The 55,882-nt window shown below is 72.0% G+C and carries 52 protein-coding genes and 2 pseudogenes (2 of these 54 running past the window's edge); 25 read left to right on the plus strand and 29 right to left on the minus strand.

Going from position 1 to position 55,882, the window contains the following annotated elements:
* Window positions 1–939 carry the 3' portion of a glycoside hydrolase family 13 protein gene (locus IE134_RS30110; RefSeq protein WP_189432266.1) on the plus strand. It extends 663 nt beyond the left edge of the window, so only the last 939 of its 1,602 coding nucleotides appear in the window; the start codon falls outside the window, past its left edge; its stop codon occupies window positions 937–939.
* A 185-nt stretch (window positions 940–1,124) separates the two neighbouring features.
* Window positions 1,125–1,790 (plus strand): lysophospholipid acyltransferase family protein, encoded by a 666-nt coding sequence (locus IE134_RS30115; RefSeq protein ID WP_189432268.1) that lies wholly within the window; start codon window positions 1,125–1,127, stop codon window positions 1,788–1,790.
* 48 nt (window positions 1,791–1,838) lie between these two features.
* Here IE134_RS30115 and IE134_RS30120 read toward each other — a convergent pair whose 3' ends face one another.
* A complete protein-coding gene (locus tag IE134_RS30120) occupies window positions 1,839–2,423 on the minus strand; it encodes a DinB family protein (protein ID WP_189432270.1) in 585 nt (194 codons plus the stop codon).
* A 258-nt stretch (window positions 2,424–2,681) separates the two neighbouring features.
* Between IE134_RS30120 and IE134_RS30125 the strand changes: the two genes are divergently transcribed.
* On the plus strand, window positions 2,682–3,470 hold the full coding sequence (locus IE134_RS30125; protein ID WP_030719660.1) for a VOC family protein: 789 nt from the start codon (window positions 2,682–2,684) through the stop codon (window positions 3,468–3,470).
* 16 nt (window positions 3,471–3,486) lie between these two features.
* Here the strand turns inward: IE134_RS30125 and IE134_RS30130 are convergent, their stop codons facing one another.
* The 5 genes from IE134_RS30130 to IE134_RS30150 all read right to left on the minus strand — a co-directional run bounded on the left by IE134_RS30130 (window position 3,487) and on the right by IE134_RS30150 (window position 8,554).
* Complete coding sequence (locus IE134_RS30130) at window positions 3,487–4,347, minus strand: endo alpha-1,4 polygalactosaminidase (protein ID WP_189432272.1); 861 nt, start codon at window positions 4,345–4,347, stop codon at window positions 3,487–3,489.
* 52 nt (window positions 4,348–4,399) lie between these two features.
* Entirely contained in the window at window positions 4,400–5,728 is a 1,329-nt protein-coding gene (locus tag IE134_RS30135; RefSeq protein ID WP_098017843.1) for a sensor histidine kinase, read from the minus strand.
* Window positions 5,728–6,402, minus strand: a complete 675-nt coding sequence (locus IE134_RS30140; RefSeq protein ID WP_126932654.1) for a response regulator transcription factor — start codon at window positions 6,400–6,402, stop codon at window positions 5,728–5,730. Before IE134_RS30140 ends, IE134_RS30135 begins: the two co-directional genes overlap by 1 nt.
* Window positions 6,403–6,510: 108 nt before the next feature.
* Window positions 6,511–7,581: a methyltransferase gene (locus tag IE134_RS30145; protein WP_189432274.1), complete on the minus strand. Its 1,071-nt coding sequence runs from the start codon at window positions 7,579–7,581 to the stop codon at window positions 6,511–6,513.
* Between the two features lie 31 nt (window positions 7,582–7,612).
* Window positions 7,613–8,554, minus strand: a complete 942-nt coding sequence (locus IE134_RS30150) for a LysR family transcriptional regulator ArgP (protein ID WP_189432276.1) — start codon at window positions 8,552–8,554, stop codon at window positions 7,613–7,615.
* Between the two features lie 67 nt (window positions 8,555–8,621).
* Here IE134_RS30150 and IE134_RS30155 point away from each other — a divergent pair, with 67 nt between their 5' ends.
* On the plus strand, window positions 8,622–9,233 hold the full coding sequence (locus IE134_RS30155) for a LysE/ArgO family amino acid transporter (RefSeq protein WP_126932656.1): 612 nt from the start codon (window positions 8,622–8,624) through the stop codon (window positions 9,231–9,233).
* Between the two features lie 52 nt (window positions 9,234–9,285).
* On the opposite strand, the gene IE134_RS30160 is transcribed toward IE134_RS30155, so the two are convergent.
* On the minus strand, window positions 9,286–10,236 hold the full coding sequence (locus IE134_RS30160; RefSeq protein ID WP_229823771.1) for an NADP-dependent oxidoreductase: 951 nt from the start codon (window positions 10,234–10,236) through the stop codon (window positions 9,286–9,288).
* Between the two features lie 69 nt (window positions 10,237–10,305).
* On the opposite strand from IE134_RS30160, the gene IE134_RS30165 reads away from it, so the two are divergent.
* Window positions 10,306–11,271: a GlxA family transcriptional regulator gene (locus IE134_RS30165; protein WP_098017848.1), complete on the plus strand. Its 966-nt coding sequence runs from the start codon at window positions 10,306–10,308 to the stop codon at window positions 11,269–11,271.
* A gap of 22 nt (window positions 11,272–11,293) precedes the next feature.
* Here IE134_RS30165 and IE134_RS30170 read toward each other — a convergent pair whose 3' ends face one another.
* Entirely contained in the window at window positions 11,294–11,932 is a 639-nt protein-coding gene (locus tag IE134_RS30170; protein ID WP_030719686.1) for a ScbR family autoregulator-binding transcription factor, read from the minus strand.
* Window positions 11,933–12,149: 217 nt separating this feature from the next.
* Between IE134_RS30170 and afsA the strand changes: the two genes are divergently transcribed.
* The 4 genes and pseudogenes from afsA to IE134_RS34305 form a co-directional block, all read left to right on the plus strand.
* The gene (gene afsA / locus IE134_RS30175) at window positions 12,150–13,037 is read left to right on the plus strand and encodes a 2-oxo-3-(phosphooxy)propyl 3-oxoalkanoate synthase (RefSeq protein ID WP_275124770.1); all 888 of its coding nucleotides are present in this window, start codon (window positions 12,150–12,152) and stop codon (window positions 13,035–13,037) included.
* A gap of 14 nt (window positions 13,038–13,051) precedes the next feature.
* Window positions 13,052–13,900: an NmrA family NAD(P)-binding protein gene (locus IE134_RS30180; protein ID WP_098017850.1), complete on the plus strand. Its 849-nt coding sequence runs from the start codon at window positions 13,052–13,054 to the stop codon at window positions 13,898–13,900.
* Window positions 13,901–14,093: 193 nt separating this feature from the next.
* The gene (locus IE134_RS30185; RefSeq protein ID WP_098017853.1) at window positions 14,094–14,804 is read left to right on the plus strand and encodes a ScbR family autoregulator-binding transcription factor; all 711 of its coding nucleotides are present in this window, start codon (window positions 14,094–14,096) and stop codon (window positions 14,802–14,804) included.
* Window positions 14,801–14,962, plus strand: a pseudogene (locus IE134_RS34305) (SAM-dependent methyltransferase); the annotation flags it as partial. The gene IE134_RS30185 and the pseudogene IE134_RS34305, both read left to right, overlap by 4 nt.
* Here IE134_RS34305 and IE134_RS30190 read toward each other — a convergent pair.
* On the minus strand, window positions 14,925–15,854 hold the full coding sequence (locus IE134_RS30190; RefSeq protein ID WP_032769307.1) for a helix-turn-helix domain-containing protein: 930 nt from the start codon (window positions 15,852–15,854) through the stop codon (window positions 14,925–14,927). The pseudogene IE134_RS34305 and the gene IE134_RS30190 sit on opposite strands and share 38 nt — an antisense overlap.
* 162 nt (window positions 15,855–16,016) lie before the next feature.
* On the opposite strand from IE134_RS30190, the gene IE134_RS30195 reads away from it, so the two are divergent.
* Window positions 16,017–17,057 (plus strand): NAD(P)-dependent alcohol dehydrogenase, encoded by a 1,041-nt coding sequence (locus IE134_RS30195; RefSeq protein ID WP_030719705.1) that lies wholly within the window; start codon window positions 16,017–16,019, stop codon window positions 17,055–17,057.
* Between the two features lie 414 nt (window positions 17,058–17,471).
* Window positions 17,472–19,568: an FUSC family protein gene (locus tag IE134_RS30200; RefSeq protein ID WP_189432277.1), complete on the plus strand. Its 2,097-nt coding sequence runs from the start codon at window positions 17,472–17,474 to the stop codon at window positions 19,566–19,568.
* 30 nt (window positions 19,569–19,598) lie between these two features.
* On the opposite strand, the gene IE134_RS30205 is transcribed toward IE134_RS30200, so the two are convergent.
* A complete protein-coding gene (locus tag IE134_RS30205; protein WP_030719718.1) occupies window positions 19,599–21,212 on the minus strand; it encodes an FAD-binding oxidoreductase in 1,614 nt (537 codons plus the stop codon).
* A 59-nt stretch (window positions 21,213–21,271) separates the two neighbouring features.
* On the opposite strand from IE134_RS30205, the gene IE134_RS30210 reads away from it, so the two are divergent.
* On the plus strand, window positions 21,272–21,961 hold the full coding sequence (locus IE134_RS30210) for a TetR/AcrR family transcriptional regulator (protein WP_229823772.1): 690 nt from the start codon (window positions 21,272–21,274) through the stop codon (window positions 21,959–21,961).
* A gap of 88 nt (window positions 21,962–22,049) precedes the next feature.
* A complete protein-coding gene (locus IE134_RS34485) occupies window positions 22,050–22,181 on the plus strand; it encodes a hypothetical protein (protein WP_257136151.1) in 132 nt (43 codons plus the stop codon).
* A 19-nt stretch (window positions 22,182–22,200) separates the two neighbouring features.
* Here the strand turns inward: IE134_RS34485 and IE134_RS30215 are convergent, their stop codons facing one another.
* The gene (locus IE134_RS30215) at window positions 22,201–23,316 is read right to left on the minus strand and encodes an AI-2E family transporter (RefSeq protein WP_030719725.1); all 1,116 of its coding nucleotides are present in this window, start codon (window positions 23,314–23,316) and stop codon (window positions 22,201–22,203) included.
* A gap of 88 nt (window positions 23,317–23,404) precedes the next feature.
* Window positions 23,405–25,618 carry a HelD family protein gene (locus tag IE134_RS30220; RefSeq protein WP_189432317.1) on the minus strand — a complete coding sequence of 738 codons (2,214 nt, stop codon included), beginning with the start codon at window positions 25,616–25,618 and terminating at the stop codon, window positions 23,405–23,407.
* Window positions 25,619–25,880: 262 nt separating this feature from the next.
* Between IE134_RS30220 and IE134_RS30225 the strand changes: the two genes are divergently transcribed.
* Window positions 25,881–26,327, plus strand: a complete 447-nt coding sequence (locus IE134_RS30225; protein ID WP_030719729.1) for an SRPBCC family protein — start codon at window positions 25,881–25,883, stop codon at window positions 26,325–26,327.
* A 7-nt stretch (window positions 26,328–26,334) separates the two neighbouring features.
* Here the strand turns inward: IE134_RS30225 and IE134_RS30230 are convergent, their stop codons facing one another.
* Window positions 26,335–26,547: a hypothetical protein gene (locus IE134_RS30230; protein WP_010060614.1), complete on the minus strand. Its 213-nt coding sequence runs from the start codon at window positions 26,545–26,547 to the stop codon at window positions 26,335–26,337.
* A 202-nt stretch (window positions 26,548–26,749) separates the two neighbouring features.
* Window positions 26,750–28,648 carry an RICIN domain-containing protein gene (locus IE134_RS30235; protein ID WP_098020129.1) on the minus strand — a complete coding sequence of 633 codons (1,899 nt, stop codon included), beginning with the start codon at window positions 28,646–28,648 and terminating at the stop codon, window positions 26,750–26,752.
* 217 nt (window positions 28,649–28,865) lie between these two features.
* Between IE134_RS30235 and IE134_RS30240 the strand changes: the two genes are divergently transcribed.
* On the plus strand, window positions 28,866–29,528 hold the full coding sequence (locus IE134_RS30240; protein ID WP_268248538.1) for a TetR/AcrR family transcriptional regulator: 663 nt from the start codon (window positions 28,866–28,868) through the stop codon (window positions 29,526–29,528).
* Window positions 29,529–29,566: 38 nt separating this feature from the next.
* Here IE134_RS30240 and IE134_RS30245 read toward each other — a convergent pair whose 3' ends face one another.
* Window positions 29,567–30,604: a MerR family transcriptional regulator gene (locus tag IE134_RS30245; RefSeq protein ID WP_189432279.1), complete on the minus strand. Its 1,038-nt coding sequence runs from the start codon at window positions 30,602–30,604 to the stop codon at window positions 29,567–29,569.
* A gap of 95 nt (window positions 30,605–30,699) precedes the next feature.
* Here IE134_RS30245 and IE134_RS30250 point away from each other — a divergent pair, with 95 nt between their 5' ends.
* Window positions 30,700–32,238, plus strand: a complete 1,539-nt coding sequence (locus IE134_RS30250) for an alpha/beta fold hydrolase (protein ID WP_189432281.1) — start codon at window positions 30,700–30,702, stop codon at window positions 32,236–32,238.
* A 92-nt stretch (window positions 32,239–32,330) separates the two neighbouring features.
* On the opposite strand, the gene IE134_RS30255 is transcribed toward IE134_RS30250, so the two are convergent.
* Entirely contained in the window at window positions 32,331–32,741 is a 411-nt protein-coding gene (locus IE134_RS30255) for an Ohr family peroxiredoxin (protein WP_098895396.1), read from the minus strand.
* A 113-nt stretch (window positions 32,742–32,854) separates the two neighbouring features.
* On the opposite strand from IE134_RS30255, the gene IE134_RS30260 reads away from it, so the two are divergent.
* A complete protein-coding gene (locus IE134_RS30260) occupies window positions 32,855–33,343 on the plus strand; it encodes a MarR family winged helix-turn-helix transcriptional regulator (RefSeq protein ID WP_030719747.1) in 489 nt (162 codons plus the stop codon).
* Window positions 33,344–33,360: 17 nt separating this feature from the next.
* On the opposite strand, the gene IE134_RS30265 is transcribed toward IE134_RS30260, so the two are convergent.
* Both IE134_RS30265 and IE134_RS30270 read right to left on the minus strand, forming a co-directional pair.
* On the minus strand, window positions 33,361–33,921 hold the full coding sequence (locus tag IE134_RS30265; RefSeq protein WP_030719750.1) for a TetR/AcrR family transcriptional regulator: 561 nt from the start codon (window positions 33,919–33,921) through the stop codon (window positions 33,361–33,363).
* Between the two features lie 22 nt (window positions 33,922–33,943).
* On the minus strand, window positions 33,944–35,452 hold the full coding sequence (locus IE134_RS30270; protein ID WP_189432283.1) for an MFS transporter: 1,509 nt from the start codon (window positions 35,450–35,452) through the stop codon (window positions 33,944–33,946).
* Window positions 35,453–35,604: 152 nt separating this feature from the next.
* Between IE134_RS30270 and IE134_RS30275 the strand changes: the two genes are divergently transcribed.
* Complete coding sequence (locus IE134_RS30275) at window positions 35,605–36,231, plus strand: hypothetical protein (RefSeq protein ID WP_030719756.1); 627 nt, start codon at window positions 35,605–35,607, stop codon at window positions 36,229–36,231.
* 26 nt (window positions 36,232–36,257) lie between these two features.
* On the opposite strand, the gene thpR is transcribed toward IE134_RS30275, so the two are convergent.
* The 3 genes from thpR to IE134_RS30290 are packed head-to-tail and all read right to left on the minus strand — an operon-like array spanning window position 36,258 to window position 38,801.
* A complete protein-coding gene (gene thpR / locus IE134_RS30280) occupies window positions 36,258–36,905 on the minus strand; it encodes an RNA 2',3'-cyclic phosphodiesterase (RefSeq protein WP_098020126.1) in 648 nt (215 codons plus the stop codon).
* A complete protein-coding gene (locus tag IE134_RS34490) occupies window positions 36,902–37,207 on the minus strand; it encodes a VOC family protein (protein WP_158634753.1) in 306 nt (101 codons plus the stop codon). Before IE134_RS34490 ends, thpR begins: the two co-directional genes overlap by 4 nt.
* Window positions 37,152–38,801, minus strand: a complete 1,650-nt coding sequence (locus IE134_RS30290) for an MFS transporter (protein ID WP_373296772.1) — start codon at window positions 38,799–38,801, stop codon at window positions 37,152–37,154. Before IE134_RS30290 ends, IE134_RS34490 begins: the two co-directional genes overlap by 56 nt.
* A 90-nt stretch (window positions 38,802–38,891) precedes the next feature.
* Here IE134_RS30290 and IE134_RS30295 point away from each other — a divergent pair, with 90 nt between their 5' ends.
* Entirely contained in the window at window positions 38,892–39,509 is a 618-nt protein-coding gene (locus IE134_RS30295) for a helix-turn-helix domain-containing protein (protein WP_032769294.1), read from the plus strand.
* Window positions 39,510–39,558: 49 nt separating this feature from the next.
* On the opposite strand, the gene IE134_RS30300 is transcribed toward IE134_RS30295, so the two are convergent.
* Entirely contained in the window at window positions 39,559–40,698 is a 1,140-nt protein-coding gene (locus IE134_RS30300; protein WP_098020124.1) for a PQQ-dependent sugar dehydrogenase, read from the minus strand.
* Between the two features lie 402 nt (window positions 40,699–41,100).
* Here IE134_RS30300 and IE134_RS30305 point away from each other — a divergent pair.
* A pseudogene (locus IE134_RS30305) lies at window positions 41,101–42,489 on the plus strand (glycoside hydrolase family 6 protein); the annotation flags it as partial.
* Window positions 42,490–42,570: 81 nt separating this feature from the next.
* Here the strand turns inward: IE134_RS30305 and IE134_RS30310 are convergent.
* The gene (locus IE134_RS30310) at window positions 42,571–44,499 is read right to left on the minus strand and encodes an HtaA domain-containing protein (protein WP_189432287.1); all 1,929 of its coding nucleotides are present in this window, start codon (window positions 44,497–44,499) and stop codon (window positions 42,571–42,573) included.
* 277 nt (window positions 44,500–44,776) lie between these two features.
* On the opposite strand from IE134_RS30310, the gene IE134_RS30315 reads away from it, so the two are divergent.
* On the plus strand, window positions 44,777–45,217 hold the full coding sequence (locus IE134_RS30315) for an ATP-binding protein (RefSeq protein ID WP_179887257.1): 441 nt from the start codon (window positions 44,777–44,779) through the stop codon (window positions 45,215–45,217).
* Between the two features lie 7 nt (window positions 45,218–45,224).
* Here the strand turns inward: IE134_RS30315 and IE134_RS30320 are convergent, their stop codons facing one another.
* The 3 genes from IE134_RS30320 to IE134_RS30330 form a co-directional block, all read right to left on the minus strand.
* On the minus strand, window positions 45,225–46,367 hold the full coding sequence (locus tag IE134_RS30320; RefSeq protein WP_189432339.1) for an RNA polymerase sigma factor: 1,143 nt from the start codon (window positions 46,365–46,367) through the stop codon (window positions 45,225–45,227).
* 11 nt (window positions 46,368–46,378) lie between these two features.
* Window positions 46,379–46,786: a YciI family protein gene (locus IE134_RS30325; protein WP_030719795.1), complete on the minus strand. Its 408-nt coding sequence runs from the start codon at window positions 46,784–46,786 to the stop codon at window positions 46,379–46,381.
* Window positions 46,787–46,952: 166 nt separating this feature from the next.
* Complete coding sequence (locus IE134_RS30330) at window positions 46,953–48,161, minus strand: saccharopine dehydrogenase family protein (RefSeq protein WP_189432289.1); 1,209 nt, start codon at window positions 48,159–48,161, stop codon at window positions 46,953–46,955.
* A 143-nt stretch (window positions 48,162–48,304) separates the two neighbouring features.
* Here IE134_RS30330 and IE134_RS30335 point away from each other — a divergent pair, with 143 nt between their 5' ends.
* Window positions 48,305–49,033, plus strand: a complete 729-nt coding sequence (locus IE134_RS30335; protein ID WP_189432291.1) for a TetR/AcrR family transcriptional regulator — start codon at window positions 48,305–48,307, stop codon at window positions 49,031–49,033.
* 97 nt (window positions 49,034–49,130) lie between these two features.
* Entirely contained in the window at window positions 49,131–49,928 is a 798-nt protein-coding gene (locus IE134_RS30340; RefSeq protein WP_030719808.1) for an alpha/beta fold hydrolase, read from the plus strand.
* A gap of 28 nt (window positions 49,929–49,956) precedes the next feature.
* On the opposite strand, the gene IE134_RS30345 is transcribed toward IE134_RS30340, so the two are convergent.
* A complete protein-coding gene (locus tag IE134_RS30345) occupies window positions 49,957–51,048 on the minus strand; it encodes a DNA glycosylase AlkZ-like family protein (RefSeq protein WP_189432293.1) in 1,092 nt (363 codons plus the stop codon).
* Window positions 51,049–51,192: 144 nt separating this feature from the next.
* Between IE134_RS30345 and IE134_RS30350 the strand changes: the two genes are divergently transcribed.
* The gene (locus IE134_RS30350; protein WP_030719820.1) at window positions 51,193–51,792 is read left to right on the plus strand and encodes a DUF998 domain-containing protein; all 600 of its coding nucleotides are present in this window, start codon (window positions 51,193–51,195) and stop codon (window positions 51,790–51,792) included.
* Between the two features lie 24 nt (window positions 51,793–51,816).
* Here the strand turns inward: IE134_RS30350 and IE134_RS30355 are convergent, their stop codons facing one another.
* Together IE134_RS30355 and IE134_RS30360 are read right to left on the minus strand one after the other, a co-directional pair.
* Window positions 51,817–52,365 carry an HAD domain-containing protein gene (locus tag IE134_RS30355; RefSeq protein WP_189432295.1) on the minus strand — a complete coding sequence of 183 codons (549 nt, stop codon included), beginning with the start codon at window positions 52,363–52,365 and terminating at the stop codon, window positions 51,817–51,819.
* Window positions 52,366–52,446: 81 nt separating this feature from the next.
* Complete coding sequence (locus IE134_RS30360; protein WP_189432296.1) at window positions 52,447–55,449, minus strand: 3-keto-alpha-glucoside-1,2-lyase-like domain-containing protein; 3,003 nt, start codon at window positions 55,447–55,449, stop codon at window positions 52,447–52,449.
* A 311-nt stretch (window positions 55,450–55,760) separates the two neighbouring features.
* On the opposite strand from IE134_RS30360, the gene IE134_RS30365 reads away from it, so the two are divergent.
* On the plus strand, window positions 55,761–55,882 hold the beginning of the coding sequence (locus IE134_RS30365; protein WP_030719827.1) for a TIGR04222 domain-containing membrane protein. The gene runs 481 nt beyond the window's last position; the window shows 122 of its 603 coding nt (coding positions 1–122); its start codon is at window positions 55,761–55,763; its stop codon lies off the right edge, out of view.

The raw sequence follows: 55,882 nt of genomic DNA on the forward strand, positions 1-55,882 counted from the left end.
CTCGAAGGACACCAGGGGCCCCACCCGTACGTCGACCGCGACGAGCTGCACGACATCTACCGGCTCTGGCGGGCCATCGCCGACGAGTTCGGCGGCATCTTCGTCGGCGAGGTCTGGCTGCCCGACGCGGAGCGCTTCGCCCGCTACCTCCGCCCCGACGAACTGCACACCGCCTTCAACTTCACCTTCCTCAGCTGCCCCTGGGACAGCGGGCTGCTGCGCCGCGCCATCGACGACACCCTCGCCGAACACGCCCCGGTCGGCGCCCCCGCCACCTGGGTCCTCTGCAACCACGACATCACCCGCACCGTCACCCGCTACGGTCGCGAGGACACCGGATTCGCCTTCACGGCCAAGGCGTTCGGCGTCCCCAGCGACCTGGAGCTCGGCACCCGCCGCGCCCGCGCCGCCGCCCTCCTCTCGCTCGCCCTGCCCGGCTCGGTCTACCTCTACCAGGGCGAGGAACTGGGCCTGCCCGAGGCCGACGTACCGCTGGACCGCATCCAGGACCCCATGTACTTCCGCTCCCAGGGGCGGGCCCCCGGCCGCGACGGCTGCCGCACCCCGCTGCCCTGGGCGACCGGGGAACCCTTCGCGGGCTTCGGCTCCACCGTGGAACCCTGGCTTCCGCTGCCCGCCGACTGGCCGTCCCGCGCGGCCGACCTCCAGGAGCGGGACCCCGGCTCCATGCTGGCCCTCTACCGCGAGGCCCTGCGGCAACGGCGCTCCCTGCCCGCCCTGCACACCGAACCGCTGCGCTGGCTGAGCGAGGAGCCCGGCCTCCTCCTGTTCGCGCGGGGCGAGCACCTGATCTGTGCCGTCAACCTCGCCGAGCACCCCGCACAGCTCCCTGCCCACACCGGGATCCTGCTCAGCAGCGGCCCCCTGGACGCCGACGGCCTGCTGCCCCGGGACACGGCGGTGTGGCTGGCCGTCTGAACCGGGGCGCCCCGGCGCGCCCGATGCGAGGGCGATCGCCCCAGGGGGCCTGAGTATCCGCACTCAGGCCCCCGGCCCCGCCCGCCACGACGATGAGGACGTGGCGGGCGAAGCTCGGAAGGGCGGGCCCCGCACCGCACCGCCGTCCACCGGGACGGCCGCGCCCGCCGGACCCAGGGAGAACTGTGCTCAGCCGCATCGCCGCCGCCGTCGTCCCCTCGCTCGGACGCCTCACCGTCACGTCCGACCACGCCACGGCCCCCGCCGCCGGCAGCATCATCGTCGCCAACCACACCTCCCTGGCCGACCCGGGCATCGTCCTCGCCGCACTGCAGCGCCTCGGCGTCGAACCCGTCGTCATGGCCACCGCGGGCCTGTGGCGCATCCCGGTCCTCGGCCATCTCCTGGAGCAGGGCGGCCACGTGCCCGTGCACCGCAACACCCACCGGGCGGCGGACGCCCTCGACGCGGCCGCCGTCGCGCTCAGGGACGGCCGCCATCTGCTCATCTACGGCGAAGGGCGACTGCCCTGCCGCCTGGACGCGGCAGAGGCTCCGCCGGAGAGCTTCCGCAGCGGCCTCGCCCGCCTCGCGCACGCCTCCGGGGCCCCCGTCGTGCCGCTCGGCCAGGCGGGCGCCCGCCGGGTGACCTCGGGCCGGTGCGTCAAACAGATCTCCGGGATCCTCACCGCCCCGGCCCGCCGCCCCCGCCTCCACGTCCACATCGGCTCCCCGCTCCAGCTCCCGCCGGAGGTCGAGACGGCGACCGCCACGGCCCGTGCGGCCGTCACCGCCGCCTGGCGCACCGCCGCGCACCACCTCGGCGAACCCGCGGCACTCACCGGACGCTGAAAGCGCCGCCCGACAGGGCCCGACGTGCTGCGGGTTCAGGGCGGCGGGCTACTTCGCGTCCCGGGCCACCTGCTCCAGGCGCTGCCGGTAGCCCTCCCACCACGCGCGGTCGCCCGGCGGCATGTTGTCGTTGCCGGACCGCAGCCCGACCGACCCGTCGACGAGCTCCCGCACGACGTCTGCGTGCCCGGCATGCCGCTGGAGGTCGGAGATCACATGGACCAGGATCTGGTGCAGCGTCACGCGGCTCCGCTCGTCGGGCCACCACGCCACCCGGCCGACCGCGTCGAGCGGCAGCTCGGCGATCGTCGCGTCCGCGTGCTCCGTCACCCGGCGGTGCAGCGCGAGGATGTCCTCACGGGATTCGTCGGCGGTCGCCCACATGTCCTGGTTCACCTCGGCGTCGTCCTCGAAGGCGGGCACCACCTCGCCGAACGGCCTCCCGAACGTGTCGCCGAAGTAGCCCAGCTCCACCCCGGCGGCATGCTTGACCAGTCCGAGGAGATTCGTGCCCGTCGGCGTCAGAGGACGGCGGACGTCGTACTCCGACAGCCCTTCCAGCTTCCACAACAGGGCATCGCGAGCGGACTGGAGATAGCGCTGGAGGTCGGCCTTCGGCTGCGAAAGGGTCATGCGTGCAGTCTGTCACCGGGCACTGACAACCCACCTTGGCGCTGGCCGGGGCAGCGGCGCGCACCCCGCCCGTCCCGGGGCACCTCCCGGGTGGCGGCGGCGCCCGGGGCGGCGTAGGTATGGAGGCGTGCTGCTCCGAGGACGTACGACACCATGGAGCGTACCGGTCTGTGAACGGCCGGTGACCAGCAGGCCCACCCGGCCGGACCCCCGTCGGCGTCCGCCGGGTCACCACCGGGGGCGAGGAGACGGATCCCGATGACCGAGGCAGAGCAGAGCACCCCGGTGCACGGGATCCCGTGCTGGGTCAGCCTCATGACCCGGGACCTGCGGGCCGCCCAGGACTTCTACGGGACCGTTCTCGGGTGGACCTTCCGCTCCGGCACCCTCGGCGAGGGCTTCTCCGTCGCCCATGTCGACGCCCTGCCCGTCGCCGGCATCGGGCAGATCGCCCCCGGCCTGCCCACGGCCGTCTCCTGGACCCCGTACTTCGCCGTCCCGGACGTCGACACCGCCGCGTCCCGCGTCCGGGAACGGGGCGGCACCATCGCCGTCGGCCCGATCCGGATCGGCCCCGGACGGGGAGCCATGGCCGCCGACCGGGAAGGGGCCGCGTTCGGTTTCTGGGAGGGCCGGACCCCACCCTGGTCGTTCGGCCGCGACAGCGCGCCTGCCTCCCTCGAACTGCGCACGAGCCACGCCTTCGACTGCGCGATCTTCTACGCCGAGGTCTTCGGCTGGGCCTCCGAGGAACCCGGCGGCTGCGAGGTCGGCTACGCCTACCGGCAGGACACGGTCGTCGTCCGGCAGGGCGGCCGCACCGTGGCCACCCTGCGCGGCGGCGGGGACGCGTCGTCCCCCGACCCCCTGCTGCGCCCGCGGTGGCACGTCCGCTTCCAGGTCGAGGACCTGGAAGCGGTCATCGATGCCGCCCGCGCGGCGGGCGGCACGGCCGGCCCGCCGGTGGACTCGCCCGCCGACGGAAGCGAAGCGGTCGTCAGGGACCCCGACGGCGCCGTCTTCACCGTCTGCGCCCACCCGGCGTGACCGTCCCGTAAAGGCCTCAGCAGGTGCGGAACGCGTATCCGGGCCGCCCGGCCGGGACGACGTCGAGATCCCGGCGCACCACCGAGACCTTCGCTCCCACGGACGAGCAGGCCTCGGTGAAGTCACGGTCCGTGTACTCCACGACGAAGACCCTGTTGCCGTACGCGGAGGCGTAATCCGCGCATTCGTCGTAGCGGCCGCACTCCTCGGCGACGGCGAAGTCGAACCCGATCTTCTTCCGCTGCCCCAGCAGGTCCGTGGTGTTCTTCTGGCCGATCGCCAGACCCGCCGTGTGCGCACGGTCGGCCAGGAGCTTCGCGAACGCCGCGTTGTGCGCACGGGTCAGCAGACCGTCGGACCGCTCGTAGGAGTCGAGGTTGTCGGGCTCCACCGCCTGGAACCCGGACGTGGCGCAGCCGCTGATCCATCCGCCGACGATCTTCGCCAGCCGCGTGCGCTTGGCCGCGGTCGAGGTGTCGAGCAGCGCCTCGCCCCAGGCCTCGTCGTTCACCAGGTCGCCGTCGGCGTCGCGCAGCAGCAGATCGGGGTTCTTCTTCTCCCACCAGTCCAGGGCGTCGGGCTGCGTCTGGAAGGCGTTGACGTAACAGACGTTGTAGAGGCCCTTGGCGGGCTTGGCGCCGCGGTCCCGGGAGAGCGCCTTGACCCCGGTGGGCGGGGTGTACGCGCCGCCGATCTGGTAGTCGAAGGCCGCGTTCGCCGTGGGCGGTACGACCTTCGGCGCGGCCTTCGCCGGGGAGCCCGTGGCGGAGGCGTGGGACAGGAGCAGCCCCGCTCCCGTCGCCAGCGCGGCCCCTCCGGCCAGGGCGGCGAGGGTCCGCTTGCGGCGGAGCAGAGGACGGACGGCGTGCTGGGGCATACGGACTCCCGTGCGTGGGCTTCGAACCTTCCCCCGCATCATGGACGGCCGATCATGAGCGAATCGTGAGGGCCGGGCCCCCGCCGCGCCGACGGCCCGGCCGCGACCGGGCGGGTGCGAGCCGCAGCACGAACTCCGCGCCGCCGCCGGGACGGGCCCGGACGGTGAGTTTCCCCCGGTGCACCTCCGCGATGCGCCGCACCAGCGAGAGACCGATCCCCGTGCCCCCGCCCGGCGAGCTGAACCGCTCCATCAGCTCCGGCAGCCGGTCCGGATCCACCCCGGGGCCCCGGTCGGCGACCCACACCTCCGGCCCGCGCACGGTCACCACCAGTTCCGCCCCGTCCGAGGCCCGTCCGTGCCGCACCGCGTTGTCCAGAAGATTGCGCACCGCGACCCGCACCAGAGCGGCGTCGGCTTCGGTCACCGACTCCTCCAGCCGCAACCGAGGGCGGGGCCCGCTCTCCGGCAGCTCCGCGCACACCTCTTCGACGAGCTGGTCCAGCCGCAGCGGCTCCGTCCGTACGGTGTCGACGGCGGCCTCCAGCCGGCCCCGGGCCAGCAGGTTCTCCACGACGTCGGCCATCCGGTCCGCCGCCCGCCGGATCCGGGGCAGGTGGGCGTCGAGAGCACCGCCCGGGGAGCCCGCGGCCACCTCCACCGACCCGCGCATCACGGCGACCGGGGTCCGCAGCTCGTGCGCGGCGTCAGCCAGCAGCCGTTCCTGCTGCTCCAGCGCCTGCCAGGCCGGGCGCATGCTGCGCCCCGAGAGCACGTGCCCCGTCACCGCGGCCAGGGCCGTCAGCGCACCGGCCCCGACGACGAGGGAGAGCACCAGACTGCGGTGCTCGGCCGCGCCGCGCTCCGGATCGCCCACCGCGACGGCCGCGCCCGCCACCTCGTCGGTGGCGTCGTGGTAGAAGGGCACGGCCAGCAGCCGCACCGGTTCTCCCGAGCGGTCGCGCGCACCGGCCCGCACCGGCCCTTCCGCCTCCATCGCCGAACGGGCCATCGCGTCGATCGCCCCGGCCGCCACGGCGAACTGCGCGGTGCGGCCCCGGAACACGGTGACCGGACCACCATCGGGCCGCTTTTCCAGCACCAGGATCTGCGGGGTTCCCGTGGTCGCCTCGTCGTCCTGGAGGCCGTCCAGCCGGATCCGGTCGTCCTCGTAATAGACGAGCGAGGCGGCGACGGAGGCCCGGCGGCGCATCTCGTCGTACTCCGCGTCCTCCCTCGCCCGGTCGTCGGTACGGATCACCACCCAGGACAGGCACGCCAGCCCGACGACGGTGATCAGCGTGTACGCCGCGGTCAGCCGCAGCTGCAGCCGGCGCAGCCTTCTCCTGGCCGGGGAGCGCCGCCGCGTGGATCTCGCCATCAGCAGGGCCCCGGCTCCGCCGACAGCAGGAACCCCCGGCCGCGCACGGTGTGCACCAGACCCGGGGAGCCCAGCTTGCGCCGCAGGCCCGCGACGACGGCGTCCACCACGTTGGAGACCGGGTCGGCCATCTCGTCCCAGCAGTGCTCCAGCAGGCCGGTGCGGGTGACGACGGTGTCCCGGTGCACGAGGAGCTGCTGGAGCACGGCGTACTCCTTCGGGCTCAGCGACAGCAGCACGCCGCCGCGCCGCACCTCGTGCCGTGATACGTCCATGACCACGTCCGCGCAGGTCAGGAAGGTGGGAAGCCGGTCCGGGGCCCGCCGGCTCAGGCCGCGCACGCGCAGGACGAGCTCGCGCATCGCGAACGGCTTGGCGAGATAGTCGTCCGCCCCGCTCTCCAGCCCCCGCACCCGCTCGTCCAGCGAATCCAGGGCGGTCAGGCAGAGCACGGGCACCGACCAGCCGGTCCGGCGTCTGCCTTCCAGCGGGGCGAGGGTGTCGCCGGAGGGCACCATCCGGTCCAGCACCACACAGTCGTACGCGGTGAGGTGCAGAGCGACGTCCGCCTCCGGCCAGTCGGCGGCGCAGTCCACGGCGAAGCCCCCGTCGCGCAGCCCGGCCGCGATCACCTCCCGCAGATCGTCGTCGTCCTCCACCAGCAGCACACGCACGGGGAGAACACCTCTGCATCCTGGTCCGGGAAGGCCCCTCGCCCGGGGAGCGGAGGGGAGGGGTCCGCCATCCTAGGCCGTTCCGCGCACCGGTGCCGAGGCGGCCCGTCAGGCCGGTGATGCCTCGATGATCTGGAAGATGTTGGGCGCGGGCAGCGGCGTCACGCCGCGCAGGACGAAGCCGCCCGCCGTGCACAGAGAGGCGAAATCGTCCGCGGTCCGTTCCCTGCCGCCGACGTTGACCAGCATGTTGAGGTCGCTGAGGTAGACACCTCCCGGCGGGTCCGCCGGCACGGTGGCGGGCAGTACCGGTTCGACGATCAGGAGCGAGCCGTGGGCGGGGATGACGTCCCGGATACGCCGCAGGATGGCCGCGCACCTCTCGTCGTCCCAGTCGTGGATGATGCTCTTCAGCAGATAGAGGTCGCCGCCGGCCGGGGCCGAGGCGAAGAAGTCGCCGGTCTCCAGGGCGACGCGCTCGGTCAGGCCTTCGTCGGCCAGCCGCCGGGGCGCCTGCGCGAGCCCCTCGGCCGTGTCGAACAGAATGCCCCGGAGCTTCGGATGCTCCCGCAGGATCGAGGCCAGCAGGGTGCCGTCGCCGCCGCCGATGTCCACCAGGGTGCTGAAGCGCCCGAAGTCGTAGTGGTGCGGCACGGTGTCGGCGGTCAGCCGGGTGCCCTGGCTCATCGCCTCGTTGAACGCGGCGGACAGCTCGGGGTGCTCCTTCAGATGGCCGAAGAAGTCGGTCCCGAACACCGTCTCGAACGTGGTCCCGCCCGAGCGGACGCTCTCGTCGAGCAGGTCCCAGCCCCGCAGCATGACCGGATCGGTGAACATCCGGGCCATCGCGGCCATCGAGCCGGCCGTGTCGGTCCGCAGGAAGTCGCCCGCCGCGGTGGTCCGGAAGAGGCCCGGTTCCGTCTCGGACAGCAGCTGGAGTCCGGCCAGGGCGCGCAGCAGACGCAGCGTCGCCTGCGGATGGGTGCCGAGGGATTCGGCGAGCGCGTCGGCGCTCAGTTCACCGGGGCCGATCCGGTCGAAGACGTCGAACCGCACGGCTGTGCCCAGCGCCTGGGTGGCCATCTGGCCGAGCACGAGCCGGGACAACGCCCCGCGCGCCTGCCAATCCACCGGCGCTTCCCGGCCGTTGCGGGTCGCCTGATCCTGACCATCCGTCATGTTCCGCACCTCCCTGTTGGGTTAGGTAAACCTAACTTCGAAGGGATCGAGGGGCAATCGGCCGTCCGCCCGCGAGCGTGTCGGCGGCCTCCGCAGCCACCGCCTCGGCCACGGTCGCCAGGGCGGGTGAGTCCAGCTTCCACTGCTGCCAGTGCAGCGGTACGTCCACGGTGCGGTCCGGGACGAGCAGCGCCAGCCGGCCGTCGCGCAGCAACGGCTCCGCCTGGACGTCGGGCACCATGCCCCAGCCCATGCCCGCCGCCACGGCGCTCGCGAACCCCTCCGAGCTGGGCACCAGATGGCGCCGGGAGCTCGCCCGGGCCCCGGGGACGAGCCGGCGTACGAACGAGTCCTGCAGGTCGTCGCGCCGGTCGAAGCTGACCACCGGGGCGTCCTCGATCAGCTCGCGCACATCGGCGCCCGTCCGCCTCCCCAGCCACCGGTCGGCGAAAGCGGGTTCGGCCACCGGCAGATACCGCATCCGGCCGAGCCTGCGCACCGAGCACCCCGTCACCGCCTGCGGCGACGAGGTCACCGCGGCCATCACCAGCCCCTCCCGCAGCAGGGCGGCCGTGTGGTCCTGGTCCTCCCGGTGCAGTTCGTAGGCGAGGTCGAGATCCTGCGGAACGCGCCGCAGGGCGGGCAGGAACCAGGTCGCCAGGGAGTCGGAGTTCACCGCGATCGACAGGAGCGTCGGCTCGCCGGGCCCGGACATCCCGAGCGCCGTCCGCGCGTCGCGCTCCAGCCGGGCCAGCTGGCGGGCGAAGCGCACCACGACCTCACCGGACTCGGTGGGCCGCACCGGTTTCGTGCGCATCAGCAGCACCCGGCCCGTGCGCTGCTCCAGTGCCTTCACCCGCTGGCTGACCGCCGACGGTGTCAGCCGCAGGACGTTCGCCGCCGCGTCGAAGGTGCCTTCGTCGACCACGGCCAGCAGCGTGCGCACCTGATCGAGAGGAAGCTCGGACATCATGGATGCTAATGATACGTAAGAATCTTTAGCTGGACGCCACAACTCTGTGCTCCGTAGCGTCGGCCGCATGACGAACGCCCTGACCACCGCAGCCACCGGATTCGGCACCGGCCTCTCCCTCATCGTCGCCATCGGCGCCCAGAACGCCCTGGTGCTGCGCCAAGGGGTCCGCCGGGACGGCGTGCTCGCGGTGGTCGGCATCTGCGCCCTGTCCGACGCGGTGCTCATCACGCTGGGGGTCGCCGGGGTCGGCGCGGTCGTCGTCGCCTGGCCCTCGGCGCTGACCGTCGTGGGCCTGCTCGGCGGCCTGTTCCTGATCGGCTACGGGCTGCTCGCCGCCCGCCGCGTACTGCGCCCGTCCGCCCTGCACGCGGGGGACGCACCGGCCGCGTCGCGCCGGGGCGTCGTGCTGACCTGCCTGGCGATGACCTGGCTCAACCCGCACGTGTACCTCGACACCGTGTTCCTGCTGGGGTCCGTCGCCGCCGACCAGGGATCCCTGCGCTGGACCTTCGGCCTCGGCGCGGTCCTCGCCAGCCTGTGCTGGTTCGCGGCGCTCGGCTACGGAGCCCGGCTGCTGAGCGGAGTCCTCGCACGGCCCTCCGCGTGGCGGGTGCTGGACGGCCTGGTCGCCGTCATGATGATCGGCCTCGGCACGAAACTGGCGCTGGGCGCCTGAACACCCGGCCGCCCGTTCCGTACGCGGAGCGGGCGGCCGGGCGGGCCGCGTCCTACGACACGACGAGGACGAGCTTGCCGGTCGTGCGGCCCGTCTCGCCCAGCGCGTGCGCCTTCGCCGCCTCGGCCAGCGGGAAGGCCGCCTCGACATGGGCGCGCAGCTCTCCGGCCCGGACCAGATCGGCGATGGCCGTCATGCCCGCGTGATCGGCCTCGACCAGCAGGTTCTCCACCCGGATCTCCCGCGCGGCGGCCTTCGCCGCCTCCGCCGGGTCGCCGCCCGGCAGCAGTGACACGAGCGTGCCTCCCGGGCGCAGGACATCGAGCGAACGCGCCCGTGTCTCGCCCGAGAGCGGGTCGAGCACCATGTCGACATCGCTCACCGCGTCCCCGAAGTCCACGGTGCGGTAGTCGATGACCTCGTCCGCCCCGAGCCCGCGCACGAAGTCGTGCTTGGCGGCGCTCGCGGTGCCGATGACGTACGCCCCCAGCGACTTGGCGATCTGTACGGCGAGGTGGCCGACCCCGCCGGCGGCCGCGTGGATCAGCACCCGCTGCCCGGGGCGCACGTCCGCCGTGTCGACGAGCGCCTGGCGGGCGGTGAGCGCGGCGAGCGGGAGGGCGGCCGCCTGGACGTGGTCGACGCCCTCGGGCTTGTGGGCGAAGGCGCGGGCCGGGCCGACCGTGAACTCGGCGTGGGAGCCGACGCCGTACGGGTAGGGCAGCATCCCGAACACCTCGTCGCCCGGCTTGAAGAGGGTCACCCCGAAGCCCACCGACTCGACGACCCCGGAGACGTCCCAGCCCAGGACGAGCGGCAGCCGGTCCAGGAACATCGCCTGGCCCCGGTGCTTCCAGTCCGTGGGGTTCACTCCGGCCGCCCGGACGGCGACCACGATCTGGCTCGGCCCCGCCACCGGCCGGGGAAGCCGGACCTCCTCCAGCACCTCGGGACCTCCGTAGACGCTCTGGCTGATGGCGCGCATGCTCTCGTTCTTCGTCATGCGTCCAGCCTCACGCCTGTCCGCCGGGCGTACCATGGCATGATTGCCATCTTTCGACAGGATCGTGCCATGGGAAACGTGCACCGCGTCGTCGTACTCGCCCTGGACGGGGTGTATCCGTTCGAGCTCGGCATCCCGAGCCGTGTCCTCGGCGCGGCCGACGGCCGCTACTCCGTCATGACCTGCACGGTGGACGGGCGGCCCGTGCGCACCAACGCCGACTTCTCGGTCACCGTCGATCACGGCCCGGAGGTCCTGGCGACGGCGGACACCCTCGTCATCCCGCCCTTCGACACCTCCCTCCTCACCCGGGAGGCGCCCGCGCACGCCGTCGCGGCGCTCGCCGCCGTACGCCCCGGCACCCGCATCGTGTCCATCTGCACCGGCGCCTTCCTCCTCGCCTCCGCCGGACTGCTGGACGGCCGCCGGGCCACCACCCACTGGGCGCTCGCCGAGCTCTTCCGCTCCTGGTACCCCCAGGTGCGGCTGGATCCGGACGTCCTCTTCGTCCACGACGGGGACGTGCTGACGTCGGCCGGCGCGGCGTCCGGGGTCGACGTCTGCCTGCACCTCGTCCGCGCGGACCACGGCAGCGAGGTCGCCAACCGGGTCGCCCGGCTCTGCGTCGTACCGCCGTGGCGCGACGGGGGACAGGCCCAGTACATCGAGCAGCCCGTGCCCGCTGCGGAGGCGAACGGCACCGCCGCGACCCGCGACTGGGCGCTGCGGAACCTCGACGAACCGCTGAGCCTGGCAAGCCTCGCCGACCATGCCCGGATGAGTCTGCGCACCTTCGTCCGGCGCTTCAACGAGGAGGTCGGCATGAGCCCGGGCCGCTGGATCGTCCAGCAGCGGGTCGACCGGGCCCGGCATCTCCTGGAGTCCACGGACCTGGCGGTGGACGAGATCGCCGGCCGGGTCGGCTTCGCCACCGGAGCGTCGCTGCGCCAGCATCTGCACGCCGCCATCGGCGTCACTCCACTGGCCTACCGGCGTACGTTCCGCGGCGCGGTCCTCGCGGCGGGGCAGTCATAGAGGTCACAGGGCCCCGGCCGGTTCAGTCCTGCGGGTCCAGGCGGCTGAGGCGTTCGGCGCGCGCGGGGGTCAGATCGAGGGCGGTGAGGATGGAGGGCGCGGCGATGCTGGGGAGTATGTGCTGCTGCAGCGTGATGTGGCGGCGCTGCAGATCCTGGTAGTTGGTGAGAGTCTGGGATACGGCCTGGGTGCCCGTGAAGGCGGCCACGTACAGGTCCGCCGTCTCGGTGGGGTTGACGTGGGGGAGCAGCTCACCGTTGTGTTTGGCCTGCGCGAGGAGGTGGTGGGTGGCTTCCTGCCAGCGGAGGAACGGGCCGCTGCGGTCGAGGCCCTGCGCCTGCTGGTCCATGGACAGGCGCACGCCCGCCCGGGCGAGGAGACTGGTCTGCAGGCGGTGGCTGAACAGCATCCCCAGATCGATGAGTTCCTGGAGCTTGAGGGAGTGCTCCGGAACGGTCTGCGGCGGCTCCTGGGCGTCGAGAACACCGAGCGCGAGATCTTCCTTGGACGGAAAATGAAAGTAGAGAGCGCCTTTCGTGACGTCGGCGCTTTTCAGTATTTCGGTAATCGTCGCGGCTTGATAACCGTATTTCTCGAAAGCCTGCGCCGCTGCCATCAGGATTGCCTGGCGGGTGCGTATCGCCCGGTCCTGCTTGGCCATCCTGTCTCCTTTGCTGGGCCGGATGGCCCGGGAAACGGCCGGGACGGTGTGGGGAGGGGCGACCCTGCCGGGGATAGAAAAAAAACCGCTGAGTCTGTATCTTATCAGCGCACGTGCATCGCAGGAACGGCTCGCCATCACATGACCCCTGGGGGGAGTTATGCCCGAAGCAGCAGCCCTGATCGACTCGGTGCCGGCAATGGATTCGGAGGCCGACATGGTGCATCCCGTGGGGATCGACATGGTGCACCGGACCAGGCCGGAGGACGCCTTTCCGCGTAACTGGGTGCGCCTGGCGCACGATCGGTTCGCGGTGGCGGCCGTCCTGCCGCACGATCACCCGTTCTTCGCTCCGGTCGGCGGCGACCGGCACGACCCGCTGCTGGTCGCCGAAGCGATGCGCCAGGCGGCCATGCTCGCCTTCCACGCCGGCTACGGCGTTCCGCTCGGCTACCACTTCCTGATGGCGGACCTCGACTACATATGCCACCAGGACCACTTGGGCGTCGGCGGAGCCCCCACCGAGATAGACGTCGAGGTGTTCTGCTCCGACCTGAAGTGGCGGAGCGGACTGCCCGCGCAGGGGCGCGTGGGCTGGGCGGTGCACCGGGACGGGGAGTTGGCGGCCACGGGGATGGGCGCGACCCGCTTCACCAGCCCCAAGGTGTACCGGCGGATGCGCGGCGACGCCCCCGCCGAGGGGATATCGATACCGGAGGCGGCACCGGTCGCGGCCGCCCGCGCCGGCCGGAGCAGGACCGAGGACGTGGTCCTGTCGGACACCGGCCGCGAAGGCGTCTGGGAGCTGCGGGTGGACACCCGGCACCCGACGCTGTTCCAGCGCCCCAACGACCATGTCCCGGGCATGCTGCTGCTGGAGGCGGCCCGTCAGGCGGCCTGCCTCGCCGCAGGCCCCGGCGGCATCGTTCCGGCGGAGGCGAGCACCCGGTTCCACCGGTACGCCGAGTTCGGCAGCCCGTGCTGGATCAGCGCGGTGATCCAGCCGGAGGAGTCCGATGACACGGTGACGGTCCGGGTGACAGGCCGTCAGGACGACCAACCGGTCTTCTCCACACTCCTGTCCGGCCCGCGGGCCGACGGCTGAGAGGTTCCACGCCAGTGATTCTCGTGACGGGTGCGACCGGAGCGGTGGGCCGCGAGGTCGCCGGACTGCTGGCGGCTGCCGGCCCCGTACGGATTCTCGCGCGCCGTCCGGAGCGTCTGACGGTACGAGGGGACGGGGTCGAGGTCGTCGAGGGGGCGTACGGGGACCGCCCCGCCCTCGATCGGGCCCTTGAGGGCGTCAGTTCGGTGTTCCTCGTGACGAACAGCCCCACGGAACCCGACGACGAGCGGGTCGCCGGGGCAGCCGCCGCGGCGGGCGTACGCCATCTGGTCAAGCTCTCCATGATGGCCGTGGAGGAGCCGGGCGCCGACGACTTCATCACCCGGTGGCAGCGGCGGAACGAAGAGACGATCAGGGCGTCGGGGGTTCCGTGGACGTTCGTCCGCCCCAGGACGTTCATGTCCAACACGCTGTCCTGGGCGCCCGGTATCCGCTCGGCGGGCGTGGTGCGCGCCCTGTACGGCGACGCCCCGGTCGCGTGTGTCGACCCCCGTGACGTCGCCGCGGTGGCCGTCGCCGTACTCACCGGTGCGGGCCACGAGGGCAGGACGTACGCCGTCTCGGGCCCGGAGGCGATCACCGCGCGGGAGCAGACGGCTCAGCTCTCCCGGGTGCTGGGGCGGCCGCTGCGCTTCGAGGAACTGAGCCTGGACGCCGCACGCGCGGCCCTGCTGGCGAAGTACCCGAGGCCCGCCGCGGAAGCCTTTCTGGAGAGCGCGGAGCGACAGCGTGCGGGCGCGAAGGCGGCCGTTGTGCCCACCGTCGAGGAGTTGACGGGATGTCAGGCCCGGCCCTACCGAACCTGGGCGGCCGACCACGCGGACGCGTTCGCGGCCGAATGAGGTCACGGCCCGGGACGGCTGAGGCGCGTCAACGCCCCGCCGGACCACGGGAACGTCCGGTCGCACACATTCCCCCATCCCGGTCTGTTTCCCAGCCCCGCAGGGCGGATATGGCCGAAAAAAGGGCCCGGGATCCTCTGGTGCGATCTTCCGTTCCCTGGAAATGAAACCGGTAAGTTGGTTTGATAACTCCATGACCAAACAGGAGCGCGCCACCCGGACCCGCCAGGCGCTCATCCGCTCCGCCGCCGTCGTCTTCGAACAGCACGGCTATGCCCAGGCACGGCTGGTGCTGATCAGCTCCGGCGCGGGCGTCAGCACGGGCGCGCTGCACTTCCACTTCGAGAACAAGGCCGCGGTCGCGGAAGCCGTGGTGGCGGAGGCGTCCCGAGGGCTGCGGGACATGTCCGCCGTGATCCGGCGCAGGACGGACACCGCCCTGCAGGCACTCGTCGACACCTCGCACGCCCTCGCGGAACGGCTGCGCGGGGACCCGGTGAGCCGGGCCGGATTCCGGCTGAGCTGCGACGGTGAGCGGGCAGCCGCCCCCGACCTGCGGATGGAGTGGCACCACCGCGTGCGGGAACTGCTGGACGAGGCGGCCGCCGCCGGAACACTCGCCGACGACATCACCCGCGAGGACGCGGCAGCCGCGACCGTCGCCGTGACGGCCGGATTCGAGGTGCTCGGCCGCCACGACGCCGAGTGGCTGTCCCCGTACCGGCTCACCGGTTTCTGGCAGCTGCTGCTGCCCCGGCTCGCCACCCCGGAGACGCTCGTACGCGTGGACCCGTCCGGCACGGCCACGGTGCCACCGGCCAGAGGACCCGCGCTCGCGGGACGTGTCGTGGGCGAGGCGGACGTACCGGCGGAGGCGACAGCGGGGGCGGCCGAGGCCAACTGACCTCCGACCCCACCCTGCGCTTCCGTGAACGTCAGGAGGCCGAGGTGGAGCCGAGGGCAGCCGGATGCGTCGTGCGCGAGGTGCGCGACGCACCCGACCGGCCGGGCCGGGAGTTCGTGTTCATCGCTCGTCGGCCGGACCCCGCCGGGCACCACTGATCACGTCCGCCCCGGCGGCGTCGGATCCCCAGCTCGCCAGCAGGCGCAGGGCCTGGGCCGACTCCGAACCCGGCTCCGCGTGATAGGTCACCAGATGCTGTTCCTCGTCGTCCGGGAGGTTCAGCGTCTCGTACGACAGAGTCAGGTCCCCGGCGAGCGGGTGCCGCACCAGCTTGACGCCGTGACCCTTCTCCTTGACGTTGTGCGTGGCCCACAGCCGCCGGAACTCATCGCTCTTGACCGAGAGTTCACCGACCAGCGCCGACAGCTCCGGATCGTCGGGGTGGCAGCCCGCGTACAGCCGCAGATAGCTGACCATGTCCGAGGCCTTGGAGTCCCAGTTGACGAACAGGTCCCGGTAGCCGGGGGAGAGGAACACCAGGCGCGCCCAGTTCCGCTCGCCCGGCGGCAGCGCCCCCCAGTCGCCGAACACCGCGGCCGCCATCGCATTCCAGGCCAGGATGTCCGAGCGCGCCCCGGTCACGTACGCGGGGATGCCGTCCATGTTGTCGAGGAGATACAGCAGCCCGGTCCGCACCCGTTGCACCCGGGCCGGGCGGCGCTTCTTCTTGTGCCGCGCCGGCCTCGCCAGATGGGTCAGATGCGCGTGCTCGGCGTCGGTGAGCCGCAGCGCACGCGCGATCGCGTCCAGCACCTCGGCCGACACGTTGCGCCCGTTGCCCTGCTCCAGGCGCGTGTAGTACGCCACGGAGACCCCGGCCAGCTGCGCCAGCTCCTCCCGGCGCAGACCGGGCACCCGGCGGTGCCTGCCGAAGTCCGGCAGCCCCACGTCCTGCGGCTGGAGCTTCGCCCTCCGGGTACGCAGGAACTCACTGAGTTCGGCCCGCCGGTCCAGCGGCTCGGGAGCGGCGGCCTCCGGCTGATCGTCCATGCCCTCCATTATTCCTGGCGATCCTGGTCGTAGGCGCCCGAGCCTGTCCCCGTCAGTAGTAGGACCGCTGGACGTAGGCAGAACGGTGACCTGGGTAAACGTCGGACACGGTGTGACGCTGGAAAACGTTCCTACCGCATCACCCAGAGGAGAACCTCCGGCATGACCACCGTTGCCGCCTACGCCGCTCCCCGTGCCAAGGCCCCGCTGGAGCGCACCACGATCGAGCGTCGTCCGGTGGGCGAGTTCGACATCCTGATCGACATCAAGTTCGCCGGAATCTGCCACTCCGACATCCACCAGGCCCGCGACGGCTGGGGCGAGGGCATCTTCCCCATGGTCCCCGGCCACGAGATCGCCGGGATCGTCGCCGAGACCGGCTCCGGGGTCACCCGGTTCAAGGTCGGCGACCGCGTCGGCGTCGGCTGCATGGTCGACTCCTGCGGCCGGTGCGACGCCTGCCTGATGGGCCGCGAGCAGCACTGCGCCGAGGGGAACACCCAGACGTACAACGCGCTCGACCGCAGCGGCGAGCCCACCTACGGCGGCTACTCGACGCACCTCGTCGTCACCGAGAAGTTCGCCGTGTCCATCCCCGAGGGCATCGCCCTCGACGAGGCCGCGCCGCTCCTGTGCGCGGGCATCACCACGTACTCCCCGCTCAAGCGCTGGGGCGCGGGCCCCGGCAAGAAGGTCGCCGTCGTCGGCCTGGGCGGCCTCGGCCACATGGCCGTCAAGATCGCGCACGCGCTCGGCGCCGAGGTCACCGTCCTCTCCCAGTCGCTGCGGAAGAAGGACGACGGGCTCAAGCTGGGCGCCGACCACTACTACGCGACCAGCGACCCCAAGACCTTCGAGGAGCTGGCCGGCACCTTCGACGTCATCCTCTCCACGGTCTCGGCCCCGCTGGACTTCGGCGCCTACCTCGGCCTGCTGCGCACCGAGGGCACCCTGGTCAACGTGGGCGCCCCCGAGGAGCCGATCTCGCTCAACCTCTTCTCCCTGATCCTGGGCAACAGGGCGATCGCGGGTTCGGCGATCGGCGGGATCAAGGAGACCCAGGAGATGCTGGACTTCTGCGCCGTGCACGGGCTCGGCGCCGAGATCGAGGTGATCGAGGCGAGCCAGGTCAACGACGCGTACGAGCGGGTTCTCGCGAGCGACGTCCGCTACCGCTTCGTGATCGACACCGCCACCATCTGACGCGCGCCGCCCACCGGGCGGCCCCCGCACCGAAGGCGTCCGCCCCTAGCACGTGAGGTGCTCGGGGCGGACGCCTTCGGCGGTTCCTCCCTCGTCGCGCGCGGGCGGCCCGGTCCGGCCGACAATGGCGGAAGACGGCCGGGCGGACCACGCCGGAGGGATCGCCCCCGGGAGAGGAGCGTGCCGGATGAGCGCACAGCGGCTTCCCTCGGGCGGGACCTCGCGGGACGCACGGGTGCTCGTCCCGGGCGGGGCCTCGCGTGACGCACGGGTGCTTGTCCCGGGCGGGGCCTCGCGGGACGCACAGCGGCTTGCTTCAGGCGCGGCCCGGCGGTTCTCGGGAGTCCAGGCCCCGCCGAGCGTCTCCTCGGCCGCAGCCCTCCGCCTCCAGCCGCCCCCTCAGGGGGCGGCAAGGTGATCGCCGGGCCGCAGCGCGCGACGATCCTTCGCCGGGCCGTCCGGGTCACCGTCGCGGCGAGCGTGGGCTTCTACCCCCTGCTGTACGGAGCCGGGCTCCCGGTCGCCGCCCTGTACGCGCTCTTCGCGCCCATCGCCATGGGCCTGCTCTCCGTGGTCCCCGGCTCCGGCCCCCAGCGGGCCTCCGTCATGCTCCGCGCTCTGCCCCCGGCGCTGGTCCTGGCGACCCTGGGGACCCTGCTCGCGGTCGACACCTGGGCTGCCGTCGGCGGCATGCTCGTCATCGGATTCCTGCTGGCGTTCGTGGCCGTGGCCGGACCCCGCCCGGCCGGAATCGCCCCCGGCCTCCAGCTCTTCTACATCCTCGCCTGCTTCCCGCCGTACGCCCCCGGCACGCTCGTGGAGCGGCTGGCGGGGCTCACGGCGGGCGCGCTGCTTCTCGCCGCCTGCGAGACCCTGCTGCCCGATCCGGCCGCACCCTCCTACCGGGAACGGCTGGCCGCCGCCCTCGACGAGGCGGCGCGCGGGGCCGCACCCGGAGGCGTACCGCCGCAGCGGCTGCGGGACGCCGGGTCGACCCTGCGCCTGGCGGACGTACCCCCGGCGGAACGGCCGGCCGGCGCCGGGCGTGCGGACCGCGCGCTGGAGCAGGCCGGCCGCTCCGCCCGCAGACTCCTCGACCAGCTGGCGACCCTCGCCGAAGCCCCGTCCGCCCCGGCCGACCCCGAGACCACCGCGCTCCTCGGCCGGGTCGCGGAGCTGTGCACCGCCTGCGCCCGGTTCCTGCGCACCGGCAGCCGCCCCCCGCCCGCCGGCGCACTGGAGAAGGCGATGCGGGGCTTCCAGGCCGACCGGGTGCGCCTGGCCTCCGGGCCGCCCGGTGAGCGGCTCCCCGTCGACGTACTGCGACGGCAGTCCCGGGTACTGGCGCTCGCTGAATCGGCGCGGATGGTGGAGATCACCGTCGACATCGCCACACACGGGGGACCCACCGAACCCGCCGCCCCGCGCGAACTGTTCTGGTACGCCGAGCTGTCCACGCCCAGGCTGTGGGCCCGGCGCGTCCTCGGCAACGCCACCTTCCGGTCCGTGCTGTTCCAGAACGCCGTACGGACCGCGCTCGGCCTCGCCGCGGCCCGGGCGGTGGCCGGCTCCCTCGACCTCGCCCACGGCTTCTGGGTGCTCCTCGCCGTCCTGACCCTCGGACGGACGACCGCGGGCGCGACCTGGCGGGCGGTCCGCCTGGCGGTGGCGGGCAACGCCGTGGGTGCGCTGGTGGCGGGGGCGCTCGTGATCGGGCTCGGCCGGCACACCGACGTGTACGCCGCCCTGCTCGCCCCCGTCATGCTGGTGGCCTTCGCCCTCGGCCCGCTGCTGGGCATCGCGTACGCCCAGGCCCTGTTCACGCTCGTCGTCGCCACCGCGTTCGCCCAGATCGCGCCGGTCACCTGGCGGCTGTCGGAGGCGCGGATGATCGACGTCGTCACCGGCAGCGTCGTCGGTCTGCTGTGCGGCCTCCTGGCCTGGCCGGCCGGGGCCCGGCGGGAGGTCCACCGGGCCATGGCGGGGCTGCTGAGAACGTGCGCCCCGCTGGTGCCGGTGACGGCACAGGCACTGCTCGCGCCCCCGGGCGGCCCCCGCACCGCACCGGAAACCCTGCCGGGCGTCCACCGGCTGCGCCTCGCCGAAGCGGCCTACGCCCAGTTCCGCGCCGAGACACCGGTCGACGGGGAGAGCGACCGCGCCGACTGGCACGCCGTGCTCATCGCGGCCAACCACATGCTCCTCGGCGCGCAGTGGCTCCCGCGCTTCGGCCTCCGCCCGGCCTCCGGCGCGACGGACGCGTCCGCGGCCTGGGCCAGGGCAACCGCGTCCGGCCTGGTGGCGCGGACCGACCGGATCGCCCGGCTGCTCACCGCCGAGCGTCCGGGGCCCGCACCGCCACCGGAGAGCCCCCCGGACCGCGATCCGCCCTCGCCCCTGTCCGTGGACCTGGCGGTGTGGATGACGAGCCTCGCCCATCAGCTCGCCCGTATCGAGTCCTCGGTCACACCACCGCCCGGCAGGGAACTGCCCGGCGCCCGTCCGCGATGACGGCGGCGCGCCCGCCGACCGCGTCGGCCGTCACCCCGCGGCGTCGAACAGCACGCCCGGGTTGAGGATCCCGGCCGGGTCGAGGGTCCGCTTGGCGGCACGCAGCACCTCCGCGAAGGGCTCCGGGCGCTGCCGGTCGTACCCGGGCCGGTGATCGCGCCCCACCGCGTGGTGATGGGTCACGGTCGCCCGGTGCTCGCCCAGGGTCCGCATCGCCGCCGCCTTGATCTGGTCCCACTGGGCGACCTCCGACCCGCGCCGGCCCGGGGCGATCACCGTGAAGTAGGGCGCTGGGCCGTCCGGATAGACGTGCGTGAAGCGGCAGTTGATCAGTGCCTCCGCACCGGTCGCCGCGCGGACGGCTGCCCCCACCTCCCGGCGCACCGCCTCGTACAGCTCCGGGAAGCGGTCCCAGGTGCAGGCCGTCTCGAACGTCTCGCTGATCACGCTCATCCGGGCCAGCCCGTCCCGGACGTACGGCATCCGGAGGAACGCCGAGCGCCAGGCGCCCACCGCGGAGCCGTCCGATCCGGATGATCCGCCGACGGTGGTGCCTCCGTGGTCCCGGGCCAGGGCGACGAGTTCGGCCAGCCGGTCGTCCACCGGATGGTGCGCCGATTCCACCCCCAGCACCAGAACGCTCCTGCCGCCGCCCGCCACCCCCGACAGCGCCGCCTCGCCCGGATCGAGCAGCCGGCAGTTGGCCGGATGGAGGCCCGACTGCGCGATCGCCCGGACGGCGTCCACCGCGACCGGGAAGCGGTCGAACACCACCGAGGCCGACGCCTTGTGGACCGGGCGTTCCTGGAGCCGCATCCACGCCTCCGTGATGATCCCGAGGGTGCCCTCCGAACCGAGGAAGAGCCGGTCGGGGGACGGCCCGGCACCCGAGCCCGGCAGGCGCAGGGACTCGCTCACCCCTGCGGGCGTGACCACGCGCAGGGCGGCGGTCAGGTCGTCGATGTGCGTGTGGAGGGTGGCGTAGTGCCCGCCCGCCCGGGTGGCGAGCCAGCCGCCGAGCGTCGAGAACTCGAAGCTCTGCGGGAAGTGCCGCAACGTCAGCCCGTGCGGCCTCAACTGCGCTTCGAGGGCCGGTCCGAGGGCTCCCGCCTGGATGCGTGCCGACCGGCCGGCCCGGTCGGTCTCCAGCACCCGGTCCAACCCCGAGAGATCCATCGAGAGGACGCCCCTGTGGTCTCCGGCCCGGTACTCGACCCCGCCGACGACCGAACTGCCCGCCCCGTACGGGATCACGGCGACGTCCGCACCGGCCGCCCAGTCGAGGAGATCGACCACGTCCCGTTCCTCCCGGGGGAAGGCGACGAGATCCGGAGCCGCCGCCAGATCGCCGCTGAGCGCGCGGACGACGTCGCGGAAGGCCTTCCCGTAGGTGTGGGCCGCGCGGTCGGCCGGGTCGGACGAGACCAGGTGGGCGAGCGCGCCGGGCGCGCTCACCCGGACGGGCGGCAGCTTCAGGGAGGCGATCGAGGGGACGGACAGCGCGGTGCTCGCCGCCCCGGGAACGAGCGCCGCGAGCGCGACGCACTCGGCGTCCGGCAGCGCCCGGCCGGGGTCACCCCAGCCCCACCAGGACCGGGAGGGGGCGGCGTCGGCTCGGCGCGAAGGGGAGGTGCGGTCCGCCATGGGGTATGACCTTCCGGTAATTTACCTCTGGGTAATTTACCGGAGCGTATAGTTCGAGCATGAACACGGCAAGAGGCTCGTCGCCCGCCACTCCCACCCCGTCCGGGCCGCGCCGGCCCCCATCCGGCGCGGCCCCGGGCGCCGGGACGAAAGGGGTCCCCCGGGCGCGGCGCGAGGCACAGATCCTCGCCGCCGCCGTGGAGGAGTTCGGCCGGCACGGACACGCCTCGGCGTCGATGGCCTCCATCGCCCGGCGCGTCGGAGTGACCAAGCCGCTGCTGTACACCTACTTCGGCTCCAAGGACGGGCTCTACCTCGCCTGTCTGGAACACATCGGCCACCGGCTCGTCTCCGCGATCGAGGGCGCGATGGAGCCGGACCCGCACGGTGCCGGACCGGCCGCCTCACGTGTTCCCCCGCGCGTCCTCGCAGCCGTCTTCGACGTACTGGAGGAGCAGCGCGAGGCCTGGTTCGTGCTCTACGACCGCACCCTGAAGCCCGGCTCCGACCTGCACGGCGCGGCACACGCCCACCGCGCGGCCATCGACGGCCTCGCCGCGTCCGGCACGGCGGACGTCCTGCGCGGGCAGGGCAACGAGGACCCGTTGGACGCCGACGCCCTGAAGCATCTGTGGACCGGCACGGTCGGCGCGCTCGTCGGCTGGTGGATCTCCCACCCGGAGCAGTCCGCGGCGGAGATGACCGCCCGCTGCGCCCGGCTGCTGGCCGCGATCCGCGCCCCGCACTGAGTCTGCCCCGCCTGCTCCCTGCGGCGTACGGGGCGACTCCCCGCGGAGGATGCCGGGTCCCGCCGCTCTCCGTACCGTCCGCCGGGCGATGGCCGCCCGTCTGCGCGCCCACGGGGTGCCGGTCACCACGCACTTCTACCGGGGCACCCACTCCCCGCCCTACTGGGAGCGCGAGTTGCGCAGCGCGCTGGCGGCGCTGCTGCGCAACCTCGGGCGTTGAGGGTGCCGGCGAAGGCGTCCTACGACGGGGCGGGCGAACCCTCGGGCATCTCCTCGGGCTCCGGTTCCCGGGGATCCTCCACGAGCTGTTCGCGCAGGTAGTTCCAGATCACCGCGAGCACCGCCGCCACCGGCACGGCGAGCAGGCTGCCCACCACCCCGGCCAGGCTCCCGCCCAGCGTCACCGCGAGCAGCACGACCGCCGCGTGCAGGCCGAGACCCCGGCTCTGGATCATGGGCTGGAACACGTTGCCCTCCAGCTGCTGCACCACGATGATGATCGCCAGTACGAGCAGGGCGTCCATCAGGCCGTTCGAGACCAGGGCGATGACCACCGCCACGAATCCGGCGAACAGCGCACCCACGATCGGCACGAACGCGCAGACGAACGTCAGCACCGCCAGCGGCAGCACCAACGGCACCCCGAGGATCCACAGACCGAGGCCGATGAAGACCGCGTCCAGCAGACCGACGAACGCCTGGGACCGGACGAATGCCCCCAGGGTCGCCCAACTGCGCGAGGCCACCTCGGGGATGTCGGTGGCGAACCGGCCGGGGAGCTGACGGGTGAGCCAGGGGAGGAAGCGCGGGCCGTCCTTGAGGAAGAAGAACATCAGGAAGAGCGCCAGAACCGCCGTGACCACCCCGTTGACCACGGTGCTCACCCCGGTGACGGCGGTGGTGACCACACTGCCGACACTGTCCTGGAGCCGGTCGGTCGCACTGTCGAGGGCACCGGTGATCTGGTCGTCGCCGATGTTCAGCGGCGGACCGGCCGCCCACTCGCGGAGCTTGTCGATGCCCGCGACCACCCGGTCGGCCAGCTCCCCGGACTGGTCCGCGACCGGCACCGCGATCAGGGCCACGATGCCCGCCCCCACGAGCAGGGCGAACACCGTCACCACCGACGCGGCCAGCGCCGGCCACCAGCCGTGCCGGCGCAGGAAGCGGGCGAGCGGCCAGGTCAGCGTGGTGAGGAACAGACCGACTATCAGCGGCCACACGACCGACCACATCCGGCCCAGCACCCACAACGCGACCGCCGCCGCCACGAGGACCAGCAGCAGCTCTGCGGAGACCCGTGCCGACGTGCGGAGAGCGGCCGCGGTCTTTCTCGAACTCAATGGCGAAGACATGGCGTCACCCTATGGGTTCGGCAAGCCTGTTCCGGCCACTCCCGCGGCCCGCCTACGCCCGGCACCGGCCGGCGGGCCGCCCGGCCCGTCAGCGCAGCGCCGACGGCAGCCCTTCCCGGTGAACGATGCCGAGGCGCTGGGTGGCACGGGTGAGCGCCACATACAGATCGCTCGTGCCGAACAGGCCGGGCTCCACGACCAGCACATGGTCGAACTCCAGCCCCTTGGCCTGGCGCGGATCCAGCAGCACCACCGTCCGCGTCAGGTCCGGGGCCTCACCCGCCGTCACGCCGTCCAGCGGGGCGGCGATCTCCTCGTGGAGCGTACGCGGCGCGATCACCGCGAGGCGCCCCTCCTGGGGCGTCAGCTCCGCGACGGCCTCGGCGACCGCGCCCGCCAGATCCTCCCCGGCGTCGCGCGCCCACGGCTTCTCACCGGTCGACCGCACCGAAACGGGCGCGGTGAACGAAGGGTCCTTCTCCCTGAGCACCCCGGCGGCCAGCTCCATGATCTCGGCGGGCGTACGGTAGTTGACCTCCAGCGTCACGTGCTCGAAGCGGTCGCCCACGTACGGGGAGAGGATCCGCTCCCAGGACCCGACGCCCGCCTCCTCGGAGGTCTGGGCCGGGTCGCCGACGAGCGTCATCGAGCGGGTCGGCGCCCGCCGCATCAGCAGCCGCCACGCCATCGGCGACAGCTCCTGCGCCTCGTCGACGATGATGTGCCCGAACGCCCACGTACGGTCGGCGGCGGCCCGCTCGGCCGCCGTGCGGTGGTCGGCCTCCTCGTGCCGCTCCGCCATCCGCTCGGCGTCGATGATGTCGTGCGCGGCGAGCACCTCGGACTCCTCGTCCTCGAACTCGTAACTCTCCGAACCGCGCGACAGCTCCAGCACGCCCTGCGCGTAGCCGACCCGCTCCTGCCGGGCGGCTTCCGCGGCGGCCCGTTCCGCGCTGTCGTCGACGCCGAGCAGCTCGGCGGCCTCGTCGAGCAGCGGTACGTCGGCGGGGGTCCACGCCCCGGCGGCGGGCCCGCGCCGGATCGCTTCCGCGTCCTCGTCCGGTACGTACACGGGGTCGGCCAGATAGTCGGCGAGGAAGCCTTCGGGGGTGAGCGGCGGCCACAGCTCGTCCACGGCCGCGTGCACCTCCTTGCTCAGCGCGACATCCCGGCCGAGCTGGGCCACGTCGTCGGGACCGAGGAAATTGGGCCCGCCATACGGGTCCGCGCCGATGCGTTCGACGAGCTGCGCGGTGAGCGCGTCGATGACGCGGAAGACGAAGTGCGGACGGGCGATATTGTGCGGCAGCCGGGTGTCGCGGGCCGCCTGCCGTGCCTCGTAGGCGATCTCCCAGTCCAGGACCAGATCCCCGCCGTCCTCGTGCGGGATCACCATCGCCGCCCCGGGCTCCGGCAGCCGCTGCCGGTCGCGTACGGCCAGGGCGAGGACCTCGGCCATCGCCTCCCCGCCCTTGACGGCGGCGGCGCGCGGAGTGTCCGTACCGGTGGCGTGCACCCCGGGGAACAGCTCGGCCTGCGTGGCGAGCAGCACCCCGGTCTCGCCGAGCGACGGCAGCACCTCCGCGATGTAGCGCAGGAACGCCGGGTTGGGGCCCACGATGAGCACGGCGCGCTTGGCCAGCAGTTCGCGGTGCTCGTACAGCAGGAACGCCGCCCGGTGCAGCGCGACGGCCGTCTTTCCCGTGCCGGGGCCGCCCTCGACGACGAGGACACCGCGGTGCGGGGCCCGGATGATGCCGTCCTGCTCGGCCTGGATGGTCCGCACGATGTCGCCCATGCGTCCGGTGCGCGCGGAATTGAGCGCCGCGAGCAGCACGGCGTCGCCGTTCGGGTCCTCGAAACCGGTGCGGTCGTCGTCCCCGAGATCGAGGATCTCGTCATGGAGCTCGGTGACCGTGCGGCCCTCGGTGGTGATGTGGCGACGCCGGCGCAGACCCATCGGAGTGTGCCCCGTGGCCAGGTAGAAGGGACGCGCCACCGGCGCACGCCAGTCGATCAGAACAGGCGTGTGGTCGGCGTCGTCCTCACGGATCCCGATCCGGCCGATATGGTGCGCGAGCCCGTCGGAGCGGTCGATGCGGCCGAAACACAGAGACCCGTCCACCGCGTTGAGCGCCGCGAGCAGCCCCGAGCGCTCCGCGACGAGGATGTCCCGCTCCAGCCGCGCCTGCTGGCCCGTGCCGACCGGCGTCAACGCGTGCTCGACACCCTCGGCCGCCACCCCGCGCAGTGCGTCGACCCGGGCATGGAGGCGATCGATGAATTCCTGCTCTTCCCGCAATTCGTCGCTTTCCCGGTTTGACAAAACGGCTCCCCGCCAGATATATTCGTATCCATAAGGCCCCCGAGCGGGGCCTTTCTGCATGTGCGCAGAACAATCCAATATACGCGCCATAATGCCCGGACCGCAATGACGGCCCGGGGATTGTCGCGTGTGCGGAAGCGGAGGCCGCCGGATGCCGGGCTCCTCGGCGTGCGCTCCCGGCAGGCCCGTCCGACACTGATGGCGGACAACGGATTCGGCGCCCAGACCGGAGAGAGCCATGAGCACACAGTTCGAAGCGACGGTCGACATCGACCGCCCCATCGAGGAAGTCTTCGCCTATCTCGCGGACGGCCGGCACGACCCCGAGTTCAGCCCACGGGTCCAGCGCATCGAGAAGTCACCGAACGGCCCGACCCACGTCGGCACCGTTTTCCACAGCACCGTCAAAGACGCGGGCATGACCACCCGGCGTGATTTCGAGATCAGTGAACTGGTCGCTCCGACCCGTATCCGCTGGCAGGAACAGTCCAAGAACCTCATCACGGCGGCCGAGGGCGGCTACGACCTCGAAGCCACACCGGACGGCGGCACACACGTGAGGCTCTTCAACGTCCTGGAGGGCCACGGATTCGGCAAACTGCTGGTCGGTTTCGCGGGAAGCGCGGCCCGCAAGGACGCACCCGCGTTCGGGCAGCGCATCAAGGAGGCGGTCGAAGAGACCTGATCCGGCTTCAGTCCGGCAGGGGGACGCGGATCACCGGGTCGAACGGGTGCTTGTTGAAGCCGCTGCGCACATTGCGGCACTCCGGCGCCTCGCACATGAAGAACTCGTCGACGCTCCGGCGGCCCGTCCGGCCGCGGAGCCAGGTCTTCTCGGTGGCGGTGAGGGAGCGGTGCTGTTCATCGGAATCACACGTGTAGCAGTACATGGCGCGGGCCGGCACGGGACCTCCTGAAGCGGGCGAACAGGCGGGAAGGCGAAGCATATGAGGGCGCGCCGGGCAGGGGCAGGGTGCGACGCGCCCGAATCCGTCCGCCCGGCGCACGCGCCCGGCCCGCCCGCGCGTCACCACGCTCCGCGCCGGCGGACGCGCGCCGCGGCGGCTCCCCCTGCCCGGAGAGCCGCCGCGATCCCGGTCGCCCGCGTCAGCGGGTCAGGGAGAACACCTGGGCCGACGAACCGGAGCAGGGCTGCTGCGAGAGCCTGGCCCCGTTGGCCGTCGAGGAGTTGTCGACGGCGAGGCACTTGCCGCTGTGGCGGGCGACGAAGCGGTACTGCCCGGCGCCGGCCAGCGCCTCCGGACGCCACTGCTGGTTGACACCACCCTCGTACGACCACAGATGCACCCTGGTGCCGTCGGCGGTCGCCCCCGGACCGCCGTCGACGTCCCAGGCCTTCGCGTTGTGCCGGTTCACCACCTGGTAGTGACCGGAGTCGGTCGGCCGGAACTGCCAGCCCTGATTGGCCCCGGTCCCGCAGGCCCACTGCTGCAGCGCGGTGCCATTGGCCGTACCCCAGTCGGCCGCGTCGAGGCAGGCACCGCTGTTGGCGTTGCGCACCTGGTACCAGGCGGCGGGGTCGATGGATCCCACGGGCGGCTCGGTCGTCCCGCCGCTCCCGTCCCAGGTGAAGGTCGCGACGGCACCCGCGGGCAGGGTGTAGGCGAGCGACCTGCCGTCGTCGGTCAGGGAGAACCGCTGCGATCCGGACGCGGTGTTGACGACCACGGCCGCCCGGCTGCCGTCGCCGTTCTGGAAGGCGACGTTCTGCACTCCGCCCGCGCCCTGGCTGGTGGAGCCGATCCGCACCGCCCCCGCCTTGATGAACTTCGAGACATGGCCGAGGACATAGAACTCGGCGTTGCGGGTGACCTGGCCGCCGTCGATCTCGACGATGCCGTTGCAGCGGTTGGTGCAGTGTCCCTGGTGGGGGCCGCCGTTCCGGTCGAGGGCGAGGTTCCAGTTGATCACCGTCTCGCCGCCGTTACGCATGTTCTGCACGACGAGGTTCTCGGTGTGCCACTTGAGCGTGTCGCCGAACGTCGTCGCCGGGTTCGCGCTGTCGGTGCCGGAGCACTCCGTGAAGAAGACCCGCTTTCCGGCGTCGGCGATCTGCTTCTGCGCGGCGGGCGCCCCGCCGTAGCAGTGGAACGCGGCGCCGATGATCCGCTGGATGCCGCCCGTCCGGGCGAAGACGTCCAGCGGGTAGTTCGGGTGGTCCCAGTTGTGGTCGTAGGCCAGGATGTTGGTCGGCAGGTTCGCGGCGGTGAGCGTCCGGTCCAGGACCCGCAGGAAGTCCGCCTGCTGGGCCGAGGTCATGCTCATCGACGGGTAACTGGTCGCGAACTCCGGCTCGTTCTGCGCCGTGAGATCGGTGAGCGTGATGCCCTCCTGCCCGTACGCCCTGATCGCCTTGACCAGGTAGTCGGCGTAGGCCTGGTAGTGCTCGGTGCGCAGACTCCCGCCGTTGAGCGAGTTGTTGGTCTTCATCCAGGCCGGGGGCGACCAGGGCGATCCCATGAAGCGGATGGCCGGGTTGACGGCGGTGGCCTGCTTCAGGACCGGGATGATCTGGCTCCGGTCCCGGTCGATGGAGAACGCGCCCCGGGTGTCCTCGTACGTGTACGGGTTGGTGTTCGCGTCGAAGTCGGTGCTGCCGAGGGGCTGGCGCAGGTAGTTGAGCCCGATGCCGTCGCCCTCCGCGGAGAAGAGCGACTTCAGCAGCGAGGCGCGCTGCGCCTGGGGAAGTCCTTGGACGAGATGGGCGGAGGCCCCCGTAACCGAGGCCCCCGCGCCGGTGAACTTCTGCCCCTTGCTGTTCGCGTCGATCCGGATGTCGATCGCCTGCGGGGAGCCGGTGAAGGGGACGTTCCCCTCCGGGGTGAGCTTCTTGGACCCGTCGGGTGTGGTGACCCACACCTGGGCGACCGGGTCGGCGGCCCGGGCGGTTCCGACAGCGCCGTTGACGCCGAGTGCGGCGACGGTCACGACGAGCGCGGCGCCGGCCGCGCGCGCTCTGAAACGCAGGGGAGTGGAGCTTGGCATGGTGGCGGCTCTCCTTGGGTTCGTACCTGCTGACAGGCGGCACCCCGGCGGACGGATGGCGCGGCGGTCGCCTCGCTCCGGGCGTGCCGGTCACAAGCGGGCGGGACAACGGCATGAAAGCACACCCACTAAGTGGTTAGTAAGTAGTCGGCTCCGGTGTTCTCTCGCGCTGTCCTGAAGATCTTCACCAGGGCTCCGGCAGGCTTAAGCTGATCCGGTGAGCAACCAGTCAGTGAGCAGAGCGGCACGCAGCCCGGCGGGCCCCCGCAAGCCGCGCAGCCCGGAAGCCCGGCAGCGGCAGCAGGACATCCTGGCCATCGCCATGGACACCTTCGCCGCCCGTGGCTACAACAACGCCTCGCTCGCCGAGATCGCGGACCGGGTCGGCCTCACCCAGGCAGGGGTGCTGCACTACTTCCGCTCCAAGGCCCTGCTCCTCACGAGCGTGCTCGAACTGCGCGACCAGCGGGACATCGAGCAGCTCGGCCCCGAACGCCCCCAAGGGCTGGACTTCCTGCGCCACCTGGTGAACACCGCACTGCGCAACGCGGAGCGCGAGGGCATCGTCCGGCTGTACGCGGTGCTCTCGGCGGAGTCCGTCACCGACGACCACCCCGCCCAGGACTACTTCCGCGACCGCTACGACGGGCTGCGCGCCTTCGTCGCCGACGCCCTGCGCGAGGCCTGCGAACTGCCCGCCGACCGCGCGGAGTCGGCCGACAACGCGGCCAACGCCATCATCGCGGTCATGGACGGACTGCAGGTCCAGTGGCTTCTGGCGCCGGAATCCGTGGACATGGCCGCCTCGACCGATCTCGTGGTCACCTCACTGCTGGCGACCCTCGCCCCCGAACGTTTCGGCCCGCACGCGGCAGGCTGAGGGCGGGCCGGGCGGACCACCCGCCGAGGGCGGGGCGGCTACGCGGGGGCGACGGAAACCGGCGCCCCACCAACGGTCCCGCGCCGCGCACCGCCGTGGTCGGCCGCCACCCCCAACTGCGCCTCCAAGGCCGCGAGAAGCCAGTCGTGCGCGGTCCCCGGGGTCGGCTCGGGAGGACCGCCGGGAGCGCTGATCACCTCGGCGGTCAGCTCCCAGTACCGGTCGATACGCGGATCGTCCGCGAGCCGGCCGGCCAGTACGCGGCGGAACGCGGGTGTGTCCCGGGCGCTGTACGTGCTCGCGTACGCGTCCACGAATCCGTCCAGCGCCTCACCGGGAGAGGGCTCCGCGCCACGGCGAAGTTCCGCGCCCGCCAGGTCGTACGCCTCGGCCAGGCCCGCGTACAGCACGGCCGACGCACGGGCTTCCGTGACGCCGTGCGCCCGGGGCTGACAGGAGCCGGCCCCCGCCCCGCCGCCGCACGGCCGGGTCACGAAGGCGTGCAGCCGGGCGAAGGCGAGGACCTGGGCCGGCAGCGGGTCGTCGGGCGGGGGCGGAACCGCGGCCTCCAGGAACGCGGTGACGGATCGGGCGGGCATGCGGGGCGGCAGCCACGAACGCCAGAACCGGGCCAGCGAGGTGGTGCTCGGCGGGGCGGCGACCGCCCCGACCAGCCGTAGCCGGTCGGGCCGTTCGGCCGGAGGGCACTCCTGTACGAGCCTCAGTGCGGCCTCCCGCCAGCGCAGTGCGGCGAGCTCGGACCCCAGGCCCCTCAGCCGGCCGGCCACGGCGTCCTCCAGCGCGCCACCCGCCCCGGCCCCCTCCCGTCCGTCCTGTGCGTCCTGTTCGTCGAGGATGCGGCGCACTTCGGGAACCGACAGATCCAGGCCGCGCAGCGAGCGGATCAGGCCCAGCCGCTCCACGGCGTCCGGACCGTATCTGCGGTGTCCGCCGGCGCTGCGGGACGCCTCCGGCAGCAGCCCGCGGTCCGAGTAGAAGCGGACGGTCTTGACGCTGACGCCCAGGTGCTCGGCCAGTTCACCGATGGTGCACAGACCGTCGTGCGACGAGAACACTTGAACCTCCACCAGGGGGAGTTCCTACGGTACCGGCGAGCGCGGCCGGGAGCTTCGGGGCCGGTGTGCGGGAGTCAGTGTGACGAGGAGGGACCATGACCGTATTCATCCTGGTGGCCGGGGCGTTCACCGGACCGCACGTGTGGCGGGACACCGCCGCGCGACTGACGGCGGAAGGCGCCGAGGTCCACACCGTGGCGCTCACCGGACTCGGCAGGCTCCCCGCCCACGGGGGCGGGGCCGTCGACCTGGAGACCCACATCGCGGACGTGCTCGCGGTGATCGACTCGGTGACCGACGCGGTGGCGGAGCCCGGTGGGGAGATCGTGCTCGTCGGCCACGACTACGGCATCCACCCGGTGCTCGGCGCGGCCGACCGCCGGGCCCGGTCGATCGCCCGGATCGTGTACCTGGACTCGGGGATGCCGCAGGACGGCGTCCCGGCGCTGGCGGCCGTGCCCGACCAGCTCCTGCGCGAGGAGGTGGCGGAACGCGCCGCAGGCAGCGGGGACGAGGCGGCGGGAGGTGAACTCCCGCCGCCGGCCAGGGACGCGTGGTCCCGCTGGGGAAGCACCGAGGGCCTCTCCGAGGCGGCGCTCGACGGCCTCACCGCCCTCGCGGCGCCGCAGCCGCTGGGCACACTGCTCCAACCGCTGCGGCTGTCCGGCGCCGTGGCCGAGGTGCCCGCGACGGGCGTGCTGTGCACCAGAAACGGTCCGGGCGTCGAGATGCTCCAGATGATGGTGGACGTCGGCACCCCCGCCCTCCGGGCGCTCGCCGAAGCCCGGGTGACCTTCTTCGAACTGCCCACGGGTCACTGGCCGATGCTCTCGTGTCCCGACGCGCTGGCCGGGACCCTGACCGAGGCCGCGTCAGGCGGGGGACATCTGCTGACTCCGGCCGACGCCGACCGTACCCCCGCCCATCTGCGGCCGTTCCTCCTCGACGTACCCGAACGGCCACGCGAGCGGACCGGGAACACCGACCTGTATCTGCCGGACGGTCCGGGGCCGCACCCGGCCGTGGTGTTCGTGCACGGCGGCCCGGTGCCCGCCGAGGCGAGGCCCACGCCCCGGGACTGGCCGACCCTGACGGGATACGCACGCCATGTCGCCGGACAGGGGGTCGTGGGCGTGACGCTCGACCACCGTCTGCGCGCCGTGACCGACTACGAGCAGGCCGCCGCGGATGTGGCCGAAGCGGTGGAGCGGGTGCGCGCCGATCCGCGGGTGGACGCGGACCGGGTCGCCCTGTGGTTCTTCTCGGGCGGGGGCCCGATCACGGCGGAGTGGCTGGCGGACCCGCCGGGGTGGCTGCGCTGTGTGGCCGCGAACTACCCGATCCTCGCGCCGCTGCCGGGCTGGGGGCTGACCGGCTCCCGCTTCCACCCCGTCCGGGCGCTCTCCCGCGCCGGTGATCTTCCCGTCGTCCTGGTCCGGGCGGGCCGGGAGAGCGCCGAGATCGCCGCGGCCGTCGAGGAGTTCGTGGCCGAGGCCGCCCGCTGCGGGACGGACCTGGAGATCATCGACGTACCGGAGGGGCGGCACGGCTTCGAGACGCTCGACCCGGCCGACGGGGCGCGCGAGGCCGTGCACCGCGCGGTGGGTGCGGTGCTGGCCCGCTTGAAGGGGTGAGAGGCCGGGCCACGGCTCGCTCGGGGCCGTGGCCCGGCCTGCCACCCCTGGGGCCTTTCGTTTGGCCCAGGTCAGGGCGTCCGCGCGGTCGGCTACTCGATGACCAGCTCGACGTCGATGTTGCCCCGGGTGGCCTTCGAGTACGGGCAGTAGGCGTGGGTGGCCTCGACCAGCTTCTGGCCCGTCTCGCCCGCGAGCGAGTCCGGGAGCTCCACGCGCATGACGACCGCGAGCCCGAAGCCGTCGCCGTCCTTGCCGATGGAGACCTCGGCTGTCACGGAGGCGTCCTGGGTGTCGAGCTTCATCTCGCGGCCGACCGCGGCCATGGCACTGGCGAAACAGGCCGCATAGCCGGCGGCGAAGAGCTGCTCGGGGTTGGTGCCCTTGCCGTTGCCACCGAGGGCCGGGGGCATGGCCAGCGGCAGGTCGAGCTGGCCGTCCGAGCTGACGGCACGGCCCTCACGGCCGTTGGCGGTGGCGGCGGCGGTGTACAACGCGTCCATGGGATGACCCTCCTCTGGAGCCCCGACCCGGCTGGTCGCGGCTACGGGTATAAAGATTGCACACAACTAAGTTGTGCACAACTCAATGGCGTGCGCGGCGGTACGCTGGTCCCATGACCACTGCTCCGAGCGCCTCGCCCGACCTCTCCGCCGTCCCCGACGCGGAGCTGCTGCGACTCGACCACCAGGTGTGCTTCTCCCTGCACGCCGCCTCGCGGGCGTTCGGCGGCTACTATCGGCGGGCGCTGAAGGATCTCGGCCTCACCTACTCGCAGTACCTGGTCATGCTGGTCCTCTGGGAACAGGGCCCGCAGTCGGTCAAGGCCATCGGGGAGCGCCTCCACCTGGACTCGGGGACCCTGTCGCCGCTGCTGAAGCGACTGGAGAGCGCCGGTCTTGTCCGGCGTGAACGAAGCCGCGAGGACGAGCGCTCCGTCGTGATAGACCTGACCGACGAGGGTGCGGAGCTGCGCGAGCGCGCCCTGTCCGTCCCACGTGGTGTGCTCGCCGCCACCGGACTGTCGCTGGAGGAAGTCCTCGGGCTGCAGGAGATCCTGGGTCGGCTCACGGGTGCGCTGGGGGAAGCGGTCGACGCCGACTGAGCCGGGCCCGCCGTTTCTCAGCCCTTGTCCTCGGTGCCGCCGTCCTGGGTCAGTGCGTCGGCGATCCGTTCGGCGACGGCCCGCCGCATCTCGGAGGTGAGCTGCTGCGAGGTCAGGGAGTCGTACAGCCACAGGCCGTCGGCGGCGAGACGGACGATGAACCGGTCGAGCGCGGCCGGGTCGTCGCCTGCCGACGCCGGGGGCGGCGCCCACCGCTCGGTCACGGCCTCCCAGACGGCCGAGTGCGCCGCGTCCGTCGAGCCTTCGAGCATGAGCAGGAGTTCCGCGCGGGTGGCGCTCTGGATGGCGACCTGGGTGTAGGCGGCCAGCCGTTCGTCCCTGCTCGCCTCGGTCGCGGGCTTCCCCGCGGCCGCGACCAGATCGGCTTCCCATCGGTCGGCCAGGTGCTGGTGGATCGCGAGGACGAGATCGTCGCGCGAGGCGAAGTGGTAGAGGAGCCCGCCCTTCGTCAGCCCGGCCTCCGCGGCGACGGAGTCGAAGGTGACGCTCTTGACGCCCTCCCGCTGTACGACCCGGGTGGCGGCTTCGAGGATCTGGCTTCGCTTGCTGGTTCGCATGGTTCGCTCCGATGGGGGTGGGTCAGTGGTGTGCGGGGCCGGAAAGCGCCGAGCCGGGGCCGTGCCGACGCAGAAGGACGCCGGTCACGAGGGCGCCGACCGTGAGGGCGGCGGCCACCACGGCCATCACGGCGAGGTAGGCGCCGTCGAACGCCTCGGACGCCGCCCTGATGAGAGCCGTATGGGCTCCCACTCCTTCTCCCGCCAGTGCGAGCGCGCTGTCGAGGCTGTCGCGCGCCTGGTCGGACACCCCGGCCGGGAGGTCGATCGTCGCGGAGTACACAGCGGTCAGCAGGCTGCCGAGGAGGGCGACCGCGATCAGGCCGCCGAATTCGTACGAGACCTCCTCGACGGACGATGCCATGCCCGCCCTCCGGGCCGGGACACTGCCCATGATCGCGCTGGAGGCGACGGACATGGCCGCGCCGAGGCCGCTGCCGGTGATGATCAGCCCGGTGACGAGCAGCCCCATGCTGGTGGAGAAGTTCATCAGGACCAGCACGGTACCGACGGCCCCCAGGGCCAGACCTCCGGTGATGAGGGGCAGCAGGCCGACCTTGTGGAGGACCGCACCCCCGAGCATCGCGGTGGGGAAGGCGCCGAGGGCGACTGCCGCGACGAGGAACCCGGCCCGCAGCGGAGTGAAGCCCTCCACGAGCTGGAAGCGCTGGGTGGTGACGAGCTGAATGCCGGAGATGGCGAACAGGGCGAACCCGGCGGCCAGTACCCCCGCCAGGAAGGCGCGGTTGCGGAAGATCGCGAAGTCCAGCAGAGGGTAGGTCAGCCGCCGCTGACGACGGGCGAAGGCCCATCCGCCGGCCGTCGTCGCGAGGACGGCAGCCGCGATGACCACGGGAGCGGGATCGGCCTTCGCGGTCTCCTTGATCGCCAGGACGAGGCCGACCAGGGCGACGAGCGCCAGCAGCGAAGAGGGGAGATCCCACTGCTTGGAGGGGTCCGGGTCGTTCGGCGGGGCGAGGACCAGGGTGGCGACGGTCGCGGCGACGACCACGGGGACGTTGATGATGAAGACCGAGCCCCACCAGAAGTGCTGCAACAGGATCCCGCTGATGATCGGGCCGAGGGCGCTGCCCACGACCGCCATGGTCCCCCAGACCGCGATGGCCATGTTGCGTTCGCGTTCGTCGTCGAACGTGACCCGGATCAGCGCGAGCGTGGCAGGCATCATCGCGGCCGCCCCGACGGCGAGGAAGGCGCGAGCGGCGATCAGAGCCTCCGGAGTGGTGGAGAACGCCGCGACGAGCGACGCCGCACCGAAGACCGCCAGGCCGATCACGAACATCCGTCGGTGCCCCACGCGGTCACCGAGCGTGCCGCTGCCCAGCAGCAGACCGGCCATCACGACCGGATAGGCGTTGATGATCCAGAGGCCCTCGGAACTGCTCGCGCCGAGATCCTCCACCAGTGTCGGCAGGGCCGCGTACAGGATGGAGTTGTCCAGCGTGATCAGCAGGAGCCCTGCGCTCACGACTGCCAGGAGCAGCCAGCGCCGCCTCTTGCTGATGATCATTTCCCTGAACCTCACTGTGAGAGCCGCCCCGTGCTTCGTAACTGTACCTTTCGAAAGGTACAGTTACGACTCAGGGTGACACAGGGTGCTGTCTCAATGAAGTAATGACAAATAAAGCTGTCGATGCGGCATGTGGCAGTTATGGTTGTCGCATGGATGATGTGAAGGCGATCCCGACCCCTGATCAGAGCGACGAGAACTTCTGGGCCACGGTCCTGACCCCCGTGGACCCCGCCTGGAACGAGCCCGGTGACGACGACACGTTCGCCATGGACGAGCAACTGCTCGCAGCCGTACGGTCACTGGCCGAACGGATCTCGACGCGCTCGCTCGCCTACCGCACCGCCGGAAAGCCCTTCGACGCAGCACTCATGGCCGCGCCCGACGTGCAGCTGGCAATGCTGCGGTCGCTCTACGAAGCCAAGCGCTCCGTCGACCGGCTGGCCGAGAGCGCGGCCACCGTCGCCGGACGTGGTGGATCCAGTTACGCGCAGCTCGGCGCGGCCTGGGGCGGCATCAAGCGCCAGTCGGCCCGCCTCAAGTGGCCCCACGCGGTGCCGAAGAAGTCCGCCAGCGAGTCCATTCCGCTCCACTACGCGGGTGGCGACGCCGTGATTCACCACGATCCGGGCGCCGACGCCTGGTGGTACACCGCCACGGGCGCCGATTTGCAGGAGGACGAGTCGGAGGCCGTCCACGGCACGTCCGCCGAGGCCATCGCGCGGGCGACCGAGTTTCTGCTGACGCACGCCCGGCCCATGCGGCACGACACCATGTGACCGCGTCGCAGGGGGAGGGGCCGGGCTCAGCCGCCGGAGACCTCGGGAGCACCGGCGGCCCCGTGGGGGAAGTCCCAGGCCTCGATGTCGCGGTAGTGGATCGGCCCGGGGCCGCGGCCGATGTTGCTGCCGACCAGATGCAGGCGCCCGGCCTCCCAGCCCCGTCCGGCGAACGCGGCGAGTGAGGCCGCGGCCTCCACCGTGTCCGCCTGATCGCCCCGGCGGGACCGGGCCAGCGTCAGATGCGGCCGGAGCGGCCGCTCGGGGAAGGAGACGCCGCACTCCCTGACGAGGGTGCGTACGTCGACGGCGAGGCGGTGCAGCTCGTCGAGGTCCCCCGTGACCCCGGTCCACAACACCCGCTCGTCGAAGTGTCCGCCGCCGTACAGCGCCAGCCGCAAGGGCCGTTGCCGGGCCGCGAGCCCGGCCAGCGGAGGCATCAGGGGCGGAACGGCGGTGACGGGAAGCTCCCCGAGGAACGCCAGGGTGATGTGCCAGTCCTCGATGCGGTTCCACCGCATGCGCGGGTAGGCCGCATAGGCCGGACGCAACACCTGCTCCAGCTCTTCCTTCGCGTCGTCGGGCGGGGCGAGCGCCAGGAACACGCGGGTCGTCAGGACCGGGACGGGTTCGCCCGCAGGGTGTCCGGTCACGGCTTCGAGCGGTTCGTTCACCTGCCGTACCGTACGTGCCGGCCACCTTCCCACCGCGACGCGGGGCCCACGACGGGCTCCGGCGCGTGCCGTGCGCGCCGGAGCCCGTCGTCGTACCCCTCCAGGCTGCGCCCGCCGAGCGCCTCGACCCGCCGCTGTTCGGCGGCCGGGTCGGGGGCCGAGACATCGAAGTGCATCCGGTTCTTGGACCACCTCGGCGCATCGGTCCGCTGGAAGCCCAGGCCCGGAGCCCCTGCCGTACGAAATTCAGGCGTCCGCCCGTGACCGTGCCGGCGCGGGTGAAGGTCCGGCGGACCGGTCACCGCTCTCCGTAGGCCGCGCGGAAGGCCGCGGCCCCCGGACCAGGACGTAGAGGAACAGAGCGGCCATCACGGCGACCCCCGCCCACATGGCGTTCTGCCAGCCGTCGACGAACGACTCCCGTCCGGCGCGGATCAGCTCCTGGGCGTAGGGGCCCGCGCCGTTCGCCGCCTCGACGGCGTTGGCGACCCCTCCGCGCGCCATCTCCGCCGGGCCGTCGGGGACCCCGGCGAGCCGGTCGTCGATGGCGCCGCGATAGCCGGCGGACAGCAGCGCGCCGAGGAGGGCGACACCGAGCGCGGTGCCGAACTCCCGGGTCACGTCGTTCAGCGCGGACGCGACCCCCTGCCGCTCACGCGGCAGCGCAGCGGTGATGGCTTCGGTGGAGGGCGTCATCGCCAGGCCCATACCGAGCCCCATCGCCAGCATGCCGGGAAGGACGGACAGATAGCCGCCGTCGACCGAGACGATCCCGGCCATCAGCGCGAGCCCCGCGCCCGCCAGCAGGATCCCCGTGGCCATGGTCGCGCGGGCGCCGATGCGCCCGGCGAGCTGCGGCGCGAGACCCGAGGCCAGCATCATCAGAACGGCCATGGGCATGAGAGCCAGCGTGGACAGCAGCCCCGACCAGCCGAGCACTGCCTGGAGGAACGGGAAGAGCACCACGAAGATGCCCGCCTGCACCCCGAAGACCACCAGCAGGGTGACCGAACCCCCGGCCAGTGCGCGCTCACCGAACAGCCGGACGTCCAGGAGCGCTCCCTCCCCGCGGCGCAGCTCCCAGGCCACGAAACCGACGGCGGCGACCACCCCGACGACAAGGGAGAGCAGCGTCACCGGAGCGGTCCAGCCGCGCTCCGGCCCTTCCTGCAGCACGAAGATGAGCCCGACCACCGCCACGACGGAGGTCAGCGCGCCACCGACGTCGAACCCGTGCCCGGACCTCTCGCGGGAATCGGGAACGGACCGCAGCGTCATCACCAGAGCGACGGCGCCCAGGACCAGCGGCAACACGAACAGCCACCGCCAGCTCGCCACGTCGACCAGCGCCGCGGAGAGGAACATGCCCAGAACCCCGCCGCCTCCCGCGACCCCGGTCCACACCCCGATCGCCCGGCCCCGCTCCTCCTCGGGGAACGTCGAGGTGATCACGGCGAGGGTGATCGGCATGATCATGGCCGCGCCCACCCCGCTGAACAGCCGGGCGACGAGCATGACCTCGGCCGACGGTGCGAGACCCGCCACCGCACCGGCCAGGCCGAAGACGACGAGACCGGCCACCAGCACGGGCTTGCGGCCCAGCCGGTCGCCGACCGCACCGAGCGGCAACAGCAGGGCGGCCAGGCCGAGGGTGTAGATGTTGATGATCCACAGGATCGTGCTCTGCGAGGCGCCGAAGGCGACGGCGAGGTCGGGCTGGGCGACATTGAGCCCCGAGACCGAGGCGATCACGGCCATCAGCGCGATGCACACGGTGATCAGGATCGTCCGCCGCTGACGCGCGTCGGGCACGCCCTTGCCGGGCACGCCCTCGCCGGGCTCGCCCGGGACGTCGTCCGGATCGACGCCCACCGGACCGGGCTGGTTCGTACTCATGGATTCCTCTTCCGCGCGAGCCCACATCTGCCGGGGCCGACCACGGACGACGCTAAGCACAGCTTGCATGAATGGCATACGCTCATGCCTATGACGCAAGAAGATGGTGAGCTGGACAGCCTGGTACGCAAACGGATCCGTGCCCTGCGCGTGGCCCAGGGCTGGTCCCTGGAGGAACTGGCCGCTCGGGCGAAGGTCAGCCAGTCCACGCTCAGCCGCATCGAGAACGGCCGGCGCCGACTGGCTCTGGACCAGCTCGTCACGCTCGCCCGCGCTCTGGACACCTCGCTCGACCAGCTGGTCGAGACCGCGTCCGACGACATCGTCTCCAACCCGATGATCGACGGAGCCCACGGTCAGATGCGGTGGCCCATCAAGGCGGAGCCCGGCATGACGGTCATCCGCCAGCGCATGACCGAGCCGCCGCCCGACAACCCCTCGCGTCTGCGCGCGCATCCGGGCCGGGAATGGCTCGTCGTCCTGTCCGGCACCGCGATCCTGCTCCTGGGCAACCGGCGCCTGCGGATCGAGACGAACCAGGCGGCGGAGTTCCCCACGATGCTCCCGCATGCGATCGGCGCCGAGGGCGGTCCGTGCGAGCTGCTGGGCATCTTCGACCGGGACGCCCGCCGCGGCCACCAGCGCGGAGAAGCCACGGAGAGGCGCGGAGAAGGCTCGGACGAGAAGGGGCCCCGCCGATCACCATGATCGGCGGGGCCCCGGCCCACGCGGTCACTGTCCCGCGCGGGTCAGCCGTTCACGCGGGATCGACGCGGGAGACGACGCCGTTGCTGCCGAGCACGTACAGCTCGCCGTCACCGCCCTCCACGAACGAGATGACCTCGCCGCCGCTGACGCCGAGGTCGCTCACACCGGTCACCTCGCCGTTCTCGATCTGGAGCGTGCGCAGCGTGCCGTCGCAGTAGTCGCTGAACACATAGCTCCCTTCGAGGTCCGGGAGCGCGTCGCCGCGGTAGACGAATCCGCCGGTCACCGAGCAGCCGAGGCCCGTACGGTCGTACTCGTACACCGGCGGGACATGGTTCGCGGGCTCCGTGCCGCCCCGGAAGGGATGCGTACCCTCCATGGAGGCCCAGCCGTAGTTCTCGCCGCCCTCGCTGTCCGCCGGGGCCCAGTCGATCTCCTCCCAGTCGCTCTGGCCGACATCGCCGATCAGCAGGTCGCCGGTGCCCGCGTCGAAGGAGAACCGCCAGGGATTGCGCAGCCCGTACGCCCAGATCTCGTCCTTCGCGTTCGCGTCGCCCACGAACGGGTTGTCCGCCGGGATCGCGTACGGCTCGCCGCCGCTCGGGTCGATCCGCAGCAGCTTGCCGAGCAGGGTGTCGAGCTTCTGCCCGTTGCCGTGCGGGTCGCCGCCCGAACCGCCGTCACCGAAGGCGATGTACAGATAGCCGTCGGGGCCGAACTTGATGTCCCCGCCGTTGTGGTTCGCGTACGGCTGCGTCTGGGTGAGGACCGTGCGCCGTGTCTCCGGCTGGAGTTGGCCGCCCTCCACCGCGAACTCGTCGATCGTGCTCGTACCTTCGAGATCGGTGTACGAGATGTAGAAGTGCGCGAACGTCTTGTCGAACGCGACGCCCAGCAGGCCCCGTTCGCCGTCGGTGGTGGTCTCGTCGGAGATGTCGAGGACGGGCTCGCCGAGCCCTGAATCGTCCAAAACCCTCACGGTGCCCGCTCGTTCGGCGATCCACAGTGTGTCACCGGGTCCGGCCGCCCCGGCCGACGGGCCCTGGGCCCTGGCCACTTCGGTCAGGGAGGCGCTCACCTGCTGAACGGGGGCGTCGGCGGGCTCGTCCGCCGACGCCGTGGCCAACGCCAGGGACGTGACGAGGAAGAGCGTTCCGATGATCGCCGAGCTTCTGGTGCGAAATTTCACCGTGGCCTCCTGGAGGCGGCGAATGGGGGGAGTCACCCGGCTGCTCGTACGGAGTTGAGTGGGGGCACGCGCCGGCAGGCAACCTGGGTGGGGGGATGGTGTGTCACCGGCTACGGGCGAGGATAGAGGGACCAGCGCGGCTTGGACTAGACCATCGTCACGGCATCTTCGGCCGTGAACTGCCGGCTCTCCTACCGATGGGAGCGCTCCAATCACGCCAACTGTCGTACTGCACAAGGTAATCGAGCCGCACGGCTTGACAGTCAGTGGATGCCACGCCACTTTGGGAGCGCTCCCACGCAGCGTTTCCCCCACCCGAACCCCTCACCTCCTGAGCGTCACGGACCCCCGAACCGTCCGTCGGCACCCGCGACGGACGTACGAGAGGAGCACGGAGCCGCAATGAGAAGCAAAGGCACCACCACCCCGCACGCACCCCGTCACACCACCATCCCGCAGGCCTCCCGCCGAAGGACCGCCGCAGCGCTGTCCGCCCTGATCATGGGCGCATCGCTCGCCGTCGCCGTCCCCGGACAGGCGTCGGCCGCGGCCCGCGTCGACAACCCCTATGCCGGCGCCACCGCGTACGTGAACCCCGACTGGTCCGCCAAGGCCGCCGCGGAACCCGGCGGGTCCGCCATCGCCGACGAGCCGTCGTTCGTCTGGATGGACCGCATCGCCGCGATCGACGGCACACCCGGCGCACGAGGCTTACGAGCGCACCTCGACACGGCCGTGAGCCAGGGAGCCGACCTCTTCCAGGTCGTCATCTACAACCTGCCCGGCCGGGACTGCGCCGCGCTCGCCTCCAACGGCGAACTCGGCCCCACCGAACTCGACCGCTACAAGAGCGACTACATCGACCCCATCGCCGACATCCTCGACGACCCCGCCTACGCCTCCCTGCGCGTCGTCACGCTCATCGAACCGGACTCGCTGCCCAACCTCGTCACCAACGCCGGCGGCACGGCCGGTTCGACGCCCGAGTGCGCCACGATGAAGGCCAACGGCAACTACGAGAAGGGCGTCGGGTACGCCCTGCACACGCTCGGAGCCATCCCCAACGTCTACAACTACGTCGACGCGGCCCACCACGGCTGGCTCGGCTGGGACTCCAACTTCGTCCCCGCCGCCCAGCAGTTCAAGAAGGCCGCGACGATGGAGGGCGCCACCGCGGCCGATGTGCACGGCTTCATCGTGAACACCGCCAACTACTCGGCGCTCGAAGAACCGCACTTCGCGGTGACCGACTCCGTGAACGGCACCACGGTGCGCCAGTCGCGCTGGATCGACTGGAACTACTACGTCGACGAGCTCTCGTTCGCCCAGGCCCTGCGCACCGAACTGGTCCGCCAGGGCTTCGCCTCCGACCTCGGCATGCTCATCGACACCGCCCGCAACGGTTGGGGCGGCTCCGCCCGGCCCACCGGCCCCGGGCCGCGGACCAGCGCCGACGCCTACGTCGACGGCGGCCGGGCCGACCGCCGCATCCACGCAGGCAACTGGTGCAACCAGAGCGGCGCGGGCATCGGCGAGCGACCCACGGCCGCACCCGAGCCGGGGATCGACGCGTACGTCTGGGCCAAGCCCCCGGGTGAGTCCGACGGCAGCAGCGAACCCATCGACAACGACGAGGGCAAGGGCTTCGACCGGATGTGCGACCCGACGTACACCGGCAACGGTCGCAACGGGTACAACCTGACCGGCGCCCTGCCCGACTCCCCGGTCGCCGGGCACTGGTTCTCCGGACAGTTCCAGGAACTGCTCCGCAACGCCCACCCGCCGCTCGACTGAGGCAGCGGCACCGCCGGGTGACAGACGCGGGCCGTGGCCGACGGGAAGCGTTCCCGCCGGCCACGGCCCGCGCGCGGTTCAGCGCACGTCGACGCGGTCACCGGAACTGGTCGTGCCCAGACGGGACGAGGTGGCCGTGAACTGCGCCTTCCACGTGCCGTCCTTCTTCGCGGTGAACCCCTTCGAGAAGACGCCCTTGCTGTTGGTCTTCACGGTCGCCAGCTTGCTCCACTTGCTGGAACCGTCGGCCTTGAACAGGATGCTGACCGACTGGCCGGAGGTGTTCTTCCAGGCGCCGTCCAGGCTGCGGAGGGTGCCCTTGACCGTGATGGTGCGGCCCTTGCGGACCGGCTCCGGCGAGGCGTTGAAGCCGGACACCGCCGTGCGCAGCTTGACGTCCACGTTGTCCGAGGAGCTCACGGCCGCGGCCCGGTCGGCGGTTCCCGCGTAACGGGCCCGCCAGGTGCCGTCCTTGACGGCGGTGACCGACGCCGTGGCCACACCGTTCTTGTCCGTGGTGACCGACGTGGCCCGGCTCCAGGTCTTGGCGCCCTTCGCCCGGAACTCGACGACCACGGACGTCTTGGCCAGCGGACGCCAGACGTCGTCCGTGGCGCCGACGGTCTGGAGCGTACCGACGACCTTCAGCTTGCTGCCCTTGCCGACCGGCTCGGGGGAGGCGTTGAAGGAGACGATCCGGGCGGGCACGGCGGACACCGTGAGCATCGCGGCCGACGTGGCGGTCTCACCGGACGCGTTGACGAAGACGGCGCGGTAGCGGTGGGCGTTGAGCGCGGCGCTCGCCTTCACCGACAGGGTGGTGGCGGTGGCCCCGGGCACGGTGTTCCAGGTCGCGCCCTTGTCGGAGCTGCGCTCCCAGCGGACCGAGTCCCATCCGTCCGCGGCGGCGGTGAAGCCGGCGGTGGCGCCCGAGCGCACCTTACGGGAGACGGGCTGCTGGGTGACGGTGGCGGCCGGGACCTCGACGCCGAACGTCAGCGGCTGGGCCACGTCCTGGGCGCGGGACGGCATCCAGGTGGGGTCGGCGCTGTCGTGCGAGTTGAAGCTCGTGACGAAGCAGGCGGTGGTCCGGCAGTCGACGGCGGGGGCTCCGGAGGGGGTGAACGTCTCGGTGAGCTTCGCCGTGACGCTGAAAGTGCCGTCCGCGCCGACCTGACGGACGTACACCGCGTTGCCGAAGACGCTGGGGTACGTGGTGTCGGGCATGGCGATGGACTGCGCCAGGTACACCCCGCGCCCGGGCTGGTAGCCCTTGCCGCTGACGGTGACCTGGGTCTCCGCGCCCAGTCCGGTGACCTGGCTGACCGTCAGCGTGGGGACGCTGACGCCGCCGCTGATCGCGAGCGGGTCCAGCGCCGTGCCGGCCGGATACATGGGACGGCCCTGGAAGGAGAAGATCGCCGCGCCCTCGCCCGTGAGCGAGGCCGTGATGCCCGACCAGTCGAGGGTGCCGCCGTCGAGGGCGCCGGCGGCCGCCGTGAGCGTGGCGAACGGCACGCCGGCTGTGGTGACCGGGTCCTCACCGGCGACGAGATCGGTCGTCACGTCCATGTGGAGCGTGCCCTGACCGTTCTTGAGGACGACACGCGGGTTGGCGAGGGTGATCGCGGTGATCCCGTGGCTGGGTATCGCGTACGTCACCGAGCCGCCGAAGCGCACGTCGGCCGAGCTCTTCGCCGGGTCGACCGAGCCGTGCTTGACGGGGTAGTCGACCTTCCCGGCGGCGTCCGCGGTCGCGCCGCCGCCCGCGGTCACCGAGCCGCTGAACATCGCGACGTAACGGACCCAGGACTCCTTGAAGCCCCAGGAGGACCGCCCGCTCACCAGGATCGGGGCGGCCGCCGACGTCGTACCGGGGGCCTCGGCCCGCGCGGCGGCGTGGACGCCCGGGGCGGCGGAGGCGGGAACGGCGAGGGCGCCGGCACCCACGGAGATGACGGTCAGGGCGGCGAGAGCGGCCAGGCGGCCGCGGCGAGGCATGGACATGCGCTGCATGTCTCCTTCGGGGGAGGGGTACGGCGCGTCGGAACGGAGCCGTGCCCGGGGGCGAACGAAAGAAGGGGGGATACCGGCTTCTTGGCGTGTGGGGACCCGAAGACGACAGTCGAATATTAGGTGAGGCTTACCTAAATGTCACCACGAGGGTGACTGCCCCCCAGTACCGGCCGGGCAGACGTCATATCCGCGTGGGCGGGTAGGAGACCGGACGGAGGGCGGCGAATGACGACCTCACTTCCCTGACCGACGAAGGAGAGGCAAGGTCATGGCCGATTCCGAGATGAGGGCGGTGGGCTGGGCGCAGTCCTTCCCCATGTCCCAGGGGGTACGGGCGGGACGTCACTGGGCGCGGGGACATCTCGACTCACTGGCGTGGACGCGGAGCGCTCCCGATCTGGTGGACTCGGTGCTCCTGGCCGTGTCCGAGCTCATCACCAACGCACACAAACACGCGCACAGCGATGCCCAGCTCGTCCTGACCTGGGACAGCACCTGCCTGCATGTCAGCGTTCACGACTCCAGCCCGGTGCTCCCCGCCGCGGTCGACCGGGGCCTCGACGCGACCGGCGGCCGGGGCCTCGCCATCGTCGAGGCGCTGTCCGACAGCTGGGAACAGCACCCCCAGCGGGACGGCAAGACCGTGACCGCCTGTTTCGTACCCCCTGGGCACCCTGACCCGGATCACGGTCCCGGCGGCACCGCCTGACGTTCGCTCACCGGAGGTCGGCGTTGAGCCGCGCGGCCTGGCGCGTCAGATGGTCGCGCTCCGCGAGTGTGGGGGCCTTGTGGGCGGCCTCCGCGTACAGCCGCGCTGCCGTCGGCAGGTCGCCGTCACGCTCGTGCAGGTACGCCGCGACCGCCGTGTGGCGGGGCAACGCGTCGCTCAGCGCGGCGAGTTCGGCCAGCCCGGCGCGCGGACCGTCGGCCTCGCCGACGGCTACCGCCCGGTTGAGCCGGACGACCGGGCTGTCGGTGAGGCCCGCCAGCTCGTCGTACCACTCGACGATCTGCACCCAGTCGGTCTCCTCGGCGGTCGGGGCGTCCGCGTGGAGCGCCGCGACGGCGGCCTGGGCCTGGAACTCGCCCAGCCGGTCCCGGGCGAGAGCCGCCTGCAGGATTCCCACGCCCTCGGCGATCATCCCGGTGTCCCACCGCCCCCGGTCCTGCTCGGCGAGCGGCACCAGGCTCCCGTCGGGCGCGGTCCGGGAGGCGCGCCGGGCGTGGTGGAGCAGCATGAGGGCGAGCAGCCCCGCCACCTCCGGGTGGTCGATCGCGGCCGCGAGCTGCCGGGTGAGCCGGATCGCCTCCGCGGCGAGGTCCACATCCCCGGAATAGCCCTCGTTGAAGACCAGATACAGCACGCGCAGCACGGTGGAGACATCGCCGGGCCGGTCGAACCTCACCCCGGAGACGGTGCGCTTCGCCCGGCTGATCCGCTGCGCCATGGTCGCCTCGGGCACCAGATAGGCCCGGGCGATCTGCCGGGTCGTGAGCCCGCCGACGGCGCGCAGCGTGAGCGCGACCGCCGACGAAGGCGTCAGCGACGGGTGGGCGCACAGGAAGTAGAGCTGGAGCGTGTCGTCCACCGTCGGCGCGGGGCCCGGCGCGGGCTCCTCGTCGAGACGGTCCTCGCGCCGCCGCCGGGAGGCATCCGCCCGGGTCGCGTCGAGGAACCGCCGCCAGGCCACGGTGACCAGCCAGCCCTTCGGATCCCGCGGCGCCTCACTCGGCCATACGCGGACCGCCTCGACCAGGGCGTCCTGCACGGCGTCCTCGGCCGCCGCGAAGTCTGCTCCGCGGCGGACGAGGACGGCGAGCACGCCCGGGGTGAGACTCCGCAGAAGGACTTCGTCCATCGGGACGTCACTCACTCCGTGACGGTGGGCGGCGCGGTCAGGAAGGGCCGCACCTCCAGCCACTCGTGGATCGGCTTCCCACCGGCCCCGGGAGCGGCGGACAGCTCCCCGGCCAGCTCGACGGCCCGGTCGTGACCGTCCACGTCGATGATCATCCACCCGGCGATCAGATCCTTGGTCTCGGCGAACGGCCCGTCGGTGACCGGCGGCCGGCCCTCACCGTCGTACCGGACCCAGGACCCCTCGGGGGCGAGTGCCTGACCGTCGACGAACTCCCCGGACTTCTCCAGCCGGTCCGCGAAGTCCTGCATGTACTGCATGTGCGCCGAGATCTCCTCGGGCGTCCACCGGTCCATCGGTACGTCGTTGACCGCCGCCGGGGCGCCGCGGTAGTGCTTGAGCAGCAGGTACTTGGCCATGACGTCTCTCCTCGGTGCCGGGCGGCCCATTCTGGCCGCTCTCACTACGGGGACGGAGCCGGATCCGGGTTCTCGACACCGCCGCCCGAAAACTTTTCGACTTTTTCCGACGGCCCGAGGACGGCTCGAGGACGGTCCGTGGAGGAGACCGCGGACGGGACCGCGTTCACTGCTCGCGCAGACCCCACGGCGACCCGTACTCGACCAGCAGATCGAGGAACGGACGCGGGTCCAGAGCCTCGGCGCCGAGCACCCCCGTGCCGCTCCAGACACCGCCCGCCAACAGCTCCAGGGCGATCACCGGGTTGATCGCCGTCTGCCAGACCACGGCCTGGGAGCCGTACTCGCGCATCGACCACTGATTGTCGACCACGTGGTAGAGGTACACCTCGCGGGGCGCGCCGTCCTTCGTACCCTTCACCCAGGTACCGGCACAGGTCTTGCCCCGCATCAGCTCGCCCAGGGAGGCCGGGTCGGGCAGACAGGCCGCGACCACGTCACGGGGCGACACGGCGCCGCCGGGCACGGTCACCTTGTCCGTGCGGTCGAGGCCCAGCCGGTGAAGCGTCTTGAGGGTCTCGATGAACTCCTCACCCAGCCCGTACTTGAACGTGACGCGCCGCGACTTCACCCAGCGCGGGATCAGCAGGACCTCCTCGTGCTCGACGTTGACGCACTCCACCGGACCGATGCCCTCGGGGAAGTCGAACACCTCCGGCTCGCTGAACGGCGCCGTGGTGAACCAGCCGCGGTCCTCCTCCCAGATCACCGGCGGGTTGAGGCACTCCTCGATGGTGGTCCAGATCGAGAACGACGGGGCGAAGTCATAGCCCTCGACGGTCAGATTCGCACCGTCCCGGACACCGATCTCCTCGATCTCGTCGAACAGTTCCTCCGCCGCGTACCGGGCGAAGACATCGGAGAGCCCCGGTTCGACACCCACCCCGACGAGCGCCAGCCGCCCCGCCTCCTCCCACGCCTCGGCACGCTCGAACTGCCCGTCGCCGAGCTTGACCCCGCACTCCTCGTACGGACGCTCCGGATGCGGGGAGGACAGGGACATGGCCATGTCCAGATAGTCGACCCCGGCGGCCAGCGCCGCGTCGAACAACGGCATCACGAACCGGGGGTCGGTGGCGTTCACGAGGATGTCGCACCGCTGCTCGGCGATCAGGGCGGTGACCGCCGCCCGGTCCGAGGCGTCGACGCGCAGCGCGGAGAACCGTGCCCCGTCCTCGCCGAGCGCGGCCACCGCCGCCTCGGCCCGGGAGAGGTCGTAGTCGGTGACGACCATGTGGTCGAAGAAGGAGCGGCGGGCGGCGATCCTGGTGATCGCCGTGCCCACGCCACCTGCGCCGACGAGGAGTACACGCATGGCGGATGTGCCTTTCGTCGAGGGGCCGGGCCGTACGGGCCGGTGCCCTTGGATTCGTCCATGAAAGAGGCGCACTTGAGTAACGTCAACGCTGTTGGCATAAGGTGAGCAGGTCCCGGCATCGACACGGGGGAGAGGCGCGGATGGCGAAGAAGGTGGTCCCGAAGGAGGAGCGGCGGCGCAGGCGGCCGACACGGCAGGGCGTGGTCGTCACCCAGCAGCTGATCGTCGAGACCGCCCTGCGCATGCTCCACGAACACGGCAGGGACGGACTGACCGTGCGCCGCCTGGGCCTCGCCCTCGGAGCAGACCCGAGCACGCTCTACCGCTACTTCCGCGGCATCGACGACCTGACCCTGGCCATCGCCGACGAACTGATCGGACGCGCGATGCGCGGCTGGCGGGCCACCGGACAGTGGCGCACCGAGCTGCGCGAGATCGGCCTGCGCATCCACACCGCCTACCTGGCCCACCCGGAGGCCGCCGTGCTGACCGCCAGCCGGGTCAGCGGCCGGGCCAACGAGATCGCCGGCGACGAGACGCTCCTCGGCATCCTGCGATCGACCGGGCTGCCCGGCCCGGACGTCGTACGGATCTACCAGGCGTTCGTCGACCAGGCACTCGCCTTCGCCGCACTGGACGCCGCGAGCCTCGCCCTGCCCGAAGCGGCCCGCTCCGCCGACGAACAGGTCTGGCACGCCACCTACGCCGAGCTGCCGGCGGAAACCCACCCGAACATCGCCGCCCTCGCACCGCTGCTGGTCGCGAGGATGAACGAGAGCGCGTACCCCACGGCCCTGGAGATGCTGCTCGACAGCGCGGAGGCGAGCATCCGGCGCGCGCGGCGCGACAGCGACCCGGCCGACGCCTGAGATCCGCACCATGGCGACTCGTGTGGCGGCCCCGGATGCCACCGCGCAGACTGACCGCAGAAGGCGGAACGACGACAGCTCCGGAAAGGCCTGGACGATGGGTGAGTACGCGGACCTGCCCGGTGTCAGGACCTGGTACGAGACCGAGGGCGCCGGCGATCCGCTCGTCCTCCTGCACGGCGGCTTCTGCACCAACGACACGTGGGGCGCCCAGCGCGCCGACCTCGCCGCCGCCTACCGCGTCTTCCTGCCGGAACGGCGCGCCCACGGGCACACGGCCGATGTCGCGGGCCCCCTGACGTACCAGGACATGGCCGACGACACCGTGGCCTTCCTGGAGACGGTCGTCGAAGGACCGGCACACCTGGTGGGCTGGAGCGACGGGGGAGTCGTCGCGCTGCTCGTCGCCCGGGACCGCCCCGACCTCGTCCGCAAGGTCGTCGCGATCGGGGCCAACTTCCGCCCGGGCCCCGAATGTTTCGCCGAGCCGTCGATGCTGGACGAGATGACGCCGTCCGGGCCCGACCTGGCGTTCTTCCGGGAGCTGTACGAGCCCGTCGCACCGGACGGCCCGGACCACTGGCCGGTGGTGGCCGCGAAAGTGCTCGCCATGTGGCGCACCCAGCCGACGCTGACGCCCGAGGACCTGGCCCGCATCGAGGCGCGCACCCTGGTGATGTCCGGGGACGACGACCTGATGACGCTGGAGCACACCACGGCCCTGTACCGCGCGATCCCGGACGCCGAACTGGCCGTCGTGCCCGGGGCGTCCCACCTGGTCCCGCTGGAGAAACCGGCTCTCGTCAACCGGTTGATCCTCGGCCACCTGGCGCAGGAGGCGACGGAGACGATGATGCCCATCCGCCGCGCGAAGCCCGAGTCCACCGCACCCTGAAGGCGATCGCCGCCCACGGACCTGCGGTTCACTCGACTCGCAGGAGGGCTTCCTTCGCCCCGCGGACCTCGGCGACGGTCTGCGCCTCCGTCTCCAGGGCCCGCCGCACCGAGGCGGACAGCGCGTCGAACCCCGTCACCGTCACCTCCACGCGCCGCCCCGCGGACCGGGCACGCCAGGTGCCGACGATCTCCGACCCGGCGAGCACGGCCCCCGGCCCGCCGATGGCCCGCCACAGTTCCTTCTGCCGGTCCTTCTCGGGCAGGAGCAGCGACCGGTCTCGGGCCTGGAGAAACGGGTCGCCCGGCGGCAGCAGCCGTACGGTGCCGCCGTCGGCGCGAGGCGCTCCGCGCAACGCCTCCACCTCGGACTCCGGAAGCCAGGCCGACGCACCGTCCACCGAGACCTCGACGAGCCCCTCCGGCCACACCGGCCGGATCGCGGTCGGCCGTGTCCCGAGGAACGCGGCCACCTCCGCCCGGGTGGCCGGACCGAGGAAACGCAGGTAGGCACGGATCAGGTCCTGCGTCCCCGACGCCGTCTCCGGCACCGGGAACGGCGACGCGAGCGGCGAAAGCACCGTTTTCCCCCGCTCGGTGCCGACCCCCACCGAGCCGAAGAGTCCGGCCTGCTGGAAAAGCAGACCCGAGATGTGCCGCGCCCCGCACGGGGCGCACCAGTACGTCAGCGATTCCAGTACGGCCGCGCTCACCGCCGTACTGACCTCGCCCTTCCCCAGCGGTTCGACCACGGTCCGGCGGAAGGCCTCCGCCGTGACACGGAAGGCCGCCAGCCCCAGCTTCGCCCCCTCCTTGATCACCGAGGTGCTGATCCGGGCGGTGGCGTCGGCGTCGTCGAGCGGCCACAGGGCACCGGCCAGTGTCGCCAGCTCCGTACGCCGGTGCAGATGCGGCGCGCCGCGGAAGGACCAGACGCGTTCCAGCGCACCGGAGGAAGCACCTCGCGCGGCGAGCGCCACCGGGGCCGAGCCGTGCGGGGTGTCCTGGACGCCGAGGACCAGGACACCGGGCGTGGGCGAGGCGCGGTCGAACCCATGGGCCGCCACGCGGTACCGCAGGACCTGCTCGCGGCTCACATCGATCCGGGCGGTGCCGTTCACCTGATGCCTCCTCACCACAGGCCTCCGTACGCTACCGCCGCCGACCGCCCGGCGGCACTCGCCAGGCCGCCGACAGGGAGGCACGGAAGTCTGAACAAGACGGAGAGCAGCGCCGGGCAGGATGCCCCGATTTATGCTGACCGAATGCGATCTGCTCCTCTGTGGGCCTTGGTCTCCTCCGGGTGCGCCCCCGTCCTGCTGGTCTGCTCCTGGATGATTGCGCAGGTGCGCCAGGGACCCCCGTACGATCCCGCGGCGGACACCCTGAGCGTGCTCGCCTCCTACGGCGCCACCAGTTACTGGCTGATGACGGGGATGCTGCTGGTGCTGGGGACGTGTTACGTGGCGACGGCGCACGCGCTCCGGCAGGCGGCGCTCCCCGGCCGGGTGGCCCTGGCCGGCGGCGGACTGTCCGCACTGGCCCTGACCCTGGTCCCCGCCCCGAGCAGCGGCGGGGCGCTGGAGCACGGGGCGGTGGCCACGATGGGCGTGGTGCTGCTGGCGGTGTGGCCGCCCTTGGCCGCCGTCCGGGGCGGGAGCCCGGTGCCGTGGGGGCTGCGCCTGGACGTGTCGCTCGCCGCGAGCGCGCTGATGTTCGCGAGTGCCCTGTGGTTCGTGGCAGAACTGCAGACCGCGCGCGCCCCGGGAGTCGCCGAGCGCGTCGTGACGTTCCTTCAGGCATTGTGGCCGTTCCTCGTGGTCCTCTCCTGCCGGAGGAACGTCGCCCGACAGACTGCCGGCTGAAGGCCGATCAGGCGGCCGGAGGTGCTACGCGCTCGCCCAACGCCGCAGCCAGGCGTCGAGGACCGCGTAGTCGCCGTCCCTGAGCCCCTGCCGCGGCTCCACCCGGTGGAGCAGAGCGGGACCCGGGTGGTGGACGGCGACCCAGGACCGGTCGGTGCCGGTGATCTCGTCGTCGACCCAGACGAAGGGCCGGCCGGCGGCCCGGGCGACGAGGGTGCGGGTCTTCCAGTGCATCCCGATCCGCACGTCCTCTTCCTCCTCCTCGTAGCCGAGAACGCCATCGGCCTCGGAGGCCCCCGGCAGACCGACGACCGGCAACGACGGCAGGCCGATACGAGGAGCGACCCAGGTGTTCGCGTCCTCCATCCATGTGGTCGCCCAGACGAGTTCGCAGGGCAGAGCCGTGAGCCGGGGCCCGTGCTGGGGATTGATCCTGGCCAGGAGCGGATTCTCACGGGCGCCCGGGCCCTCGGGGCCGGTCTCGTAGGTCGGGTACGGCCCTGAGGCGCCGAAGGGGATGAGCGGTCCGTCGACGTCGAGGAACAGCAGCGGACGCTGAGCTGTGGAGGTCACGCGGGCACGATAGCGACGGCCCCCACCGGACCTCTACCTCAGGTCGGAGCCCGGTGGGGGCCGATGGAGCGCGGGGCGGGATCAGGTGAGGGGCTCGACCCACACGTTCCGGTAGCGGATCTTGCTGCCGTGGTCCTGGAGCTTGATCGCCCCGGCTGTCGGTCCCTCGGCCGCACCGCCGCCGGTGGGCCCGTCGACGGCGACGTCGTCGTGGACGGTGACGCCGTTCCACACGACCGTGACCCGGGCGTCCTCCGTCTTCGCCCCCGAGGCGTCGTAACGGGCGGCGCGGAAGGTGATGTCGTACGTCTGCCAGGTCTCCGGTGCCGTGGCCGCGTTCACATCGGGGGCCTTCTTGGTGTAGATCGCCCCGGCCTCGTTGTCCGCGAGCGTGGTGTCACCGTACGAGTCCAGGATCTGCACCTCGTAGCGATCCTGCAGGTAGACCCCGCTGTTGGCGCGATCCTGACCGGTCACGTCCGGCGGAAGGTTCGGCAGCCAGAACTCCACATGCGCACGGAAGTCCTGGAAGCCCTGCTTGGTGCGCAGGTCACCGCCCGCCACCTCCATCGCCCCGCCGCTCACCGGCCACTCGGGCTTACGCCCGTCGGGGTGCTGCCAGGCCGCCTGGTCGGTGCCGCCGAAGAGCTGGACGCGGGCGCCCTTCGGGTGGACGGTGATCATGTCCAGGTTGACATGGCCCGTGTCACCGCTGTCGTAGGAGTAGGTGACCGTGTTGCGGCCCTCGCGCAGCTCCAGCTGTTCGGTCCCCGTCGACCAGGTCTTCCAGTCGGTGGTGGAGAGCAGCTTGGTCTGGCGCACCTTCTCCCCGTTGACGTGGACGCTCACCGTTTTCGTGCCGGGCGCCGGGTTCGGCCCGTTGGAGTAGCGCAGACCCACGTCGTACGTTCCCGCCTTGCCCGCCTCCACGTCGAAGGTGACCGCCGCGCCCTCCTGGCCGAAGTTGTCGACGAAGCCGCCGCCGGAGTAGCCCGCGTGCTCCGTTTCGAAGCCCGCGCCTCCGCTGAGGGTGGCTTCCTCCGCCTCGTACTGGGTGGCGGGGGGCTGGTCGCCGGGCAGCGAGTTGAGGGTGTACCAGGCCTCCGTGCTCCACAGCTCGGCGCCGTCGGCAGAACTGAAGGGCCGCGGCGAGCGGATGTGCACGACCCGGTTCGCCTTGAGCCCGGGAATGGTCAGCGTGACCTTCTTGCCGTCCTCGGACAGGGTGGCCTCACTGACCCCGAGGGCCTCCTCATCGATCTTCGGACCGCCGTACGCGGGCGTCGGGGCGTACGTCCACTGCTCGACCCGGTAGCTCTCGGCGAGCTTCGCCGCGGTCTCCTCGGAGAGCGGCTCGGTGTACTCCAGTTCAAAGCCGCCCGGCTTCGCCCGCATGGCCAGGATGTCGAACGCCTTGTCACCGCTGGGGGAGAGCTTCTGGAGCCCGTAGGTCAGCTTGCCCTCCTGACCCCAGTTGCCGCCCGCACCGAGGCCACCGGCGTAGATCGCGCCGTCCGGCCCCATGCTGATCCGGTTGACACCGGCTTCGAGACCCTGGGTGAAGCGGAACACAGCCCCCTGGTACTCGCCGTCGACCTTCTCCAGGTACGCGCGCTGGATGCCCCCGTACGTGACGTCCCCGAACAGCATCTGCCCCGCGAACCGCCCCTCGGTCAACTGCAGAGGAGTGCTGGGCGAGTTGGCTATCTCGTTCTGCGGCAGCCACAGCACCGGCTTGGTGACCGGCTTGTCGTCGAAGGGGCCCGAGGGGTTGGTGTAGTGGTTGAAGAAGCGGTCCTGCTTGATGTGGAGCAGCTTCGAGGAGGGCAGCCAGCCGCCCTGGTTGTCGAGGACGAACATGTCGCCCTCGGGGCCCCAGCCGATGCCGTTGGGCGTACGCAGACCACCGGCGATGTAGTCGACCTTGCCGGTCTCCTTGTTCACCTTGATGGTCGAACCCCGGTTCGGCGCCGGCTGCGGATCGGTGGTGGCCCCGCCCAGGTCGATCGCCACGGACAGGTTCAGGTAGAAGTACCCGTCCCGGTACAGCAGTCCGAAGGCGAACTCGTGGAAGTTCCCGCCGTACGGCCACGTCGCCACCGTCCGCCGCTCATCGGTCACATCGTCGCCGTCGGCGTCGGTGAGCTCGGTGAGTTCGTGCTTCTGGGAGACGTACAGCTTGCCGTCGACGGCCTTGATGCCCATGGGCTCCTTCAGCCCGTCGGCGACCTTCTTGGCGGTCACCTTCCCCGCGTCGGTCTCGCCCTGGACGTTGTCGAGGAGGTAGACCTCGCCGGTGGTGTTGTCGGTGCCGCCCCAGGTGGTCACGGCGAGCCGGCCGTCGGGCAGCCAGTCCATCGCGGTGACCTGCGGCTCGAAGCCCGCCGGGCGCAGATCGGTGAGCGCGTAGTCCGGGTGCGTCCCGGTCAGGGGCAACCCGTCGCCGGGGGAGTCGAGGGCGCCTTCGCACTCCTTGCGACCCGGTGCCGTCACCCGTACGACGTCGGCGTCGGTGCTGAGAACGGAGTTCGGCACGACGGCGAAGTCCGAGGCGCCGGGCGGCTTCCACTGGAGTGTGACCTGCTGACCGCCGGTGCGGTCGAAGTGGTCGATACGCAGAGCATGGTGACCTGTAGTCAGCTCAACCGATCCGTCCTTGGGATCCGCCCCGTGCAGCCCGTCGTGATCGATAACGGTGGAGTCGTTGATCCGCAGCCGCGAGCCGTCGTCGCTGATCAGCCGGAAGGCGTAGGAGCCGTCCTGGGGGACGGTCAGGTTGGCGGTGACCTGGGAGACGAAGTGGTCGCTGAAGCCGAAGTCGTCCGGCGAACTCCAGTCGATGCCGGGCATCAGCTTGTCGACGTTCGGCGTCTGTCCGGCCTTGATGTCGCACAGCTCGTCGAGGGGGACCTGCACATCGAAGACGCGCAGGGTGACGCCCGGTTCCTGGGGCGGGAGTTCGTCCTGCGGCCTCGGCGCCGGCGCGGCGGTGGCCGGCGAGGCGGCGAAGGCGCCGACGAGAAACGCGGAGACCAGCAGACCGGTGAGGTGTCTGCGGCAACGGTGGAGCGGCCGTGGATGCATTCTTCCTCCTGGCCCCTCGCGGCGAGGGGCGCGTCGCGGCGGTGGGTGGGGCCACCCGGCGCCCGGGGGTGAACGTGCGGCTCGTGCGGTGGGGCAGCGCTGCGTCCGGACAAGGGGGCTCCGGTGGCTGCGCCGAGAACAGTAGGAGGCTTCTACCGGTGGCGTCCATACTTCGTCACCACAGTGTTCAAAGTTCGCAGGAGCTGATGGAAAGTCGCCAAACCCCTTGTGGCACACAAAATCTGTTACATCGTCAGGCGGCATCGGTGACCATGGGACTGGGGCCATGGGGTCCGCCCGAGGGGGAGGCTATGGCGCGGTCATGGAGGAGACGCACGGCAGCGCAGGGCGGTGCGGCGTTGGACCTGTACGGCTACGCGTTCCTCGCGGGCGGTCGGCAGCGTGTGGTCGAGAGCGCCGTCGTCGCGCTGAC

Origin of the sequence: Streptomyces rubiginosohelvolus (assembly GCF_014649875.1) — a bacterium.
Lineage (GTDB): Bacteria > Actinomycetota > Actinomycetes > Streptomycetales > Streptomycetaceae > Streptomyces > Streptomyces rubiginosohelvolus.

Bases quoted from the DNA above. Each gene is read 5' to 3' on its own strand.
- IE134_RS30120 (WP_189432270.1), bottom strand. From the start codon at position 2,423: ATGACCCTTTCGCAGCCGAAGGCCGACCTCCAGCGCTATCTCCAGTCC.
- IE134_RS30125 (WP_030719660.1), top strand. From the start codon at position 2,682: ATGACCGAGGCAGAGCAGAGCACCCCGGTGCACGGGATCCCGTGCTGG.
- IE134_RS30130 (WP_189432272.1), bottom strand. From the start codon at position 4,347: ATGCCCCAGCACGCCGTCCGTCCTCTGCTCCGCCGCAAGCGGACCCTC.
- IE134_RS30135 (WP_098017843.1), bottom strand. From the start codon at position 5,728: ATGGCGAGATCCACGCGGCGGCGCTCCCCGGCCAGGAGAAGGCTGCGC.
- IE134_RS30145 (WP_189432274.1), bottom strand. From the start codon at position 7,581: ATGACGGATGGTCAGGATCAGGCGACCCGCAACGGCCGGGAAGCGCCG.
- IE134_RS30150 (WP_189432276.1), bottom strand. From the start codon at position 8,554: ATGATGTCCGAGCTTCCTCTCGATCAGGTGCGCACGCTGCTGGCCGTG.
- IE134_RS30155 (WP_126932656.1), top strand. From the start codon at position 8,622: ATGACGAACGCCCTGACCACCGCAGCCACCGGATTCGGCACCGGCCTC.
- IE134_RS30160 (WP_229823771.1), bottom strand. From the start codon at position 10,236: ATGACGAAGAACGAGAGCATGCGCGCCATCAGCCAGAGCGTCTACGGA.
- IE134_RS30165 (WP_098017848.1), top strand. From the start codon at position 10,306: ATGGGAAACGTGCACCGCGTCGTCGTACTCGCCCTGGACGGGGTGTAT.
- IE134_RS30170 (WP_030719686.1), bottom strand. From the start codon at position 11,932: ATGGCCAAGCAGGACCGGGCGATACGCACCCGCCAGGCAATCCTGATG.
- afsA (WP_275124770.1), top strand. From the start codon at position 12,150: ATGGTGCATCCCGTGGGGATCGACATGGTGCACCGGACCAGGCCGGAG.
- IE134_RS30185 (WP_098017853.1), top strand. From the start codon at position 14,094: ATGACCAAACAGGAGCGCGCCACCCGGACCCGCCAGGCGCTCATCCGC.
- IE134_RS30190 (WP_032769307.1), bottom strand. From the start codon at position 15,854: ATGGACGATCAGCCGGAGGCCGCCGCTCCCGAGCCGCTGGACCGGCGG.
- IE134_RS30195 (WP_030719705.1), top strand. From the start codon at position 16,017: ATGACCACCGTTGCCGCCTACGCCGCTCCCCGTGCCAAGGCCCCGCTG.
- IE134_RS30205 (WP_030719718.1), bottom strand. From the start codon at position 21,212: ATGGCGGACCGCACCTCCCCTTCGCGCCGAGCCGACGCCGCCCCCTCC.
- IE134_RS30210 (WP_229823772.1), top strand. From the start codon at position 21,272: ATGAACACGGCAAGAGGCTCGTCGCCCGCCACTCCCACCCCGTCCGGG.
- IE134_RS34485 (WP_257136151.1), top strand. From the start codon at position 22,050: ATGGCCGCCCGTCTGCGCGCCCACGGGGTGCCGGTCACCACGCACTTC.
- IE134_RS30215 (WP_030719725.1), bottom strand. From the start codon at position 23,316: ATGTCTTCGCCATTGAGTTCGAGAAAGACCGCGGCCGCTCTCCGCACG.
- IE134_RS30225 (WP_030719729.1), top strand. From the start codon at position 25,881: ATGAGCACACAGTTCGAAGCGACGGTCGACATCGACCGCCCCATCGAG.
- IE134_RS30235 (WP_098020129.1), bottom strand. From the start codon at position 28,648: ATGCCAAGCTCCACTCCCCTGCGTTTCAGAGCGCGCGCGGCCGGCGCC.
- IE134_RS30250 (WP_189432281.1), top strand. From the start codon at position 30,700: ATGACCGTATTCATCCTGGTGGCCGGGGCGTTCACCGGACCGCACGTG.
- IE134_RS30255 (WP_098895396.1), bottom strand. From the start codon at position 32,741: ATGGACGCGTTGTACACCGCCGCCGCCACCGCCAACGGCCGTGAGGGC.
- IE134_RS30260 (WP_030719747.1), top strand. From the start codon at position 32,855: ATGACCACTGCTCCGAGCGCCTCGCCCGACCTCTCCGCCGTCCCCGAC.
- IE134_RS30265 (WP_030719750.1), bottom strand. From the start codon at position 33,921: ATGCGAACCAGCAAGCGAAGCCAGATCCTCGAAGCCGCCACCCGGGTC.
- IE134_RS30270 (WP_189432283.1), bottom strand. From the start codon at position 35,452: ATGATCATCAGCAAGAGGCGGCGCTGGCTGCTCCTGGCAGTCGTGAGC.
- IE134_RS30275 (WP_030719756.1), top strand. From the start codon at position 35,605: ATGGATGATGTGAAGGCGATCCCGACCCCTGATCAGAGCGACGAGAAC.
- IE134_RS30290 (WP_373296772.1), bottom strand. From the start codon at position 38,801: ATGAGTACGAACCAGCCCGGTCCGGTGGGCGTCGATCCGGACGACGTC.
- IE134_RS30295 (WP_032769294.1), top strand. From the start codon at position 38,892: ATGACGCAAGAAGATGGTGAGCTGGACAGCCTGGTACGCAAACGGATC.
- IE134_RS30310 (WP_189432287.1), bottom strand. From the start codon at position 44,499: ATGTCCATGCCTCGCCGCGGCCGCCTGGCCGCTCTCGCCGCCCTGACC.
- IE134_RS30315 (WP_179887257.1), top strand. From the start codon at position 44,777: ATGGCCGATTCCGAGATGAGGGCGGTGGGCTGGGCGCAGTCCTTCCCC.
- IE134_RS30320 (WP_189432339.1), bottom strand. From the start codon at position 46,367: ATGGACGAAGTCCTTCTGCGGAGTCTCACCCCGGGCGTGCTCGCCGTC.
- IE134_RS30325 (WP_030719795.1), bottom strand. From the start codon at position 46,786: ATGGCCAAGTACCTGCTGCTCAAGCACTACCGCGGCGCCCCGGCGGCG.
- IE134_RS30330 (WP_189432289.1), bottom strand. From the start codon at position 48,161: ATGCGTGTACTCCTCGTCGGCGCAGGTGGCGTGGGCACGGCGATCACC.
- IE134_RS30335 (WP_189432291.1), top strand. From the start codon at position 48,305: ATGGCGAAGAAGGTGGTCCCGAAGGAGGAGCGGCGGCGCAGGCGGCCG.
- IE134_RS30340 (WP_030719808.1), top strand. From the start codon at position 49,131: ATGGGTGAGTACGCGGACCTGCCCGGTGTCAGGACCTGGTACGAGACC.
- IE134_RS30350 (WP_030719820.1), top strand. From the start codon at position 51,193: ATGCGATCTGCTCCTCTGTGGGCCTTGGTCTCCTCCGGGTGCGCCCCC.
- IE134_RS30360 (WP_189432296.1), bottom strand. From the start codon at position 55,449: ATGCATCCACGGCCGCTCCACCGTTGCCGCAGACACCTCACCGGTCTG.